Annotated in this window: 53 protein-coding genes and 3 pseudogenes (1 of these 56 only partly in view); 24 read left to right on the top strand and 32 right to left on the bottom strand. The window is 69.5% G+C overall.

The features are described 5' to 3' along the window. A protein-coding gene (locus tag AOK17_RS21725) for an SDR family oxidoreductase (RefSeq protein ID WP_055614183.1) crosses the window boundary here: on the bottom strand, positions 1–492 show its 5' portion. It extends 447 nt beyond the left edge of the window; the window shows 492 of its 939 coding nt (coding positions 1–492); it begins with the start codon at positions 490–492; its stop codon lies off the left edge, out of view. A gap of 166 nt (positions 493–658) precedes the next feature. Here AOK17_RS21725 and AOK17_RS21720 point away from each other — a divergent pair, with 166 nt between their 5' ends. Continuing rightward, positions 659–1225 (top strand): TetR/AcrR family transcriptional regulator, encoded by a 567-nt coding sequence (locus tag AOK17_RS21720; RefSeq protein ID WP_055614182.1) that lies wholly within the window; start codon positions 659–661, stop codon positions 1223–1225. A 53-nt stretch (positions 1226–1278) separates the two neighbouring features. On the opposite strand, the gene AOK17_RS21715 is transcribed toward AOK17_RS21720, so the two are convergent. The 3 genes and pseudogenes from AOK17_RS21715 to AOK17_RS21705 form a co-directional block, all read right to left on the bottom strand. Further along, positions 1279–1605, bottom strand: a complete 327-nt coding sequence (locus AOK17_RS21715; protein WP_245697271.1) for a hypothetical protein — start codon at positions 1603–1605, stop codon at positions 1279–1281. A gap of 466 nt (positions 1606–2071) precedes the next feature. After that, positions 2072–2994 (bottom strand): annotated as a pseudogene (locus AOK17_RS21710) (DUF5829 family protein). Positions 2995–3158: 164 nt separating this feature from the next. Continuing rightward, positions 3159–3623, bottom strand: a complete 465-nt coding sequence (locus AOK17_RS21705; RefSeq protein ID WP_079053200.1) for a DUF4291 family protein — start codon at positions 3621–3623, stop codon at positions 3159–3161. A gap of 216 nt (positions 3624–3839) precedes the next feature. Here AOK17_RS21705 and AOK17_RS50810 point away from each other — a divergent pair, with 216 nt between their 5' ends. Beyond that, on the top strand, positions 3840–3980 hold the full coding sequence (locus AOK17_RS50810; RefSeq protein ID WP_157881371.1) for a hypothetical protein: 141 nt from the start codon (positions 3840–3842) through the stop codon (positions 3978–3980). A 38-nt stretch (positions 3981–4018) separates the two neighbouring features. On the opposite strand, the gene AOK17_RS21700 is transcribed toward AOK17_RS50810, so the two are convergent. Together AOK17_RS21700 and AOK17_RS21695 are read right to left on the bottom strand one after the other, a co-directional pair. Further along, positions 4019–4999 (bottom strand): NADPH:quinone reductase, encoded by a 981-nt coding sequence (locus AOK17_RS21700; RefSeq protein WP_055614181.1) that lies wholly within the window; start codon positions 4997–4999, stop codon positions 4019–4021. A gap of 18 nt (positions 5000–5017) precedes the next feature. Beyond that, the gene (locus tag AOK17_RS21695) at positions 5018–5596 is read right to left on the bottom strand and encodes a PadR family transcriptional regulator (protein ID WP_055614180.1); all 579 of its coding nucleotides are present in this window, start codon (positions 5594–5596) and stop codon (positions 5018–5020) included. 34 nt (positions 5597–5630) lie between these two features. Between AOK17_RS21695 and AOK17_RS21690 the strand changes: the two genes are divergently transcribed. Together AOK17_RS21690 and AOK17_RS21685 are read left to right on the top strand one after the other, a co-directional pair. Next, positions 5631–6116 (top strand): ester cyclase, encoded by a 486-nt coding sequence (locus AOK17_RS21690; RefSeq protein WP_245697269.1) that lies wholly within the window; start codon positions 5631–5633, stop codon positions 6114–6116. Between the two features lie 505 nt (positions 6117–6621). Beyond that, positions 6622–7215 carry a DUF4291 domain-containing protein gene (locus AOK17_RS21685; protein ID WP_055614178.1) on the top strand — a complete coding sequence of 198 codons (594 nt, stop codon included), beginning with the start codon at positions 6622–6624 and terminating at the stop codon, positions 7213–7215. Positions 7216–7275: 60 nt separating this feature from the next. Here AOK17_RS21685 and AOK17_RS52365 read toward each other — a convergent pair. Further along, positions 7276–7421 (bottom strand): annotated as a pseudogene (locus AOK17_RS52365) (DUF4291 family protein); the annotation flags it as partial. A gap of 451 nt (positions 7422–7872) precedes the next feature. Between AOK17_RS52365 and AOK17_RS21680 the strand changes: the two are divergent. The 3 genes from AOK17_RS21680 (at position 7873) to AOK17_RS53975 (ending at position 10239) form a co-directional block, all read left to right on the top strand. After that, complete coding sequence (locus tag AOK17_RS21680) at positions 7873–8160, top strand: DUF1905 domain-containing protein (RefSeq protein WP_055614177.1); 288 nt, start codon at positions 7873–7875, stop codon at positions 8158–8160. Positions 8161–8589: 429 nt separating this feature from the next. Next, positions 8590–9999, top strand: coding sequence for a HEAT repeat domain-containing protein (locus tag AOK17_RS21675; RefSeq protein WP_063997272.1), 1410 nt, complete (start codon positions 8590–8592; stop codon positions 9997–9999). Positions 10000–10062: 63 nt separating this feature from the next. Then, positions 10063–10239 (top strand): Imm32 family immunity protein, encoded by a 177-nt coding sequence (locus AOK17_RS53975; RefSeq protein WP_425424625.1) that lies wholly within the window; start codon positions 10063–10065, stop codon positions 10237–10239. A 186-nt stretch (positions 10240–10425) separates the two neighbouring features. On the opposite strand, the gene AOK17_RS21665 is transcribed toward AOK17_RS53975, so the two are convergent. Then, positions 10426–11136: a hypothetical protein gene (locus AOK17_RS21665; protein WP_055614176.1), complete on the bottom strand. Its 711-nt coding sequence runs from the start codon at positions 11134–11136 to the stop codon at positions 10426–10428. Positions 11137–11422: 286 nt separating this feature from the next. On the opposite strand from AOK17_RS21665, the gene AOK17_RS21660 reads away from it, so the two are divergent. After that, positions 11423–12367: a hypothetical protein gene (locus AOK17_RS21660; RefSeq protein WP_157881370.1), complete on the top strand. Its 945-nt coding sequence runs from the start codon at positions 11423–11425 to the stop codon at positions 12365–12367. 205 nt (positions 12368–12572) lie between these two features. On the opposite strand, the gene AOK17_RS21655 is transcribed toward AOK17_RS21660, so the two are convergent. Then, on the bottom strand, positions 12573–13367 hold the full coding sequence (locus AOK17_RS21655) for a hypothetical protein (RefSeq protein ID WP_055614174.1): 795 nt from the start codon (positions 13365–13367) through the stop codon (positions 12573–12575). Between the two features lie 277 nt (positions 13368–13644). Between AOK17_RS21655 and msrA the strand changes: the two genes are divergently transcribed. After that, a complete protein-coding gene (gene msrA / locus AOK17_RS21650; protein WP_055614173.1) occupies positions 13645–14157 on the top strand; it encodes a peptide-methionine (S)-S-oxide reductase MsrA in 513 nt (170 codons plus the stop codon). Positions 14158–14292: 135 nt separating this feature from the next. Here the strand turns inward: msrA and AOK17_RS21645 are convergent, their stop codons facing one another. Then, on the bottom strand, positions 14293–14781 hold the full coding sequence (locus AOK17_RS21645; RefSeq protein WP_055614200.1) for a DUF3885 domain-containing protein: 489 nt from the start codon (positions 14779–14781) through the stop codon (positions 14293–14295). A 279-nt stretch (positions 14782–15060) separates the two neighbouring features. Here AOK17_RS21645 and AOK17_RS21640 point away from each other — a divergent pair, with 279 nt between their 5' ends. Continuing rightward, complete coding sequence (locus AOK17_RS21640) at positions 15061–15495, top strand: DUF5958 family protein (protein WP_245697267.1); 435 nt, start codon at positions 15061–15063, stop codon at positions 15493–15495. Here the strand turns inward: AOK17_RS21640 and AOK17_RS52360 are convergent. The 5 genes and pseudogenes from AOK17_RS52360 to AOK17_RS21625 form a co-directional block, all read right to left on the bottom strand. After that, positions 15496–15591: pseudogene (locus tag AOK17_RS52360) on the bottom strand (peptide-methionine (S)-S-oxide reductase MsrA); the annotation flags it as partial. Between the two features lie 27 nt (positions 15592–15618). After that, complete coding sequence (locus AOK17_RS50805; RefSeq protein ID WP_157881369.1) at positions 15619–15930, bottom strand: hypothetical protein; 312 nt, start codon at positions 15928–15930, stop codon at positions 15619–15621. 663 nt (positions 15931–16593) lie between these two features. After that, entirely contained in the window at positions 16594–16932 is a 339-nt protein-coding gene (locus tag AOK17_RS21635) for a hypothetical protein (protein WP_063997271.1), read from the bottom strand. Continuing rightward, complete coding sequence (locus tag AOK17_RS21630; RefSeq protein WP_055614171.1) at positions 16925–17530, bottom strand: peptide-methionine (S)-S-oxide reductase; 606 nt, start codon at positions 17528–17530, stop codon at positions 16925–16927. Before AOK17_RS21630 ends, AOK17_RS21635 begins: the two co-directional genes overlap by 8 nt. Positions 17531–17734: 204 nt before the next feature. Further along, positions 17735–18856, bottom strand: a complete 1122-nt coding sequence (locus tag AOK17_RS21625) for a hypothetical protein (protein ID WP_055614170.1) — start codon at positions 18854–18856, stop codon at positions 17735–17737. Positions 18857–19099: 243 nt separating this feature from the next. Here AOK17_RS21625 and AOK17_RS21620 point away from each other — a divergent pair, with 243 nt between their 5' ends. Further along, a complete protein-coding gene (locus AOK17_RS21620; RefSeq protein WP_055614169.1) occupies positions 19100–20254 on the top strand; it encodes a cystathionine gamma-synthase in 1155 nt (384 codons plus the stop codon). 67 nt (positions 20255–20321) lie between these two features. On the opposite strand, the gene AOK17_RS52355 is transcribed toward AOK17_RS21620, so the two are convergent. From AOK17_RS52355 to AOK17_RS21605, 3 genes are all read right to left on the bottom strand, one after another. Continuing rightward, a complete protein-coding gene (locus AOK17_RS52355) occupies positions 20322–20573 on the bottom strand; it encodes a hypothetical protein (protein WP_373310604.1) in 252 nt (83 codons plus the stop codon). Beyond that, positions 20570–21079: a sigma factor-like helix-turn-helix DNA-binding protein gene (locus tag AOK17_RS52350; protein WP_055614168.1), complete on the bottom strand. Its 510-nt coding sequence runs from the start codon at positions 21077–21079 to the stop codon at positions 20570–20572. The genes AOK17_RS52355 and AOK17_RS52350 overlap by 4 nt, the downstream gene beginning before the upstream one ends. A 140-nt stretch (positions 21080–21219) precedes the next feature. Further along, the gene (locus tag AOK17_RS21605) at positions 21220–21720 is read right to left on the bottom strand and encodes a MarR family winged helix-turn-helix transcriptional regulator (protein ID WP_206190800.1); all 501 of its coding nucleotides are present in this window, start codon (positions 21718–21720) and stop codon (positions 21220–21222) included. Positions 21721–21882: 162 nt separating this feature from the next. Between AOK17_RS21605 and ilvA the strand changes: the two genes are divergently transcribed. The 3 genes from ilvA to AOK17_RS21590 all read left to right on the top strand — a co-directional run bounded on the left by ilvA (position 21883) and on the right by AOK17_RS21590 (position 25162). Then, the gene (gene ilvA / locus AOK17_RS21600) at positions 21883–23112 is read left to right on the top strand and encodes a threonine ammonia-lyase (protein ID WP_055614196.1); all 1230 of its coding nucleotides are present in this window, start codon (positions 21883–21885) and stop codon (positions 23110–23112) included. A gap of 176 nt (positions 23113–23288) precedes the next feature. Beyond that, positions 23289–24308, top strand: a complete 1020-nt coding sequence (locus AOK17_RS21595) for an ATP-binding cassette domain-containing protein (RefSeq protein ID WP_055614167.1) — start codon at positions 23289–23291, stop codon at positions 24306–24308. Further along, positions 24305–25162: an ABC transporter permease gene (locus AOK17_RS21590; protein WP_055614166.1), complete on the top strand. Its 858-nt coding sequence runs from the start codon at positions 24305–24307 to the stop codon at positions 25160–25162. Before AOK17_RS21595 ends, AOK17_RS21590 begins: the two co-directional genes overlap by 4 nt. A 144-nt stretch (positions 25163–25306) precedes the next feature. Here the strand turns inward: AOK17_RS21590 and greA are convergent, their stop codons facing one another. Continuing rightward, a complete protein-coding gene (greA, locus tag AOK17_RS21585; RefSeq protein ID WP_055614165.1) occupies positions 25307–25804 on the bottom strand; it encodes a transcription elongation factor GreA in 498 nt (165 codons plus the stop codon). 190 nt (positions 25805–25994) lie between these two features. Further along, entirely contained in the window at positions 25995–26387 is a 393-nt protein-coding gene (locus tag AOK17_RS21580; protein WP_055614164.1) for a DUF4307 domain-containing protein, read from the bottom strand. A gap of 125 nt (positions 26388–26512) precedes the next feature. Between AOK17_RS21580 and mca the strand changes: the two genes are divergently transcribed. Further along, positions 26513–27394 carry a mycothiol conjugate amidase Mca gene (gene mca, locus AOK17_RS21575; RefSeq protein WP_079053195.1) on the top strand — a complete coding sequence of 294 codons (882 nt, stop codon included), beginning with the start codon at positions 26513–26515 and terminating at the stop codon, positions 27392–27394. A gap of 1 nt (position 27395) precedes the next feature. Further along, positions 27396–27662 (top strand): hypothetical protein, encoded by a 267-nt coding sequence (locus AOK17_RS21570; RefSeq protein ID WP_055614162.1) that lies wholly within the window; start codon positions 27396–27398, stop codon positions 27660–27662. Positions 27663–27789: 127 nt separating this feature from the next. Here the strand turns inward: AOK17_RS21570 and AOK17_RS21565 are convergent, their stop codons facing one another. Next, complete coding sequence (locus AOK17_RS21565; protein ID WP_055614161.1) at positions 27790–30993, bottom strand: tetratricopeptide repeat protein; 3204 nt, start codon at positions 30991–30993, stop codon at positions 27790–27792. A gap of 183 nt (positions 30994–31176) precedes the next feature. On the opposite strand from AOK17_RS21565, the gene AOK17_RS21560 reads away from it, so the two are divergent. The 5 genes from AOK17_RS21560 (at position 31177) to AOK17_RS21540 (ending at position 40137) form a co-directional block, all read left to right on the top strand. Further along, complete coding sequence (locus AOK17_RS21560) at positions 31177–33207, top strand: thioredoxin domain-containing protein (RefSeq protein WP_055614160.1); 2031 nt, start codon at positions 31177–31179, stop codon at positions 33205–33207. A gap of 198 nt (positions 33208–33405) precedes the next feature. Next, entirely contained in the window at positions 33406–34731 is a 1326-nt protein-coding gene (locus tag AOK17_RS21555) for a glycosyltransferase (RefSeq protein WP_055614159.1), read from the top strand. Further along, positions 34728–36437, top strand: a complete 1710-nt coding sequence (locus tag AOK17_RS21550; RefSeq protein WP_079053194.1) for an ArnT family glycosyltransferase — start codon at positions 34728–34730, stop codon at positions 36435–36437. Before AOK17_RS21555 ends, AOK17_RS21550 begins: the two co-directional genes overlap by 4 nt. After that, entirely contained in the window at positions 36434–37669 is a 1236-nt protein-coding gene (locus AOK17_RS21545; RefSeq protein ID WP_079053193.1) for a glycosyltransferase, read from the top strand. The genes AOK17_RS21550 and AOK17_RS21545 overlap by 4 nt, the downstream gene beginning before the upstream one ends. Then, positions 37669–40137, top strand: coding sequence for a galactose oxidase family protein (locus tag AOK17_RS21540; RefSeq protein WP_055614195.1), 2469 nt, complete (start codon positions 37669–37671; stop codon positions 40135–40137). Before AOK17_RS21545 ends, AOK17_RS21540 begins: the two co-directional genes overlap by 1 nt. A gap of 96 nt (positions 40138–40233) precedes the next feature. Here AOK17_RS21540 and AOK17_RS21535 read toward each other — a convergent pair whose 3' ends face one another. The 3 genes from AOK17_RS21535 to trhA all read right to left on the bottom strand — a co-directional run bounded on the left by AOK17_RS21535 (position 40234) and on the right by trhA (position 43306). Then, positions 40234–40863, bottom strand: coding sequence for a TetR/AcrR family transcriptional regulator (locus tag AOK17_RS21535; RefSeq protein WP_466739363.1), 630 nt, complete (start codon positions 40861–40863; stop codon positions 40234–40236). Between the two features lie 5 nt (positions 40864–40868). Further along, complete coding sequence (locus AOK17_RS21530) at positions 40869–42446, bottom strand: DHA2 family efflux MFS transporter permease subunit (protein WP_055614157.1); 1578 nt, start codon at positions 42444–42446, stop codon at positions 40869–40871. A gap of 146 nt (positions 42447–42592) precedes the next feature. Continuing rightward, positions 42593–43306, bottom strand: a complete 714-nt coding sequence (gene trhA / locus AOK17_RS21525; protein ID WP_055614194.1) for a PAQR family membrane homeostasis protein TrhA — start codon at positions 43304–43306, stop codon at positions 42593–42595. A gap of 383 nt (positions 43307–43689) precedes the next feature. Between trhA and AOK17_RS21520 the strand changes: the two genes are divergently transcribed. Beyond that, positions 43690–45522 (top strand): phosphoenolpyruvate carboxykinase (GTP), encoded by a 1833-nt coding sequence (locus tag AOK17_RS21520; RefSeq protein ID WP_055614156.1) that lies wholly within the window; start codon positions 43690–43692, stop codon positions 45520–45522. A 276-nt stretch (positions 45523–45798) separates the two neighbouring features. Here the strand turns inward: AOK17_RS21520 and AOK17_RS21515 are convergent, their stop codons facing one another. The 6 genes from AOK17_RS21515 to AOK17_RS21490 form a co-directional block, all read right to left on the bottom strand. Next, positions 45799–46407 carry a hypothetical protein gene (locus tag AOK17_RS21515; protein WP_055614155.1) on the bottom strand — a complete coding sequence of 203 codons (609 nt, stop codon included), beginning with the start codon at positions 46405–46407 and terminating at the stop codon, positions 45799–45801. After that, positions 46394–48010 (bottom strand): substrate-binding and vWA domain-containing protein, encoded by a 1617-nt coding sequence (locus tag AOK17_RS21510; RefSeq protein ID WP_079053192.1) that lies wholly within the window; start codon positions 48008–48010, stop codon positions 46394–46396. The genes AOK17_RS21515 and AOK17_RS21510 overlap by 14 nt, the downstream gene beginning before the upstream one ends. Next, entirely contained in the window at positions 48007–49182 is a 1176-nt protein-coding gene (locus AOK17_RS21505) for a toxic anion resistance protein (protein WP_055614153.1), read from the bottom strand. Before AOK17_RS21505 ends, AOK17_RS21510 begins: the two co-directional genes overlap by 4 nt. 12 nt (positions 49183–49194) lie before the next feature. Beyond that, positions 49195–50271 (bottom strand): substrate-binding domain-containing protein, encoded by a 1077-nt coding sequence (locus AOK17_RS21500; protein ID WP_055614152.1) that lies wholly within the window; start codon positions 50269–50271, stop codon positions 49195–49197. Between the two features lie 360 nt (positions 50272–50631). Beyond that, positions 50632–51060, bottom strand: coding sequence for an SCO4983 family protein (locus AOK17_RS21495; protein WP_055614151.1), 429 nt, complete (start codon positions 51058–51060; stop codon positions 50632–50634). Between the two features lie 113 nt (positions 51061–51173). After that, positions 51174–52385 carry a pyridoxal phosphate-dependent aminotransferase gene (locus AOK17_RS21490; protein WP_055614150.1) on the bottom strand — a complete coding sequence of 404 codons (1212 nt, stop codon included), beginning with the start codon at positions 52383–52385 and terminating at the stop codon, positions 51174–51176. Positions 52386–52511: 126 nt separating this feature from the next. Here AOK17_RS21490 and AOK17_RS21485 point away from each other — a divergent pair, with 126 nt between their 5' ends. Then, positions 52512–53246: a hypothetical protein gene (locus AOK17_RS21485; protein ID WP_157881368.1), complete on the top strand. Its 735-nt coding sequence runs from the start codon at positions 52512–52514 to the stop codon at positions 53244–53246. A gap of 329 nt (positions 53247–53575) precedes the next feature. Then, positions 53576–54487, top strand: coding sequence for a S1 family peptidase (locus AOK17_RS21480; RefSeq protein ID WP_055614148.1), 912 nt, complete (start codon positions 53576–53578; stop codon positions 54485–54487). A gap of 15 nt (positions 54488–54502) precedes the next feature. On the opposite strand, the gene AOK17_RS21475 is transcribed toward AOK17_RS21480, so the two are convergent. Further along, positions 54503–56128: an N-acyl-D-amino-acid deacylase family protein gene (locus AOK17_RS21475; protein ID WP_206190798.1), complete on the bottom strand. Its 1626-nt coding sequence runs from the start codon at positions 56126–56128 to the stop codon at positions 54503–54505. 9 nt (positions 56129–56137) lie between these two features. Continuing rightward, a partial coding sequence (locus tag AOK17_RS21470) for an amino acid deaminase (protein WP_055614147.1) occupies positions 56138–57264 on the bottom strand: 1127 nt, incomplete at its 5' end.

Genomic DNA, 57264 nt, shown 5'->3' with positions numbered 1-57264 from the left:
GGAGGAGCGGACGCCGCGGTCCGCGAGGGCGGCCGTGGCGTGGGCGTTGGCCAGCCGCTTGAGCGGGCCTGCGCCCCAGTGGCCGCCGGCCGGGCCGGACGACGCCTGACCGTCCTGCTCGGTGGCGACCCGCCCCGGCGCCAGCCCGAGCGTCCCGGACGCGATGACGAACGGGCGGTCGGATCCGGCGAGCGCCTCGCCGAAGGTGTCGATGGCGAGCCGGTCCGCGTCGGCGGCGTCCTCGAAGCCGCCGCTGAACGCGATGTCGTGCTTGAAGGCGAGGTGGATCACGCCGTCGGACTCGGCAGCCGTGTCGCGCAGGGTGTCGAGATCGTCGAGCGTGCCGCGGCGCACCTCGGCGCCGGCCTCGACGAGAGCGACGGCCGAGGCGTCCGAGCGGGCGAGCCCGACGACCTGGTGGCCGGCGCCGATGAGCTCCGGAACGACGGCCGAACCGATCCAGCCGGACGCGCCGGTGACGAACACACGCATGAGGAGAACCTCCGGGTAGGTCGACCGTCCTGGCCGCGGGCGCGTGAAATGCGCGTGGAATGCGCGGGTGTGCGTCCTGTGCGCGGCGGCGAACGAGCCGATGTCAGTGACTGACATCAACCGTAGCGCCTGATGTCAGTCACTGTCATCGCGTACGATCAGGGGCATGAGTCGATGGGAGCCGGACGCACGCGGGCGGCTTGAGAAGGCGGCGCTGGATCTCTACAGCGAGCGCGGGTACGAGCAGACGACCGCCGCGCAGATCGCCGAGCGTGCGGGGCTGACCGAGCGGACGTTCTTCCGGCACTACGCCGACAAGCGCGAGGTGCTCTTCGGGGGGTCGCAGGCGCTGGAGCAGGCCTTCGTGGACACGCTCGCCGACGTTCCGCAGGTGGCCGCGCCGATCGACGCGATGGCCACGACGCTGGAGACCGTCGCCGCCTTCTTCCTGGAGCGCCACGAGCACTCCCGGCAGCGCCAGGCCGTCATCGTGGCCAACGCGGAACTGCGCGAGCGCGAGCTGATCAAGCTCGCGTCCCTGTCCGCGGCCCTCGCCGCCACACTCCGCCGCCGCGGCGTCAAGGACCCGGCCGCGACCCTCACCGCCGAGGCCGGCATAACGGTCTTCAAGGTCGGCTTCGAACGCTGGGTCACCGACAACGGCGACCGCCCCCTGGCGGACTTCCTGCGCGAGTCACTGGACGAGCTCAAGGTGGTGACGGGGGGCGGGTGATGGCGGGTGGGTAACCGCGGGTGGGTGGCCGCGTAAGCCGGATTTGCTGAGGGTTAGCCGCGGCCGATCGTCATGGACCACCGCACCGACGAGGGCGCCAGAACCGAGACGGTGCCCTTCTTCTCCACTCCCGCGACGTCGACCTGGTTGTAGGCGGTGCCCGTGGTGGTGCTTGCTCTGCCATCGACGCATTCCAACGGGAAGCCGACGTTCACCGGCTTCACGGAGACCTCGATCTTCCCTCTGCCCTGGCACCGGACGGCGATGATCAGGGCATCACCCTTCTCACCCTCACCGAACTCGAAGGTGCCACCGCCACGGGTCTCACCCTGACTGGCGACGACGGTCTCGGAGTCGTCCAACTCGGGCGGGTCCTTCACTGGGTCGGAGTCCGAGTCTGCCTCTGCCTCTGCCTCTGCCTCTGCGTCCGCGTCCGCGTCCGCGTTCGGGGCCGAGTCCTGTTCAGGGCTGAGGGAGGAGGCGGTTGCCGTTGTGCCGGGAGCAGCAGGCTCCGGAGTACTGGCGACGTTCGCCCGCTGATCGGACGTACAGGCAACCGCAAGGGCCAGCACGGCCATCGCGAGGCTCGATGCGATCAGCGGCGAGGCCGCTCTTGGAATTCGGATGACGGTTCCCCCTGGTCGGACGAGTGGGGGCAACCGGTCGTGATGCCCCCGCCCGCGATCACCTGATATTGCGGCACGTCACCACGGCAAACAAGATCCCAGCGAAAACGCTGAGGGGAACGTGAGATTCAGTTTCTGTCCGAGACGATCCGCGCCACGCTCCAGGCGCGAGTGGGGCGCGCCCTCGTCAAGGGCGCGCCCACGGCCTACTGCCCGCTGCCTACTTGGTGCCGTTCTCGGCGAACGTCCACACGGCGCGGCTGCCCGGGCCGACGACGAGGTTCGAGTGGCCGATCTGCTCCACGTGGCGGTCCTTCACGGGCCGGTTGAGCAGAACTCGAACTGCCGCAGCCCCGCCTGGTCGCGCGGGACGGTGGTGAACCGAATCGTGGTGCCGCCACGCGTCGCGACGACGCCACCGTCGCCCAGGGTCCGGACGGCGAACCTGCCGGCCCGCAGCAGCGGCACGTTGTCGGCGAGGTCGCCTTCGGTGACCGCGAGGTGGACGGAGGTCACGTCACGCATCAGATGGGTGCGGTAGTCGTCGGACAGGTAGCGCTCGCGTCCGACGTCACCGGGGAAGCTCGCCGGCTCGGTCTTGCCGCGCGGGTCGGCGAAGTACTCCGGCCGGTACTCCATGGCCCAGGCCCCGAAGGCGTCATACTCCGTGGTGGTGAGGATGGCGTCGAACCACGGCACGGGGACACCGTCACCGAAGTCGCGCGTCTGGAGGAACTCGACCGGGTCGGCGACACCCTCGTCCTTCAGCCGCTCGGTGACCGTCGTCAGGTCTCCCGCCCGCTCGGTCGAGAGGCCGAGCCCGGCGGAGCCGAGGGTGCCGTCCTGGCCGGCGATGTCACCGACTCCGAACAGTTCGAGATAGGTCTCGCGGCCCATCAGATAGCGGCCGGTCCAGGTCTGTCCGCCGGTACCGGTCGTCGTACGGACCTGGAAGTTGGCGAAGTCCCGCAGGTAGTCGGAGTGCTCGATGGCGTCTGCGGTCTCCCGGTCGAAGACACCGTAGGAGTGGTTGTAGAACAGCAACTGCCGATCGTGCGCCGACCGGTCGCCCCCTTCGGCCTGTGCTGTCCCCACACCACCCCCGACCGCACCGGTGAGAGCCACAGCGAGCACGATGATCATCCGTAATGTCCGACGAATCAGCATGTGGGGGATCGTAGGGCGGGGAGCGTGCGGCTGCTGTTCATTTCGGACGAGGCCGAAATGACCGAAGCGTGACGTGAGATGAGGCGCCACTTCCCTACGTTCCTGGCATCGGTGCCACCCCGAGCGGACGGGGAACGCCGTTACCGGCGAGCCTGCGCTGCCATGTGCCCATGGTCGGCAGTCGGCACTCGGCTGCCTAATGAGTGCCTGTTCATGGACAGTCGGGCCGCGGCATCCAGGTCGCCGCCACTGACGAGCGCGCGGACCTCGTGGGCAAGCGGAGTCACGTCGCTGATACCGACCGTCCACTCGTCCGCGTAACGCCGCACGGCCTCACCGCAGAGCCCGAGTTGGAGCGAACGGTACGCCAGGGGCCGCAGGTGCAGATCTCGCTCGGGATCCCACTGGACGCGGGCCGGGGCCTGCTTGACCTGTCGCTGCCAGGTGGCACGGTCGGGGTGCACCCCACGTACGTAGCTCGACAGGCACGCGTGCCGCAGCGCCCACTCGAAGCCGTCGCGGCTGCTCTCGTCCGCCCCTACGCCCTCCCCCTGACCCGCATCGTCGAACTCACCGACGACCACATTCGCCACGACCAGGGGCATACCTGCCTGACGGTCAGCCACCACCCCTTCGTGCTCCCGCCGAAGCTCGCCCGCCTCATCGACGATCAGCTGCAGCACAGCCCCCGGCACAGCAACACCGCGGGGTGCAGATACCTCTTGCCCGGTCACAGCCCTGGACGCCCGCGCAACCCCCTCGGCCTCGCCGACACCTTGAGACACCACGGTCTGCCCGCCCGCGCTGCACGGAACACCGCCATGATGGACGCCTTGGTAGACCTGCCGCCCATGGTCATCGCCGACCTGCTCGGCATCCACCCCGAGACAGCCGAACGCTGGGCCACCCTCGCCGGCGGGAACTGGTCCGATTACTTGGCAGCGCGACGGGCCGACCCGTAGGGCCAGGTAGTTGAGCAGGGCGGTGTTCCGAGGCTGCGCTACTGGGGGATGGTGAGCAGGATGCGGCCGTGGCCACCGCTGGCGTCGACGTGGTCGTGGGCCTTGGCGATGTCGTCCAGCGGGTGACGGTCGCCGAGGGCGACGGTGAGGGCGCCGACGGCGGCGGAGGAGGTGAGGTCGCGGGCGGCCTGGCGCTTGGCCTCGCCGGGGAAGTCGTCGCTGCCGAGCAGCCGCAGGGTGACGTTGTTGAACAGCAGCGGCCAGAAGGGGATCTCGGTGCGGTCCGTGCGGGTGGCGTAGGCGGCGATGACGGCGTTGTTGGCGGCGACGGCGTTGTCGAGATCGGCGTTGTCGGACAGCGCGACCTCGACGATCCGGTCGACGCCCCGCGGCGCGTACGAGCGGATGGCAGCGGCGGGCTCGCCAGTGTCCAGGGCGATGGCGTGGGCGACGGCCGGGTCGACGCGGTCGAGGTCCGCGGTTCGGCGGACGGTGGCGATCACGGTGGCGCCGGCCCGGTGGGCGAGCTGGGCGGCCAGGGAGCCGACACCGCCGAGAACTCCGTGGACCAGAACCAGTTGGCCGTCGACCGGGCCGTCGGCGAAGACGGCGCGGTGGGCGGTGATGCCGGGGATGCCGAGGCTCGCGCCCAACTCGTCACTGAGGTGGTCGGGCAGGGGTGCGGCCTGGTGGTCGGGTACGACGGTGTACTGGGCGGCCGTGCCGAAGGGGCGGTAGGACTGGGCGCCGTATACCCAGACCCGTTGTCCGACGCGGTGGGCGTCGACTCCGGCGCCCACCGCGTCGATGACTCCGGCGGCGTCGCTGTGCGGGATCACTCGCGGGAAGGGCATGGACGAGCCGAGCCAGCCGCGCCGTTTCTTGGTGTCGCCGGGGTTGACGCCCGAGACGGTGACGCGGACGCGGACCTCGCCGGGGCCGGGGCCGGGATCAGGGAGTTCGCCGACGTGCAGGACATCGGCGGCGGGGCCCTGGTCGTCGTACCAGGAAGCAAGCATGGGTACCTCCGTGGGCAGTCAGCTCGCGGGAGCGGCGGGCGCATGCAGATCGTTGTCGGTGCAGGCGGTGTCGAACGCGGGCGGCTTCTCCCCGAGGGTCTCGCGCAGCCAGGTCCGTTCGGCGCGGCTGGTGGCGCGGGCGGTGAGCAGCATGCCCCGCCGGTAGGGGTCGGCGACCTCCTCGGCACGCAGGGGCCGCTCGTTGTCGTAGAAGAAGCTCGCCGGCTCTTCCAGGAACTCCAGCCGCCTGCGCAGCACCGCGTGCTGTTCGGCCACGTCGGGCAGGTGGGAGAGGAAGGCCAGGACGACGTAGAACCGGGTGAAGTCGGTGATCTCGTGGTCGGCGGGCTTGCGCAGGCGCTGAAGCATGTCGGCCCGTCCGGCCGCGGTCAGGCTGAGCACGTACCGGGCCGCTCCCGCGGCCGGGTCTGCGCGCCGCTCGATCAAGCCCGCCCTGGTCAGGCGATTGATCGCCGGATACAGGCTGCCGTCACTGACCGGCCGCGTATAGCCGCTCAGCTGTGAGACGCGGCGGCGCAGCTCGTGTCCAGGCAGGGGTCCCTCGGCGAGGAAGCCGAGTATCGCGAGTTCCAGCATGAGTCCATCTTCGCATGCGTAACATCGAATCGACGTGAACATCGATTCGATGTTACGCTTGCAGATATCCGCCCAAACGTCTCTGGAGAGGCACAGCAAGATGCCGTCGCAGTCCACCGAGTCAGTGATGAACCGTTTCGTCGAGTTCATCAACACGGGCAACGAGGATCTCGCCCGCGAGGTCATTTCTCCGGACGCGGTGTTCCACGCGCCAAGTCACCCGGAACCACTGCGGGGGCCCGATGGGTACATGGAAGTCATCGGGATGATGCGCAGCGCCTTCCCCGACGTCCAGTGGACGCTGGAGGAGACAGTCACCGAAGGCAACACTGTGGCCGCGCGGTTCACCATGCGGGGAACCCACGACGGTGAATTCTTCGGGATCCCGGCGAGCGGCAACAAGATCTCGGTGCAGGCCATGAACTTCTACTACCTGGCCGACGGCCGGATCGTCGGCGAACGGGGCCAGCCCGATCTCCTCGGAGTGATGCAGCAGATCGGTGCCGTACCGGCGCCGTGAACCTCGTAGCGCCGGGTGAGCCTTCTGCCGCGCGAGATTGCCGCTGCCGGGAAGGGGCCGTACGGCGCGGTGGCCCAGGGCGAAGGCCCGCACCGGAGCGCGGGCGGCCGGCGCGGGTTCACCGCAAGAGGCCGGTCTTCTTCTTGATCCGGCGTCTTCGCGCAGACAGCGCCCGTTACGGCGAGAGCTTTACACCTTGTCACCGCTGACGTGACCGAGCCGGGTACGGAACTGCTCGCGCTACGGCGAATACTGCAACCCTCGAATACCGACAGTCCACCAGTGGCATCACCCATGGGTCGTATGGCAGCACAGGTCTGTGAACGCCGCTTGATGGTCCAGGTCAAGCCGTGCTCACAAACCCTTTGTTGGCGGAGCTACCGATTCCGGCAACGATGATCCGGTCAAGGCTTGCCGACTGCCTGCGGCCGACGTGCTCCGTCGGATCGAGCAACGGGTCGAAAATCGGTGGTCACTTGAGCTGGCCGGGCCCACGCTGTACGCCATGGAAGAACCGCTTCACAGGATTCGCGCGCTTCACACGGTGTCCACGATCACCGTCTACCAGGCGTACTCCCCTGAGATCGGACTGCCTGCCATCCGAGACGGCCGTTTTCCCGCCGCATGGAGGCCTGGCCGTATGACGTGGATCAAGCCCAGTTTCATGTGGATGATGTATCGCTCCGGCTGGGGCACGAAGGAGGGGCAGGAGACCGTCCTTGCCGTCGAGATCACTCGCGACGGCTTCGACTGGGCGCTGCGCCATGCCTGCCTGTCGAGTTACGTTCGCGGACTGCATCCCGATCGCGGCACCTGGCAGCGTGACCTCAAGCGTGCACCGGCCCGTGTCCAGTGGGATCCCGAACGCGATCTGCATCTGCGTCCCCTGCCGTACCGCTCGCTGCAACTGGGGCTTTCAGGTGAGGCATCGTCGCGTTTCGCGGACGAGTGGATCGTGTCCATCAGCGACGTGACTCCGCTCGCCCACGAGATCCACGGACTCGTCAGGGACGGCGAACTGGACTCAGTCACCGGACTGCTCCCCCAGGAGCAGGGATACCCCGCCGGTGAGGAACCGCCGGCCCACCTGCGCCCCTGACCAACAGCCAGCATCACCCATGTGTCACATGGCAGCACAGGTCTGTGAACGCGGCATGACGATCCACGTCATCCGATCCCGTTTCCACGCCGGAGGGAAACGCCCCTCCGGGCGGCGGGTTGGCCGATGTGCGGGGAGTACGCCTGGTAGACGGTGACCGTGGAGGCTGTGTGGACCGTCCGGATTCTGTGGTGGGGGTCTTCCATGGCCCACAGCGTGGGGTCGGCCGATGCGGAAGGCCACCGGTTTTCGACCGCCGGTCCCTTGGGGGAGAGCCGGTCGCCGTTTGGCCTGAGCTGCTGCTGCTACGGCCGGCCGCGCGAAGCGGCAGGGGCGTATCGCCGGCTTGAGGGCGCAACCGCGGTTCAGCGACGTGGGATTACGAGCTGAGCCGCCAATCCGTCCTCCCCCCTCACGGCCCAACAGCGCCCATCGGATGAGCAGTTGATGCCCAGCAGGAGCGTGCGGTCGAAGCGGGACCAGGTTCGGCCGCCGTCGGCCGTGACGTCGCCGCTGCTCGCGAGTGGGAGGATCCCGCTGCGAGGGGGATGACATCCTTCCTCCGCGGGTGTCTGCCGGTCGCTTTCAAGGGGGAGTGGTCGCACGGCAGGTACGCCTGGCGCGACTTGGTCGTACTCGCGAAAGGAGACCGGCACAGTGGAGTTCGCCTTCGCAGGCCGGGTGATGGAATGGCGCGGGCCGTCGCCGTACTACTTCGTCCCTGTGCCGGATGAGGAGTCCGCCGACATCCGCGAGGTGGCCGCGATGGCTTCGTACGGCTGGGGCGTGATCCCGGTTGAGGCACGGATCGGTGAAGTCGTCTTCGGTACGTCGCTCTTCCCCAAGGACGGCCGTTACCTGCTGCCGCTCAAGGCCGCTGTCCGCAAGGGGCAGGGCATCTCGGCAGGGGACGACGTTGCCGTGGAGATCTCGGTCCGCCTCTAGCCCCGAACGCCGAACCTCAAGACTGACGGCGCGGCTGCCGTCCGTTCCGCGTACCCACAGGGACAGGCAGGCCACTGCCGGTCGTCACCGGTTCCGCGGAGCCCGCCGACCGGGAGGTCGCGTGAGGCTCCCTCCTCGCCGTATGCCCGCTGGAGGGATTCGCCCGGCAGCTCCACCGGGCTTCGATCGCCGGCGACGCAGCACCGTCGAAGGCAGCCGCACTGTCCGGAACCCGGACCGCCCCGGACCGCCCCGGACGTCAGGTCCCTGGGCCGCCCCGGACCGTCCGGTCCCCGGACCCGCCCCGGAAAACCACTCGCCAGTCTCCGGATGCGCGGCGGAGCATGATCACCGGCGTTGACCTCGTACACATGCGCTGCGCACAATCTGCGGGCCCGCGAAGGCCGTTGGCGAACAGGGAGGCCCAATATGGACGGAGATCGCGGTCACCGCGAGACGATCGCTGCGATCGCGCGAAATCCCGCAGCGCCGGCCGACATCCTGCTCCGGCTCCTGTGCGAGGAGGCCGACGTGGCCCGGAACACGCTCGCCTGGCGCGCTCTGCCGGACGAGGTGGTCGACGCCATCGTCGCGCACCCCGACCGAAAGCTGCGGGCCCTGCTCACCGAGAACATCTCCGTACCGGCGGAACAGCGCGCCAGGCTCGTGGACGATCCCGATCCACGCGTACGCCTCGGTCTGGCCGTCGGACCCAACTGGTTCCGGGTCCCCACGCCGCCACTGCCCCTGTCCGCCCAGCAGCGCCTGCTCGCCGATCCGGATCCCAATGTCCGCCGGAACGCGGCCTTCTGTCACGACACGGCTCCGAGCCTGGTCGCAGGGCTCGCCGACCACCAGGACGCGGACTTCCGACGGGCAGCCTGCCGCGAGTGGGCCCTGCTGTCCGAGGACACCCGAAGCCGTCTGCTCCACGACGCCGATGACGCAGTCCGCCGGGCGGCCATGATCGAGGCCTGCCGCGAAGACGCGGCCTGCACGGACCTTCTTCTCGGCGCGGGAACCGAGAGCCTCGACAGCGAGAGCCTCGACAGGTCGGAAGTGATCCGTTGCGGCGCCATGAGCACGGCGACCGCCGAACAACTCGCGGCCGGCGCCAACGAGTGGGACAGACAAGAGCTGGCGGCCAACCTCAGTGTCCCCATCGACATCGTCCGGGCGTTGGCGAACGACGACGCGCACCGCGTACGGCTGGCGGTATCGGTACGCCCCGAGCTGACGGAGACCGAACGCGCCGCCATCGACGTCACCATCAGCCCGTCCGACCGGCTCGCTCCCGTCGAATGGGTTCGCCTCTGTGCCGACCCCGATGTGCTGCGCCAATGCGCCAAGTCGGCCAACATCCTCCTGCGGCGCAGCGCCACCTACAGCCCGCACCTGCCTGCCGACGCCATCGACCTGCTCTCCAAGGACGACGACCACCCCGTACGACTCCTGCTGTGCGAGAACCAGCCGACCGTCGACGGTGAGGTGGTGCTGCAGACCTATCTGGACTGCAAGGTCATCACCAGGGGCGCTCTGCAGGCCCACCCGAACTTCCCGCGCGCGGGCAACGGGCAACGTTTCGCCGACGACCCGGATCCAGAGAAACGACGGCTGGTGGGGCTGGACCTCGAAGCGCCCGTCGACGCACTGGTCCGGCTGCTCGCCGACCCCGACCATCTTGTACGCGCCATGGCAGCCGCCCACCCCGCACTGCCGGTCGACCTCATCCTCGAAAGCTGCGAGAACCCGGACACCTCCTCCGACGCCCTCACCAACCCGAGCCTTCCCACGGACACCATGCACCGATACCTGGATGAAGTGGGTATCCCTCGCTGAAGCGAACAGATCGGCGGCAACGCGAACACTGCGCTGCGAACACCGCGCTGTGAACAGATCCTTGTGATCAGCGGTGACTCCGACAACAGGGGAGTACTCGCGGAGAACCTCCGAGACCTGGCCACTGCCGAGGACGGGGGGCACCTCCACATCGACTATTTCCCCGGGCACTTCTACCTCGCCGAAGGGTCGTTGCCCTTGGTGGTCAACAGCCCGCATGGAGGCATGCCGGGGTGGTGAGAGGCGGGCCGGCCTCTGCGGCCAGTGATCGCGGGCGACCAGCGATCAACGATCCCATCCCCATCCCCACCCCCACCGTCTCCGGACGCCGAAAGAGGGTGCGATCGCGGCGCGGTGATCCACGCCAGGCCGCGTTCACAGAACGCATCCGGGGCGGTTGGCCTCGGACATGGGGGCCCACACCGACTACATCGACACCTTGTCCCATCGCGCGTCCACGCTCCATGCGGCCTCACCTGAAGCGAAGTCAGCGAAGACCGTTGCTACTTGATCCTTCTCGCTCAGCACACACCGGTAGTGCCGGTCCGGCGAACCATCCCGGTGTTCGACGGCAAATCCGTTTGCCGACAGGCCTGCGTTCGGCCCCTGAGCCACCTGGAGGTAGCGGCCAAGCCGCCTCTCCAGAATCAAGAACCAGTTCTCCGCGGACAATCGGCGTACGGCACGTTCGATCACATCAAGGTCCGGGTCCTCGACCTTCAGCCCGACGCACGGCTGAAGACTCAATCCATCTGTCCCGCGCAGCGCGGGCGGAAGGTGAAGCACCTCTGCCTGCGGGTCGAAACAGACCAGTCCATGGCGGCCGGCGAGGGCCACTACCTCGGGCGCCGTCTCACTGGCCCGACTCCACGACAGGGGCATGAGCACATGAGCGGCAGAGACGTCGAGGCCCGCCGTCCACGGCGACACCGACACCGACACCTGCTGGCAGTCGTCTCCCGCGGACGAAAGCTCGGGGAATTCCATGATCAGCGCCTGATGGAACGCGGACACGGCCTCGCTCGCGACAACTCCCGCCCCCGCGAGATCACTGTCACAAAGCCGCTCGTACTTCCCGGCGGCGTCAGAGGCCGAGACCCGCTCGGGTTCGAACCACACCGCGAGATCAAAGCTCATGCCGTCCCATCCGCCGATGCCTGCCTTCGAACGGGACCGAGCCTATGGCGGACCACTGACAACGCCAGTGCCCCTCAACTCGTGCCCACTGCTGCGCTCACCCGTAGTTGATTGTCCGACCGGGAGACCCATGTCAAGCCGTGTCCACAGACCTCTGCGCCCTTGTGGCATCCACAGATGTGTCCCCGCGTGCCGACCTGGGCGGGGGGGCACGAGAGGCTGTGCAACCGTCCGGTGGACTCAAGTGTCTGATGTCTGATGCACAACGCATGAGATCAGGAGAGACGTGGCCGATCGCCGAAACGTGCCACCCGTGGGCCCGGGCGCCGATCCCGAGAAGTGGTTGCTGCGCGTCGGTGTCGTGGGCCTCTTCATCGCGGCCCCGGGTGTGGCGGTGGGCTACTTCGAGGGGTTTCAGGACGGCACGGAGGCCGGTGGCTTCGCCTGGGTCATGACCTTTCTCGGCTGTCTGCTGATGGGTGCCACGGCATTGGCCGGTGTGGGGCGCAGGCTGGATCCCGAGTCGAGGAGGGAGCGTCGCCGCAGGACCGCCGCCCGACGTTCCCGGCAGGCGCCCCTGACTGCCGCGGAGCTCACCCGTGAGACCCTCCTCGCAGCGGCTGTGCGCTCCACGGCTGCACCCCTGCAGCCGAAGCCGCGCGCGCCCGTGACCGACAGTCGGGGGCGGTTGGTCTGGTGGCGCAACCGCGAACTGCTCACCACTTTCAATCTTCCATACATAGCGGCCGGGATCGTCGGCGGGGCGATTGTCGGGTTCGGCGGTGTGCTGCACATCTTCGGGGAGGCCGGCCGCGGTTGGTTCATCCTCGTGGCCGCGGTCGGCGGCCTGGCGGTGCTCGTGTCCGATGTGCGGCTCGTCCGCCGTCTCGCCCGCCTGGCCACCAGCAAGGATTCACACCCGATGTGCTGGCTGCTGCTGCGCGAACCGGAGGCGGGTGAGGCCTACTTGGTGCTGTACCGTGCCGACGACGATCCGGACGAAGCTCCGCCGATGCTTCTGCGGCTCGCGAAGAAGAGCCAGGCACGGCGCCTTCCCCCGTCGGGAGTTGCAGACGTCCACGGCCTGCACAATCCGGTCACCGTGCTCGTGCCGTGGATCGACGGCTCACCTGTGTGGACCCGCCATCCCGTGACCGCCCTCGACCTGACGACTGAACGGGACCGAGGGCGGCTGACCTACCTCAAGGGATCCGAGCCCCACGGTCAGTAGGCGAACTTCGCGACCGGATCCGACAGCGCTGAGCACAGGGTGGGTCCTCTGGGACTGACTCGCCATGTCCCCGCGGTCCCATTCAACAAAGTGGTCGTCAAAGCGGCTTGATGAGCCACGTCAAGCCGTGTTCGCAGCTCTTTCCGTCAAAGGTGTTCGGGCTGGTCGTCCATGGTCGTCGTACCTCTGACAGCGCTGGGCAGCATCAGCCGCGTCGCTGCCACCAGCGCCGCTTCGGCTCGGCCTGCCGAGGATGCTCTGCGGTCTCGTCAAAGGCTGGCGGGGTGTCCGAGGTGAGGGCGTTCAGGGCGGCGCGGATGCGGTCGAAGGAGGCAATCGCGTGGTGACCGGCGGCAGGCAGCGTCACCCCCAGGCAGACCAGTTTGAAACTGTCCCCGCTGAGGCGAGCGCTGATGAACACCGGTGCCCCTACGCACCCCGGCGGCAGGTCTCCGTTCCAACGGATGCTGTCGCCGCTGGTGCGCGTGACCTGGCCGACCACCACAGCCTGCTCTCGGGCGCCGTCCTCGATGATGTGACCCAGCACGTAAGCCGCGATCGGGTGCTCACCGATGCCGGCGATGTCCTCTTCCGTGGCGGCGAGACCGTCGGTGATCTCGTCGGTCGTCCAACTCCACCCCTTGCGAGCGCCGTGCGCGTGCAATCCGGTGGTCGGCATGACCGCCACCCCCAGGTCACCGAGATGAGTCCACCCCTGCGCAAAGTCGATCAACATCAGGTTCTCTGCGCTCATAGTTGGTGTGCACAAGTCCGGCCGCAGAGTGAACTCGGCCATCTCGACTCTCGCCGGCTCGCTGGCAGTCACGAGGTACTGGCGGATGACCTCGTCTTCGGCGGTCGTCTCCACGAGTTCGTTGAACCAGAAGGCCGTGGCGTGTTGTTCCTCCCGGTGGGCTCGCTGGAAGGGAAGCGTCGATCGGCCGACGTGATCGACTATCGCGTCGATGGTCGCACTGTGAAGATCGGGTAGGTCGGACATGACCCGAGAGGCTAGTGCCTGCTCTGAGACAGCTGCCGAGAGGGCTGATGGTCCAAGGAGCACCCTAGACCTCGGGGTCGTCCCAGCTCCTCAAGAGTCCACGGAGGGCCTACGGCGTGGCGTGCGTTGCCGGTGCCATGACCGGCCTCTTCGGGTGGGTGCGGAATCGCCCGGAACCCTCGTGCGTTGAGGACAGTGGGTAAGGGATGCCGGTGGTGTGCGAGCCGATGACCCCGAGTGACCGAGCTGACAGACACAGACATTGGAAGGGGCCGTAATGGCTGCGCAGACGCAGAGGGCCGTACTGGCGGGCGGATGCTTCTGGGGGATGGAGGAGCTGGTCCGCCGACTCCCGGGCGTGACGGGGACCCGGGTCGGATACACCGGGGGCGACGTGCCGAACGCGACGTACCGTAACCACGGCACGCACGCGGAGGCCATCGAGATCCTTTTCGACCCGGAGAAGACCGACTACCGCGCGCTCCTGGAGTTCTTCTTCCAGATCCACGACCCGAGCACCAAGAACCGCCAGGGCAACGACATCGGCCTCAGCTACCGCTCGGCGATCTACTACGTGGACGACGAGCAGAAGCGGATCGCCGAGGACACGATCGCGGACGTGGACGCCTCCGGACTGTGGCCCGGCAAGGTCGTCACCGAGGTGGAGCCGGTCGGCCCCTTCTGGCAGGCCGAGCCCGAGCACCAGGACTACCTGCAGCGTTACCCGGACGGCTACACCTGCCACTTCCCCCGCCCCGGATGGCGCCTGCCCGCCCGCACGGAGGGCTGAACGCGAGGCGGCCCGGCGAAAGGCGGGGGCCGACCGGCCGAGGCTCCGTAGCCGGGCCCCGCTTTCCCTTGCGGAGCCGGCTGGCCCCGCCGTGCACGAAGAGTGCTGCGGTGAAGGCTGCCCGTGACCGGCCGGTCAGAGGCCGGCCGGGTGGCTGGAGAGCCAGTCGATGTGCCGGGCGCGCATCCGGTCCCGCTCCTCAGGCGTGGCGAGGACGACATCCGCACCGCCGTCGTACGGGTGGTGGATGCGGCGGAGTTCTGTATCGGTGAGGAACACCTCGACGAGCGCGTCGTCCGCGACGGCGCGCAGCAGATCGTCGGCGCAGCCGCGTTCCCACGGGCGCCGGTCGGCGTACAGACGGCTGTGGACGTGGAACTCCGGGTCGGGGTCGTCCTGCTCCGACTCGGTCCACCAGCGGATGCCGTCAGGGTGCAGCGTCTGTCGTGGCTCCGGCTGGATGGCAGGTCCCGTCGCTGTGCCCGACCAGTCCACGGTCACCACGAACACATCCGTACCCGCGAAGAGTTCGTCGAGGACCGTGTTGTAGCGGTCCAGCACGATCGCGTACTCGTCCTCCGACTCCGGGTAGCGCTTCGAGCCGGGGAGGCTGTGGAAGCGCACCCAGCGGTCGGCGTACGTACTGCGGAACGTGTGAGCGACGGGCGGACCCGACGGCCACCGTTTCTGCCACAGCGCCGCCAGCGACGCGGGAGTGAAGCCGACGCTCATCGATCCGCCTTCGCGACACCGACCGGGCGGTACACGCCGGCGCGGCTCCCGCCCCGGCAGCACCCGTTCAGGATTCCGCTGCTCGAAAGATACGGCTGGTGGCCGCCATCGTCGGCGATATTCCTCGGGCTCAAGGTGGGCATCCTGGTTCAATCGGGGAGGGCAAAGGGCTTGCGGGTCGTCCTGCCGGAGGGGGCGGAGAACGTGCACGAGCGGCAGGTCATTCTTAACAAGCTCGCGCAAGGGATTCGGCCCATGGCCGAAGGCAAGGCATGGTTCACCGCCCTCGCCGAGGACGAACAGAGCCTTGTCCTGAAGGAGTTGGTGCAGTTCTGCGTTCAGGCACGCGCCGTCGAGACGGATGCCCAAGAGGCGATCGCCCGCTCCGGAATGCGTCCGACCTACACACCGGCCGTGATGCTGACCCGCTGGCGGCTGAACATGTCACACCTGCCGCCCTACGACCGAGCCAGAGCGTTTCGCCTGCTGGTCGCACTGTTCGCCATTGCCGACAACCGTCGACGCGAGCGCTACTGCGCCGACGGTTGCAGCCATGCGTGGCATCAGCTGACCGCTCATCGGGACGAGGGCCCCGCCGTCACGTGATCAGCCCTCTACGGGAGCGACACCGATCGGGCAGGACACACCAGTCCCGCAGCACCCCGCCGGATTCTTGTCGAGGTACTGCTGGTGGCCCAACTCGCTTGTGAAGTACGCCGCCGGTCCTGGTCAGGCGACTGGGCGCGTCTCACACGGCTGCGGCGGCTGGCCGATGTCTCGCTTCCACCACTGGCCATCTGTGTCTCGGAAGCCGAAGGTGATCACGAGCCTCATATCGCGTTCCGGTGAAACGGGTACGCCTCCCGCATCGAGCAGCTGCACACGCGACGTCAGTGATTCTCCAGGCTGCAAGATGCATGCCGTCGAAGTGTTGTTCGAGGTGTTCGGGTTGAGGCGCCAAGTGACTTGTGGTTCTACCGCCGTGTTGACGCGGAGGAGGTCCACGTCGGCGATGGCGGCGGGTGCACCGTTGGTGATCACGACGTCAATCGTCGTGCTACTCGACCATGGGGCGGAAGCCGTGACCAAGGATGCGCGGCCCGCAGCCGAGCGTGCCTGTAGGACTGCGGCTTCGCTGTCTGCCTTCCGTGCTCTGCGATGCGGGACAACGAAAGCTGCGATCGCGGTCAGGAGTGCTACGAGCGTACTGCCGACCGACCACGCCTCACCCATGGCTCGCTCCTGACTGGTTGGCTCTGATCCGTCACCGGGCAGTGCCGCGCTCCCTGGCTGACTGAAACCCTGTCCACCATGCATAGCGCCGCTGAGTCAGGATGCCCCGCCGCAGGGTCAAGCGGTACTGATCGAGGGCAGGCAACAGTTGTCGCCTGGCAGCCGAGTAGGAGTCCGCCGGCATTGTTGCGGCAGCCGCCCGTGCGGCCTCGTTTACTGGTGCCCCGCTTGTGACGGGTGCCTGGAAGAAGCACCAGACAGCGGTGACAAGGGACAGCGTTGCCACGACGGCCGCGGCCCCGCCTATGAGTTGATCCACGCCGCGAGGAGCAGGACAGCAGTGATGGCGATGGCCAGATGCTGCCGAGGAGCCGAGGAACGGCGAGTTCCCCGCTCAATCGCGCGGGGTGGGTGCCGGCTCGGGCTGCTGTCGTTCGGCGTGGTTGTGTTCGTGCCTGAGCTCTCCGGTGATCAGCGTTCGATGAAGCGGGACTCTGGCCAGGCAGTGATCGGCTCGGTGGACGTCGAGTAGATCTCCAGCAGTGAGAGGTAGCCGTCCTTCGTGAAGACCATGACGCCGGCGTCCTCCGGTTCGGTGTACCAGGCGTCCGCGGCCGGATTGCGGTGAGCGGGGGCCGGCGGGACCGCCGCATCGTCCACCACAAGATCGACCGTCACGCAGCCACAACCACACGAGCCGGCCACCTGCGTATGAGGGATCTGGTCGCGCAGCGCGCTGCTCACCGGATCGGCGCCGGTCAGCAGCGCGTTCAATGTCGCCGCGACGTTCAGCGGGAGGGGCTCAGCCATCGGCCTGGGCTACGCCGACCGGGCAGGAGACGCCGGTCCCACCCAGCCCGCAGCACCCGTCCGGGTTTTTGCTGCCCGAAAGATACTGCTGGTGGTACCCCTCAGCCGGATGGAATGTCCGCCCCTCCGCCGGGAGGATCTCCGTGGCGATCGTGCCGTAGCCCGAGACCGTGAGGACCTTCTGGTAGGCGGTGCGGGAGGACTCGGCGGTTGCTGCCTGGGGCGGGTCGTGGGACTCCCGGAAGAGCTTGAGGAAGCTCTCGTACGGGATCACGGCGGAGTTGTGGACGACTCGGACCGCTTCGGCGTGGCCGGTCAGGCCCGAGCAGACCTCCTCGTATGTGGGGTGCCCGGTGAAGCCGCCCTGGTAGCCCGCCAGGATCGTGTGGACGCCGGTCGGGAGCTGCGAGAACTTGCGCGCCGCGCCCCAGAAGCAGCCCAGGCCGAAGTCGGCGATCTCCATGCCTTCGGGGTACGGGCCGAGCAGCGGGTTGCCGAGGACTCTGTGCCGATCGGGGATGGAGTACGTCGGTGCGCGGCGCCCGCGCAGAGCCTGCTCGAGGGTGGGCAGCCGAGGAGTACGGCCGTGCGGGAACATACGGTCTCCTCGGCGATTGACTCCGGTGGCGGCAACGGTTGAGCCCCCTGCAACAATCCGGGCCGGTGTCGGTTCGGCACCGGCCCACCACTTGGCCATCGGGCAGCCACCGCCGTTCCGCCCGTCACCGTCACCGTCACTCCGCCCGGCTCCGGCCATTTGTCGGCCGGTCGAGGGAGGGCCGCCCGAAGGCGGCCGGCGCGCTCAGTGCGGCAGCGTAGCCGGGCTCCCCCCGTTCGCCTCGTAGCCGCCGACCGCCAGGGCGCGGTACACCGCGTAGTCCGCTGCCGGGTCGGATGTCAGGGTCCAGGGGAGGGCTCCCACGTGGCCGTCGACGTGGACCAGCTGGGTCATGGCCTCCGACCAGCGTTCGCTGCGGACCAGGAAGCAGACCAGGAGGTGGCGGACGTGGGCGAGCATCGGGTCGTCGGGGCGGGCCGAGTGGACCGCGTAGAGGGCGCCGTGGACCGCCTTGGTGACGACCTCGCTCTGGTAGAAGCTGCTGACCAGGTTCACCTCGGGGAGGTGCTCGAAGACGGCGAAGAGGGGCATCGCGGCCAGGAGGGAACCCTGGGGCGCCCGGGCCGCCGCCGCCTCCGCGAAGGAGTACGCCACCTCGCGCGAGCCGTGCCACTTCTCGCACCAGTAGTGCAGCGCCGCCAGATGCGCCCCCATGTGCGCGGGCGCGCGGTCCAGGATCTTCAGCCAGACCTTCTCGAACTCCGCCTGGGGGTAGTCGAGTCCGCGGCCCACGGAGAGCTCGATGACGTACGGGATCGGGTCGCCCGGAGACAGCAGCGCGGCCTCACCGCAGGCCGCCCTCGCCTCCTCCATGATGATCCGGAACTCGTCCGTCCCCGGCGACGACGTACGCCACGCCTGCTGCACCAGGAATTCCGCGTGCACGGCGGCGCCGCCCGCGTCCTTGGGATTCTCGGCCCGCCACACCCGCAGCCACTGCCCGCCGGGGGAGTCGCTCACCCCGCCGGGGCGCTGCTGCAGCTCAAGCGACGCGGCGCCCGCGAAGGCCTGCACGCGCTGCCAGCGCCGCTCGCCCTCGATCTCGGTGCCGGCCAGGAGCTGCGACGCCGCCCGGTAGTCCTGGGCGCGCTGCACCAGGTCCAGGACCTCCAGCAGGTCCTGGTCGGGGCCGGGCATGCGGATGTCCAGCTCCTCCTGGCGAAGGAAGCCGTAGTTCGCCGGGTCGGCCGCGTCCGGGTCGCCCGGAGCGACCTGCTGGATGCCACCGGCACGCCTGCGCAGAAGGTACGGCCAGAGGATGAGGCTCACCATGAGCATCGCCATCAGGACCCAGAGAATCTCCATGCCCCAAGCGAACCAGACTCGTCCGACAAATGGCGAACCCGGTCACCGCTCCTGTGGAAAACGGTCGGCGCCTCCTGTGGAAAACCCGCGCGCATCCTGGTCCCAGGCCCGCGCCGGACCCGCCGCCAGGCCTGCGCCGGACCCGCGCCAGACTCGCACCAGACCCGCGCCCACCCCCCACCCCGGTCCACACCCAAGCCCCATGCCGTCACTTTCCCCGCGAGCGCATTACCCTCGGTGCCCATGAGCGACAGGCACATCAGCCAGCACTTCGAAACCGTGGCGATCCACGCGGGCAACACCGCCGATCCCCTCACCGGCGCGGTCGTCCCGCCGATCTACCAGGTTTCGACCTACAAGCAGGACGGCGTCGGAGGTCTGCGCGGCGGCTACGAGTACAGCCGCAGCGCCAACCCCACCAGGACCGCCCTGGAGGAGAACCTCGCCGCCCTGGAGGGCGGTCGCCGCGGGCTCGCGTTCGCGTCCGGACTGGCGGCCGAGGACTGCCTGTTGCGTACGCTGCTCAGCCCGGGCGACCACGTGGTCATCCCCAATGACGCGTACGGCGGCACGTTCCGCCTCTTCGCGAAGGTCGTCTCCCGGTGGGGCGTGGAGTGGTCGGTCGCCGACACCAGCGACCCCGCGGCCGTACGGGCCGCCATCACCCCGAAGACCAAGGCCGTCTGGGTGGAGACCCCCTCCAACCCTCTCCTCGGCATCACCGACATCGCCGCGCTCTCGCAGGTCGCGCGCGAGGCCGGCGCCAAGCTGGTCGTCGACAACACCTTCGCCAGCCCTTACCTCCAGCAGCCGCTCGCGCTCGGCGCGGACGTCGTCGTGCACTCGCTGACCAAGTACATGGGCGGCCACTCGGACGTCGTCGGCGGCGCGCTCGTGGTCGCCGACCAGGCGCTCGGCGAGGAGCTCGCCTACCACCAGAACGCGATGGGCGCGGTCGCCGGGCCCATGGACGCCTGGCTGGTCCTGCGCGGCATCAAGACGCTCGCCGTCCGCATGGACCGGCACAGCGAGAACGCCACCCAGGTCGCGGAGATGCTCACCCGGCACGCGCGCGTGACGCGCGTTCTGTATCCGGGCCTCCCGGAGCACCCCGGTCACGAGATCGCCGCCAAGCAGATGAAGTCGTTCGGCGGCATGGTCTCCTTCCAGGTCGAGGGCGGCGAGGAGGCGGCCGTCGAGGTCTGCAACCGCGCCAAGGTGTTCACGCTCGGCGAGTCCCTGGGCGGCGTCGAGTCCCTGATCGAGCACCCGGGGCGCATGACCCACGCGTCCGTGGCCGGGTCCCTCCTGGAGGTCCCCGCCGACCTCGTACGCCTCTCCGTAGGCATCGAGAACATCGACGACCTCCTCCAGGACCTCAAGCAGGCCCTGGGCTAGTCACCGACGGGCTCACCGGCCGGGCAACGGGACACCCGGTCTACGGCCCCACCGGCCGCCGGTGGGCTCACCACCCGGTCAGCGGTGGAGTCGTCTCCGACGGCGGCTCCACCCACGGCTGGGCCAGCGACGCCCACACCACGAAGGCCACGGCCGCCGCGAACAGCAGCAGCCAGAACAGCCGCCTCGCCGCCCTCCTGCGGCGCAGCATCCGCCCGCCGCGGCGCAGCGCCTCCCCGTACAGATCGGGCGGCACGGTTGGCTGCGGCTCCTCCAGGATCCGGCGGACGTCTGCCTCCCTGCGGCTCATCGAGCTCATGACGGGGCCACCTTCGCGATCACCGGAGCGGCCTCCCGCGGCGGATGCAGCAGCGTCGCCATGGCACGCGCGCAGATCGCCCGTACGCGCTCCGTGGGCAGCCCCAGCAGCGCCGCGGCCTGCTCCTCGGCGACGCCCTCGTACATGCGCAGCACGAGGATCAGCCGCTCCTGGGGCGTGAGGCAGTACAGGACGCTGTCGGGTTTCGGGTGGCCCCGGGGGTGTGCCCAGCCCGGGGCGCCGTACTGATGCCACGCCGCGCGCGCGAAGCGCACGGCCAGCTGCTGCCGGGTCCGGTCGTACGGGTCCTCGCCGCGCAGCCGGTCCCAGGAGGCGTACGTATGGGCGAGGGCGGCCGTGAGCAGGCGCCGCGCGCGCGGGTTGTCGTCCGGGGGCTCCGCCGTGAGCAGTGTGGCGGCATGCAGCAGCCGCCCTGCCGCGCCCGCGACGAACGCCTCGAACTCCCGGGCCCGGCGGGCGTTCTGGGACGCCTGCCGCTCTCGCATCGCGCCTCCCGGCTGAGGGAAACCGGGTCCTGGAGACGTACGCCGAGGACAGCCGCGTACGACAGGACCCGGTCTCATATGAGGCCAGGCGCGGGTCCCCGGTCAAGAGGCCGGGGCCGATGCGGTGCGCGCGGGGTGGTTCAGGAAGGCTCCGGTGCCTCCGCGGAGGGCGATGCGGCCATGCGGGCGGAGAGCGCGAGGTTGAACCGGGTGAGCAGCGTGCAGAAGGCCTCGCGCTCCTCGGGGGCCCATTCCTGGGTCAGCTCTGCCATCAACTGACGCCTGGAGGACCGCACTTCCTCCAGGCGGGAGAGCCCGCGCGGGGACAACTGGAGCACCACGGCACGTCCGTCCTCCGGGTGGGAGGTGCGCTTGACGAGCCCGGTGTCGACGAGCGGGGCGACCTGCCGGGTGACCGTCGACGAGTCGATGCCCATGCTCGCGGCGAGTGCCTTGACGCCCATCGGCCCCTCCTTGTCGAGGCGGTTGAGCAGCAGGTATGCGGCACGGTCCATGGAGTTGCGCACCTGGCCGACCCCGCCGAGCCGGGTCTGTTCGGCACGGCGGGCGAACACCGCCACCTCGTGCTGCAGCGCTTCGAGAAGACCGGTGTCACCGACGGTCGTCATGTCCATCGACATTTCAGGTGTTGTGGGCATGGCCGGAGGCTCTATTCATGCGTGGGGCTGGGTTGGGGGACAGAGTACGCGGACGGGGGGCGGGCCGTACCTGCGCTGAGCAAACCGGTCTCGGACGTTGGTCACAGCCGGTGTGGCGCCACGTGAACTGCGAGACTGGTGGTCATGAGCTACCGCACGGCTGACTCCTTGCCGCTGGTGACCCTCGACGATGTACGCGGCGCGCAGAAGATGCTGGCGGGCGTGGCGCGGATGACCGCCATGGAGGGCAGCAGGTACCTGTCCCGGCTGGTGGGCGCGCCGGTCCACTTCAAATGCGAGAACCTCCAGCGGACGGGTTCGTTCAAACTGCGCGGCGCGTACGTGCGGATCGCCGGACTGAGCCCCGAGGAGCGGGCCGCCGGTGTGGTCGCGGCGAGCGCGGGGAACCACGCGCAGGGCGTCGCCCTCGCCTCCTCCCTGCTGGGTGTGCGCTCCACGGTGTTCATGCCCAAGGGCGCCCCGCTGCCGAAGGTCGCGGCGACCCGGCACTACGGCGCCGAGGTGCGCGCGCACGGCACGGTGGTGGACGAGACGCTGGCCGCCGCGCAGGAGTACGCGGCCGAGACGGGCGCCGTCTTCATCCACCCCTTCGACCATCCCGACATCATCGCCGGGCAGGGCACGGTCGGCCTGGAGATCCTGGAGCAGTGCCCCGAGGTGCGCACGATCGTCGTCGGCATCGGCGGCGGCGGTCTCGCCGCGGGCATCGCGGTCGCGGTGAAGGCGCTGCGGCCGGACGTACGGATCGTGGGCGTGCAGGCGGCCGGCGCCGCCGCGTACCCGCCCTCGCTGGCGGCCGGCCGGCCGCTGTCCATCGAGAACCCCGCGACGATGGCCGACGGCATCAAGGTCGGGCGGCCCGGCGACGTGCCGTTCGGAATCATCGGCGACCTGGTGGACGAGGTCCGTACGGTCTCCGAGAACGATCTGTCCAGCGCGCTGCTGCTCTGCCTGGAGCGGGCCAAACTGGTCGTCGAGCCGGCCGGAGCGAGCCCCGTCGCGGCGCTGCTCAGCGAGCCGGAGGCCTTCGAGGGCCCGGTCGTGGCGCTGCTGTCCGGCGGGAACGTGGACCCGCTGCTGATGCAGCGCATCCTGCGCCACGGCATGGCGGCGGGCGGTCGCTACCTGGCGGTCACGCTGCGGCTGACCGACCGTCCCGGCGCTCTGGCCACACTTCTCGGGGTGTTGTCAGTGGTGGACGCTAACGTCCTCGATGTGAGCCACGTACGGACCGACCCACGGCTCGGGCTCACGGAGGTGGAGGTCGAACTGCACCTGGAGACCAAGGGACCGGAGCACTGTGCCGAGGTGAACTCCGCGCTGCGGAAGGCGGGTTACACCATCATCGACTGAGGTCGGATCGGCTGTCGCCCCGGTTGGAATAATCCGTTGAGAAACGCGATACATCGCGTTATGGTGTGTCTCTGGTCGCAGGTCCGCCTCGTCGCCGACCCGCTCGTCGGGCGGGGCAAACCTGAGAAAAATAGCCTCTCTTCTGCAGGATCCCCAACCACTTTTCGGAGACTCATATGCCAGGCGCCATCTACGCCGAAGGCCTGGTGAAGACCTTCGGCGACGTAAGGGCTCTGGACGGCGTCGACCTCGATGTCCCGGAGGGCACCGTCCTCGGCCTGCTCGGGCCGAACGGCGCGGGAAAGACCACCACGGTCCGCTGCCTCACCACCCTGCTCCGGCCCGACAGCGGCAAGGCCGTCGTCGCGGGCATCGACGTGCTGAAGCAGCCGAACGAGGTGCGGCGCTCGATCGGCCTGTCCGGCCAGTTCGCCGCGGTCGACGAGTACCTGACGGGCCGCGAGAACCTCCACATGGTCGGCCAGCTCTACCAGATGCGGTCGAAGCAGGCCAAGGTCCGCGCGGTCGAGCTGCTCGAGCAGTTCCACCTCACGGACGCCGCCGACCGCCCCGCCAAGACGTACTCCGGCGGTATGCGCCGCCGGCTCGACCTCGCGGCGGCACTCGTCGTCTCGCCGCCGGTCATGTTCATGGACGAGCCGACGACCGGCCTCGACCCGCGCAACCGCCAGCAGTTGTGGGAGGTCATCAAGGACCTGGTCTCGGGCGGTACGACACTGCTGCTCACCACCCAGTACCTCGAAGAGGCCGACCACCTCGCGCACGAGATCGCCGTGGTCGACCAGGGCCGCGTCATCGCCCGGGGAACCGCCGACCAGCTCAAGGCCCGCACCGGCGGCGAGCGCGTCGAGGTCGTCGTGCACGAGCGCGAGCACATCGAGACGGCGTCCGAGGTGCTGCGCGGCTTCGGCAAGGGCGACACCACCGTCGAGCAGCACACCCGCAAGCTGACCGTCCCCGTCACCGGTGGCGCGAAGCTCCTCGCGGAGGTCATCCGCGAGTTGGACACCCGCGGCATCGAGATCGACGACATCGGCCTGCGCCGCCCCACCCTCGACGACGTCTTCCTTTCGCTGACCGGGCACCACGCCGAGGCGGACGACCAGGAGAACGGCACGGACGAGGACGCCAAGGGCCGCAAGGGCAAGAAGGACGACAAGGAGGCCGCCAAGTGAGCGCCGTCACCGACGCCGTGCGGACCGCTGCCCCGGGAGGCTCGTTCGGCCAGTCCGTCCGGGACTCCCTGGTCGTGGCCAAGCGGAACCTAATTCGGATGACCCGAATTCCCGAAATGATCCTATTTGGCCTGATCCAGCCAGTGATGTTCGTGGTGCTGTTCACGTACGTCTTCGGCGGCTCGATGCAGATCGGGGACACCACCAATCCGGACGTCTACAAGAACTTCCTGATGGCCGGCATCTTCGCGCAGACCGTCACCTTCGCCACCGCGGGCGCCGGGGCGGGCATCGCGGACGACATGCACAAGGGCCTCATCGACCGGTTCCGCTCGCTGCCCATGGCACGCGGTGCGGTGCTGACCGGCCGTACCGTCGCGGACCTTGTCCAGACGGCCCTGACCCTGCTCGTCCTCGCGATGGTCGCGCTGCTCGTGGGCTGGCGTCCCGGCTCCATGGAGCCGACCAACTTCGGGAAGATCATGGGCGGCTTCGGCCTGCTCCTGCTGCTCGGGTACGCGTTCACCTGGATCGGCGCGCTGATCGGACTGTCCGTGCGCACCCCGGAGGCGGCGACCTCGGGTGGTCTGATCTGGCTCTTTCCGGTGACGTTCCTGTCCAACGCGTTCGTGGACTCCAGCAAGATGACGCCCTGGCTGCGCCACATCGCCGACTGGAACCCGTTCAGCGCGACCGTTCAGGCCTGCCGCAAGCTCTTCGGCGACCCCGGCCTGTCCACGTCCGGCGCCTGGCCCATGCAGCACCCGGTCTGGGCCTCGCTGATCTACTCGATCCTCATCGTCGTCATCTTCCGGACGCTGGCGGTACGGAAGTACCGCTCGGCGGCGGCCTGAGGCAGGGCGATGGCCCGAGGTACGGTCCCGGGCCCGCCCAGGACATGGTGAAGCCCCCGGACCATGGGCACCGGGGGCTCACCAGGGGCGACGCGCTGGACGGGTCGCGAGGCGCGGAGAGCGCGCGACGCGACGCGGGAGGAACTACGCGGCGTACGGCTTGGCCTCCAGGATCTTCACCGAGGCCAGCTTGCCGTTCGGCAGTTCGTACTCGGCGTCCTGGCCGATCTTCTTGCCGTTCACGCCGGAGCCCAGCGGGGACTGCGGCGAGTACGTCTCGATGTCCGTGCTCGCGTACTCACGAGAGGCGAGCAGGAACGTGAGCGTGTCGTCCTTGTCGCCGTCGAAGGCGATGGTCACGACCATGCCGGGCGCGACCGCGCCGTCGGCCGCCGGGGCCTCGCCCACCTTGGCGTTCTCCAGGAGCTGGGTCAGCTGGCGCACACGGAGCTCCTGCTTGCCCTGCTCCTCCTTGGCCGCGTGGTACCCGCCGTTCTCGCGCAGATCGCCCTCCTCGCGCGCAGCCGCGATCTTGGCGGCGATCTCCGTGCGCGCAGGACCAGACAGGTGATCCAGCTCGGCCTTGAGCTGGTTGTACGCCTCCTGGGTCAGCCAGGTGACGTTCTCGCTGGTCTGGGTCACAGGTGCTCCTCGTAGGTACTGGGAATACAAAGCATCGCCCTACCCAGAAGAATGTTCCTTCACGGGTGGGCGAAACCACGAGCCTAACAATTCACGGCCCAAAGGGGGAGGACATAAGCCATCAGTAATACGTCAACGCAGGTCAGCGGCCAGTTGTCCAGGGTGACATCCGTCAGCCGCGCGACGGGACTCAGTCCGCGTGGCAGCCGAGGAGTTCCGCGGTCGTGCCGGGGGCCGTGGTGCGGAGGGTGACGACCTTGTCGATGCGGCTGGAGTCCTGGTCGAAGCGGAAGTCCGCGCGGCCCACCTCGGCACCGCTCTCGGCCTGTGAGCGGATCGTGCAGTAGCCGCTCGCGTCGGCGTCCTTGCGGACCTCCAGGTGCACCTTCACCGAGGTGTCCGAGAGGTCGTAGGTGATGATCTCGGCGCTGATCTTGTTGCCGCCGACGTAGTAGTAGGCGAAATAGCCGACCAGGGCGAGCAGGGCCGCCCCCAGCACCGCACCGATGATCCTGAGCCTGCGGTCGGCGCGCCCGTCCGTGGAGCGGCCGTACCGGCCCTCGGGCAGCTGCACCGTACTCATGATCGTCCTCTCCGGGGCGAGCGGGCGGGGTTCGGGGCCCGGAATTATTCGCCCCCCGATTCGGTCACTATAGAAGCGCCGATCGCGCCGTTTCCCACCGGGCGCCGACTTACGAGGATTGAGTCTTGACTGACCAGCTGCGACTGATGGCCGTCCACGCCCACCCCGACGACGAGTCGTCGAAGGGCGCGGCCACCATGGCGAAGTACGTGTCCGAGGGGGTGGACGTGCTGGTCGTGACCTGCACGGGCGGGGAGCGCGGCTCCATCCTCAATCCGAAGCTTCAGGGGGACAAGTACGTCGAGGAGCACATCCACGAGGTACGCAAGAAGGAGATGGACGAGGCCCGCGAGATCCTCGGCGTCAAGCAGGAGTGGCTCGGCTTCGTGGACTCGGGCCTGCCCGAGGGCGACCCGCTGCCGCCGCTGCCCGAGGGCTGCTTCGCCCTGGAGGACGTCGACAAGGCGGCCGGTGAGCTGGTCCGCAAGATCCGCGCCTTCCGTCCGCAGGTGATCACCACCTACGACGAGAACGGCGGGTATCCGCACCCGGACCACATCATGACCCACAAGATCTCGATGGTGGCGTTCGAGGGCGCGGCGGACACCGAGAAGTACCCGGAGTCGGAGTTCGGCCCGGCCTTCCAGCCGCAGAAGCTCTACTACAACCAGGGCTTCAACCGCCCGCGCACCGAGGCGCTGCACAACGCGATGCTGGAGCGCGGCCTGGAGTCGCCGTACGGGGACTGGCTGAAGCGCTGGGACGAGTTCGAGCGCACCGAGCGGATCCTGACGACGCACGTCCCGTGCGCCGACTTCTACGAGATCCGCGACAAGGCCCTCATCGCCCACGCCACGCAGATCGACCCCGACGGCGGCTGGTTCCGGATCCCGATGGACCTCCAGCGGAAGGTCTGGCCGACCGAGGAGTACGAGCTCGCGAAGTCGCTCGTCGATACCTCCCTCCCCGAGGACGACCTCTTCGCGGGCATCCGCGACAATGCCTGACATGAGCGCAAGCCTGGCACTGACACACCTCGTCCCCCTCGCCAAGGAGGTCGACGAGAACAAGGTCACCCCCGGTGTCCTCGGCTTCATCGTCTTCGCGGTGATGGCCCTGGCGGTCTGGGGCCTGATGAAATCGATGAACCGGCAGCTGGGAAGGGTCGACTTCACGGAGGAGGCCGACCCGAAGGCTGCCCCCTCCGAGCCGGAACCGGCTGGTTCGGCCGGTCCGGCCGGCTCCGGAGGGAAGGCCTCGCCCGCCAAGGGCTGAGGCCGACGGGGTCCGATCGGGCCGAGGCCCTGATGCGGTGACACGCCACAGGCGGCACCGCATCAGGACCTGGGTACGCGTGCGCGCCTCCTTCGGGCTTGCGCGCCTCACCCCCGGCCCGGGTGCCTCACCCCCGCCGAGCCGAAACGGCCACCCCCATCACCTCTCGCGCATGCCGGTTCGGGACCATGCCGAGGCGCCAGGCCTGCCAGCCGGCTTCCAGGTCGGCTCCTCGTTCCAGGAGGAGCTGGTACGCCTCGATGTAGTCGTCGAGTTTTCCGTCGCGGGTGGGGTGGCCGGTGCGGGAGAGCTGGGCCAGTTCCTCCTGGGCCACCGCCGTGCCGACCTCCACGCCGCCCGGGGAGGCGTACGGGAGGAGTGTGCAGCGCAGGAAGCGGGACCAGTCCTCGCCGCGGCGGTCGCCGTAGGAGGCGAAGAGGGACGCGGCCTCGTCGCAGAGGGCGAGGGCAGGCTGGGTGCGGGCGTTGCCGGCGTCGACGACCGCCAGTTCCAGGCAGGTCCAGGCCTCCCCGTGGGCGACGCCGATCCGCTGGAAGTCGGCCCGCGCGTCCACCAGGAGCTGGCGGGCGAAACCCGAGTTCCGCAGGGAGCCGGTCTGGGCGGCACGCTGGTCGCGGGTCACCCGGGCCGAGTGGTGGCGGGCGCACGCCAGGCCGTAGACGTCGCGGATGCGGGAGAACATCGTCCGCGAGCGTTCCAGTTCGCGGACCGCCTGGTCGAGGTTGCCGGTCTCCTCCAGGGCCTGGCCGAGGTAGTAGACCGTCCACGCCTCGCCCCGTGAGTCCTCGTTGTCGCGGTGGCGGGAGGCCGCCTGGCGCAGGCCGTCCACCGCGGACGACGGGTCGCCGTCGACCAGGCGGGCCCGGGCGAGCTGGGTGAGGGCCCAGGCCTCGCCGCGGGCGTCACGCGTGCGGCCGTACAGGTCGAGGGCCTCGCGGAGCTCGGACTCGGCGCGCGGTACGTCGCCCATGCGCAGGCCCAGCTGGCCGAGCTGGAAGTGGGCCCAGGCCTCGCCGTGCACGGACTCGCCCTCGCGGTGCAGGACCAGGGCCTGGGTCAGGAGGTCGAGCGCCTCGCGCAGTCTCGCGCGGTCCCGTTCCACGGCCGCCAGCGCGTGCATCGTCCAGGCGCGGTCCGCCGAGAGCTCGGGGGAGGCCTGGAGGTCCATGGCCTCCTGGAGCTTCGCCGCCGCCTCCGTGAGGTTGCCCTGGTGGTGGAGGGTGATCCCGAGCGAGCAGAGCGCCCGTGCCGCGCCCGCGTCGTGGTGCGCCTCGAAGTAGAGGTCCACCACGGAGGCCAGTTGCGTACGAGCCTTGTCGAGCTCGCCGAGCTGGCGGGCCGCGATGCCCGTACGCCACTGGACCGAGCGCACGAGCAGCCCCTGGTCGACGGCCTGCGTCAACTCGCTGATCTCGCCCAGGCGGTAGAGGTCGCCGCGCAGCAGGCAGTAGTCGCACAGCGCGCCCAGGAGGTTGAGCACCGTCGCCTGGTTGACGCCCTCCGCGTGCCGCAGGGCCGCCGTGATGAAGCTCGACTCGTCGTCCAGCCAGCGCAGGGCCGCGTCCAGCGAGGTGAAGCCGTGCGGGCCGAACTGGTCGGCGCGCGTGGACGTCTTGCCGTCGACCAGGCGGATCACCGAGTCCGCGAGCTCGGCGTAGTTCGCGATGAGACGTTCCTGCGCGGCCGTGCGCTCGGACGGCTCCTCCTCGTCGAGGAGGCGGGCCTGCGCGAAGGCGCGTACGAGGTCGTGCAGGCGGTAGCGGCTGCCGCGGACGTGGTCGATGAGGCCCGCGCGGGAGAGGGCCTCCAGGTGGCGGGTGGCCTCCGGCTCGTCCGTCGCGAGCAGGGCTGCAGCCGCGGCGGCGCCCAGCGAGGCGCGGCCCGCCAGCGCGAGCCGTCGCAGCAGCCGCCGGCCGGTGTCCGACTGGTCCGTGTAGCGCAGCCACAGCACCCGCTCGACCGGCTCGACGGGTCCGTACGCCGCCAGGTCGGTGGCGAGCCGGCTGGGTGTGCGCGGGCCCAGCGACGAGCCCGCGATGCGCAGCGCCAGCGGGAGGCCACCGCACAACTCCCTTACCCGGTCGGTCGATTCGGCGTCGTACGGGGCCGAACTGTCCTGTGCCGCCGCCTTCAGGAGCTCCTCGGCGCCCGGCGCGGTCAGCGGCTCCACCGCCAACTGGTGCACCCAGGCGGGGAGGTCGGCGGGCAGGTCGAGGGGTTTGCGGGCGGTGACCACGACGAGGCTGTCGGAGCGCTCGGGCACGAGCGTGCGCACCTGCTCCACATCGCTCGCGTCGTTGAGCACGATCGTCACCGGGAGGCCGGTCAGATGCTTGTGGTAGAGCTCGGCGAGCCGCCTGACCTGCTGGTCCTGCGAGGAACGCTCACGGAACAGCAGCTGCTCGCGGGGCGCGCCGAGCCGGTTGAGCAGGTGCAGCAGCGCGTCGCGGGTCGTCAGCGGCGACTCCTCCGGGCTGTCGCCGCGCAGGTCCACCACGCAGGCGCCGCGGAACTGGTCCTTCAGTTCGTGCGCCGCCCGGACGGCGAGGGTGCTGCGGCCGGAGCCGGGCGCGCCGTACAGCACGACCACCGTCGGTCTGGTCTCCGTGCTCGCCCGGGCCGCGTGCACCCACTGCGCGACCCGCAACAGCTCCTGCCGCCGGCCCGCGAACGGACCGACCGGCTCGGGAAGCTGGCCGAACGACTGCTCCAGGACACTCCGTCTGCGGGCCGCCGCGCTCTTGTCCGTACGCCGCAGCTGGGGCGCCCCCTTCTTCGCGCCGGTGGACGCGATGAGGACGCGCTGCTGGTCGAAGAACGGCCGGATGCCGCGTACTTCCAGGGCGGTCAGCCACGTCAGGCGCAGCTGTTCGGGGCCGCCGGGCTGGCCGAGGGCCCCCGCCCGGCGGCTCGCGGCCGGCAGATGGGATGCCGTCACCTTCGCCACCGTGGCCGCGGCGCCCGCGATGCCGACGACCGCGCCGGCGCCCACGGCGATGCCCGCGCCCGTGCCGAGCGCCAGGTCCGCGACGCAGGCCGCGAGTGCGGCAACGGCCGCCACCAGCAGGGGAGTTCCGGCGCCCTCGCGGGCGTACCGCTGGCCGAAGGTCAATCGGCCCGCCTCCGCCTCGTCCAGCGCCGAGGTGAACGCCTTGTACTCCTCCGTGGCGGTTTGCTCCATCGTGTCCAGAGCGGCCCGTGCCCGCGACAGCAGCGCGCCCCCGTCGGCCCGCCCGCCCGAGCGCCGGACCTCCTCCTCCACGGCCCGCACCAACAGCCGTTCGGCCTCCGCCCGATGGCTGTCCCGCATATCGCGTCCCCCTCCGCCGGCAACGGCTTTCTTGGTCAAGTGTCCTGCGGATGGGCGGGGAAGGCGAGAGAATCAGCCTCTGTCATGTCCACGCCCAACCGGAATGCGTCGGACCCATCACCTACCCCCGGCGCGCACGGGTGATCCGCATTGCCCACCGGGTACTGCGGCAGGATGGACCCCATGCCGAACCGACTGGCCCATGAGACGTCTCCCTACCTCCTCCAGCACGCCGACAACCCCGTCGACTGGTGGCCCTGGTCGGCCGAGGCCTTCGAGGAGGCACGCAAGAGCGGCAAACCCGTGCTGCTCAGCGTCGGGTACAGCAGCTGTCACTGGTGCCACGTCATGGCGCACGAGTCGTTCGAGGACCAGGAGACCGCCGACTACCTCAACGCGCACTTCGTGAGCGTCAAGGTCGACCGGGAGGAGCGGCCCGACGTCGACGCCGTCTACATGGAGGCCGTGCAGGCGGCGACCGGGCAGGGCGGCTGGCCCATGACGGTGTTCCTCACGCCCGACGCCGAGCCGTTCTACTTCGGCACCTACTTCCCGCCCGCACCCCGGCACGGGAGCCCCTCCTTCCGGCAGGTCCTCGAAGGCGTGCACAGCGCGTGGACCGACCGGCGGGACGAGGTCGCGGAGGTCGCCGAGAAGATCGTGCGGGACCTGGCGGGCCGGGAGATCGCGTTCGGCGACACCCAGGTGCCCGGCGAGGAGGACCTCGCGGGGGCGCTGCTCGGCCTCACCCGGGACTACGACTCCAGTCGCGGCGGCTTCGGCGGCGCGCCCAAGTTCCCGCCGTCGATGGCGATCGAGTTCCTGCTGCGGCACCACGCCCGCACCGGCTCCGAGGGCGCGCTGCAGATGGCCGCCGACACCTGTGAGCGGATGGCCCGCGGCGGGATCTACGACCAGCTCGGCGGCGGCTTCGCCCGCTACTCCGTCGACCGCGAGTGGGTCGTGCCGCACTTCGAGAAGATGCTGTACGACAACGCCCTGCTGTGCCGGGTGTACGCGCACCTGTGGCGGTCCACCGGGTCCGACCTCGCCCGCCGCGTCGCTCTGGAGACGGCCGACTTCATGGTCCGCGAACTCCGCACGAACGAGGGCGGGTTCGCCTCCGCGCTCGACGCCGACAGCGACGACGGGAGCGGCAGGCACGTCGAGGGCGCGTACTACGTCTGGACGCCCGCGCAGCTTGTCGAGGTTCTCGGCGAGCGGGACGCCGAACTCGCCGCCGACTACTTCGGCGTGACCGAGGAGGGCACCTTCGAGGAGGGCGCCTCCGTCCTCCAGCTCCCGCAGAGCGAGGGCGTGTTCGACGCGGAGAGGATCGCCTCCGTCCGGGCGCGGCTCCTCGAAGCGCGCGGCGAACGACCGGCTCCCGGCCGGGACGACAAGGTGGTCGCCGCCTGGAACGGGCTCGCCGTCGCCGCCCTCGCCGAGACCGGCGCCTACTTCGACCGCCCCGACCTGATCGAGGCGGCACTCGGCGCCGCCGACCTCCTCGTCCGGATCCATCTGGACGAGCACGCCCGGCTCGCCCGTACCAGCAAGGACGGTCGCGTCGGTGCCAACGCGGGTGTGCTGGAGGACTACGCGGACGTCTCGGAGGGCTTCCTCGCGCTCGCCTCGGTGACCGGCGAGGGCGTCTGGCTGGAATTCGCCGGTTTCCTCCTCGACCACGTCCTCGTGCAGTTCACCGACGAGGAGTCAGGAACGCTGTACGACACGGCCGCCGATGCCGAGAAGCTCATCCGCCGCCCGCAGGATCCGACCGACAACGCCACACCCTCCGGCTGGAGCGCGGCGGCCGGTGCTTTGCTGAGCTACGCCGCCCAGACCGGCGCCGAGCCCCACCGGGCCGCCGCGGAACGGGCGTTGGGCGTCGTCAAGGCGCTCGGCCCACGCGCCCCGCGCTTCATCGGCTGGGGTCTCGCCACGGCCGAGGCGCTGCTCGACGGGCCGCGTGAGGTCGCCGTGGTCGGACCGGTCGACGATCCGGCGACCAAGGAGCTCCACCGGGCGGCCCTCCTCGCCACCGCGCCGGGCGCGGTCGTCGCCGTGGGCGCTCCGGACAGTGACGAACTGCCTTTGCTCGCGGAACGATTGCTTGTGAGCGGTGAACCGACGGCGTATGTCTGCCGTAACTTCACATGTGACGCTCCGACGACCGATGTCGACCGTCTCCGGGAGGCTCTGGGGCGCTGAGTGGCGGAAATGCCTGCTCACGGGGGTTAATGTGCGCATGTGTTCGGGTACGCCCCACAAGTCGACCGACCATTCCGAAACACGTTATTTATCAGAACAGTTCCCGGACTTCACAGAACCCCCATAGTCTCTGTCCCGGACACGACAGGAGTGACTCGCTGTCGTGACAGGGGGTTATGGGGATCCTGGGGGGATCTGTTGCTTACGTCTGTGCTCATTGCTGCCGTTTCGCTTGCCCTTTTCGGGATGGCTGCCTTCACTTTGTGGTGGCAGATGCACGCGTGGCGTACGCCCGAAGTGCTCGCGTCCACCCGGTTCAGCAGTCCTGACGGGGGTGAACACCTGTCGTTCTCGCTGCTGTTGCCGGCGAGACACGAGCAGGCGGTGCTCGACCACACCATCCAGAGACTGCTGGAATCCAGCCACACCGACTTCGAGATCATCGTGATCGTCGGCCACGACGACCCGGAGACCACCGAGGTGGCCTGCGAGGCCGCGGAGCGCGACCCGCGCGTACGCGTCGTCGTCGACACCCACGAGAAGAAGAACAAGCCGAGGGCCATGAACACGGCGTTGCCGCACTGTCGCGGTGACGTCGTCGGAGTCTTCGACGCCGAGGACCAGGTCCACCCGGAGCTGCTCGCGCACGTCGACCACGCCTTCCGGTCGACCGACGCCGACGTCGTCCAGGGCGGCGTCCAGCTGATCAACTTCAACTCCAGCTGGTACAGCCTGCGCAACTGCCTGGAGTACTTCTTCTGGTTCCGCTCGCGGCTTCACCTGCACGCGCAGAAAGGTTTCATTCCGCTCGGCGGCAACACCGTGTTCGTCCGCACGGACGTCCTGCGGGCCGCCGACGGCTGGGACCCCGACTGCCTCGCCGAGGACTGCGACCTGGGCGTGCGGCTCTCCAGCATCGGCAAGAAGGTCGTCGTCGCGTACGACTCCGACATGGTGACCAAGGAGGAGACCCCCGGCAGCCTGATGTCGCTGCTCAAGCAGCGCACCCGCTGGAACCAGGGCTTCCTTCAGGTCTACCGGAAGAAGGACTGGAAGCAGCTGCCCGGCTTCGGCCAGCGGCTGCTCGCCCGCTACACGCTGATGACGCCGTATCTCCAGGCGATCTCCGGCGTGATCATCCCGCTCAACGTGGCCGTGGCGCTCTTCCTCGACGTCCCGGTCGGCATCGCCTTCATCACCTTCCTGCCGGCCGTCACCGCCTTCGTCACCTTCGTCTTCGAGCTTGTCGGACTGCACGACTTCGGCAAGCAGTACGGGCTTCGCGTCCGATTCGTCCACTACCTCAAGCTCATCGTCGGCGGCCCCTTCTACCAGGTGCTCCTCGCCGGAGCGGCCGTCCGTGCCGTGTGGCGTGAGCAACAGGGCCGCAACGACTGGGAGTTGACCAGTCATGTCGGCGCACATCTCACCGATGTCGGGGCCGCCCGCGCCCTCGAAGCCACTGAAGCAACCGAAGCCGCGGCCGTAGCGACCCGCGGGTCCCGAGAGGACGTTCCTGCGTGACCTCCACCCTTCCCGCGGTGACCACCCCAAAGGTCCCCGCGCAGCGGACACCTGTCCCCAAGACCGGTTCGACCCCTCGAACGACCCCGCTCCCGTCCCGACTGCGCACCTCGCGCGCCGACCTGATCCTGTGCGGCGTACTCCTCGTGGTCGTCATGACCGTGCAGGGCTGGAACATCGCCGACTACCCGGCGCTCAGCGACGACGAGGGCACCTACCTCGCCCAGGCCTGGTCCGTCCAGCAGGGCAACGGGCTCGCCCACTACACCTACTGGTACGACCACCCGCCGCTCGGCTGGATACAGATAGCCCTGCTGACCTGGATACCGTCCCTGATCAGCCCCGAGTCGATGACGGTCGGCTCGATGCGGATCGTGATGCTCCTGGTCAGCGCCATCAGCGCGGTCCTCGTCTACGTGGTGGCCCGCCGTCTGTGGCTGCCCCGCTGGGCGGCCGGGCTCGCGATGCTGCTCTTCGGGCTCTCGCCGCTGTCGGTCGTCCTCCAGCGGGAGATCTTCCTCGACAACATCGCGGTGATGTGGACGCTGGTCGCGTTCTGCCTCGCCGCCTCCCCGAGCCGCCACCTCTGGCACCACTTCGGAGCGGGCATCGCCGCCGCCGCGGCCGTCCTCACCAAAGAGACGATGATCTTCGTCCTGCCCGCGGTGATGATCACCATGTGGCGCCACAGCCACCGGGACACCCGCAAGTTCGCCCTCACCGGCGCCATCACGGCCTGCGTGCTGATCGGCATGTCCTACCCGCTCTTCGCCCTCCTCAAGGGCGAGCTCTTCCCCGGCGGCGGGCACGTCTCGCTGTGGGACGGCCTCGAATACCAGCTGACCAGGCCCGGTTCGGGATTCATCCTCGACCAGGGCTCCGGCTCGTACGGCGTCCTGCAGTCCTGGCTCTACTACGACCGCGTGCTGCCGCTGGGCGGCCTCGCGGGCGCGCTGCTCCTCCTGGTCACCTGGCGCTGGTCGGTGACCGCCCGGGCCCTGGCCGGACCCGCGTTCACCGTCGCCATCCTCGCGCTGGTGGCCCTGCGCCCGACCGGCTACCTGCCCGCGATGTACGTCATCCAGGCCCTGCCCTTCCTCGCGCTCGTCCTCGCCGGAGGCGCCGCGAGCGTCGCGCACGGGGTGCTGCGCAGATGGCGGAGCACCGACGAGAGGGAGTTCGTCACCCGCGCCCGGTACGCGGTCGCGGCACTGCTCGTCGCGGCCTCGGCGGCATACGTCGTACCCCGCTGGTACGACGGCGACCGCACCGCCGTCACCGCCGACGCCAACGCCCCGTACCGGGCGGCCTCCAAGTGGCTGGCCACCGAGGTCGACCACCCCGAGGACACCCGCGTCCTCGTCGACGACGCGCTCTGGCTCGACCTCGTGCACGCCGGTTACGAGCCCGGACTCGGCGTCATCTGGTTCTACAAGGCCGACCTCGACCCCGCGGTGACCAAGACGATGCCCGGCGGCTGGCGCGACATCGACTACGTCGTCGCCTCCCCGACCGTGCGGCGCGACGCGGCCGACCTGCCCAACGTCAAGCAGGCGATGAGGCATTCGACCCCCGTCGCCACCTTCGGCAAGGGCCCGGACCGGATCGAGATCCGGCAGGTCAGGGGCGGCTCCACGGCAAGCACGGCAAGCACGACGGGCACGGCCGACACCGCCGACGAGGCGACCACCGGAGGCGACCGATGACGTACGAGTCCACCGTCCCGGGGGAGTTGCACGACCCGGCCCTGCGCGAGACCTCCACCGTTCCCGAACCCGGCGCCGTCACCATCGTCGTGCCGACCTTCAACGAGTCCGCGAACATCCGGGAGTTGCTGCGCCGGATCACCGAGTCGGTGCCCTCGCGGCTGCCCTGCGAGGTCGTCTTCGTGGACGACTCCACCGACGACACACCCGAAGTCATCCGGGACGCCGCGCGGGACTGCCCGTACCCGGTGACCGTGCTGCACCGCGAGGCACCGGTCGGCGGGCTCGGCGGCGCGGTCGTCGAGGGCATCCGGGCCGCCAGCTCCGACTGGATCGTCGTCATGGACGGCGACCTCCAGCATCCCCCGTCCCTGGTACCAGAGTTGGTGGCCGCGGGCGAGCGCGAGCACGCCGGACTCGTCGTCGCCTCCCGCTACATCAAGGGCGGCAGCCGAGCGGGCCTCGCGGGCGGCTACCGCATCGCCGTCTCACGCGGCGCGACCTTGCTGACGAAGACACTGTTCCCGCGCCGCCTGCACGGCATCAGCGACCCGATGAGCGGCTTCTTCGCCATCCGCCGCAGCGCGGTCACCGCCGACGTCCTCAAGCCGCTCGGCTACAAGATCCTCCTCGAAATGGCCGTACGCGCCCGCCCGCGCCAGGTCACCGAGGTGCCGTTCGTCTTCCAGGACCGGTTCGCGGGCGAGTCCAAGTCGACCGCGCAGGAGGGCATCCGCTTCCTGCGGCACCTGGCCGGGCTGCGTACCGCCTCGCCGGTCGCCCGCATGGTGGTGTTCGGGCTGATCGGCGCGACCGGGTTCCTGCCGAACCTCGCCGCGCTGTGGGCCCTCACCTCCGTCGGGATGCACTACCTGCCCGCCGAGATCGTCGCCAACCAGTTCGGCGTCGCCTGGAACTTCGTGCTCATCGAGCACCTCTGCTTCCGGGACCGCCGGCAGCACCGGCGCTGGTGGGACCGCTCGGGCCGGTTCGCGCTGCTGGCCAACGCCGACCTGGTGCTGCGCATCCCGCTCATCGCGCTGTTCGTGGGCCAGCTCGGGATGTCCGTCCTCGGCGCCACCGCACTCGCCCTGGTGACCACCTTCGTCCTGCGGTTCGCGGGCACGGAGGCCCTCGTCTATCTGCCGCGGAAGGGAGGGCGCGCAGGAAACACGACGGCTGTCGAGACCGGCCGTCACGCAGGGAGCCGCACAGCAAGGAGATCCAGCTGATGTTCAGTAGACCCGCTCGGAAGACCAGCAGACCCGCTTCGAATTTCAGAAGACCCGGCCGTCCCAAGCGCCGTACCGCCCTGCTGGCCGTGGGCGCCCTCACTTCGGGGCTGCTCCTCATCGCCCCGCAGCCCGCCTCGGCCGCCAACCTCGTGAAGAACCCCGGCTTCGAGACCGCGGGCACGGCCGACATGCCGTACTGCTGGGAGAAGTCCGGCTGGGGCGACAACGACTTCACCTTCTCCACCGTGGCCGACGCCCACTCCGGCTCCAAGGCCATGAAGGTCGAGCTGACCCGCCGCACCGAGGGCGACCGCAAGGCGCTGATCACCGAGTCCGCCGAGTGCGCGCCGGTCGTCAGCGTCGGCAAGCAGTACGACCTCGGGCTCTGGTACAAGTCGACGACCCCGGACACCTCGCTCACCCTCTTCCGGCACGACACGACCGCCGGCTGGCAGTACTGGACCGACCTCAAGACCCTGCCGATCAGCGGCGGTTGGTCCGAGGCCACGGTCCGTACGCCCGAGGTCCCCGCGGGCACCGACCGCATCACCTGGGGCGTCTCCGTCTACGGCACCGGCTCGGCGACGACCGACGACTACACGATGGACCAGGTCGCCGACCCGATCCCGGACCCCGTGTGCACGGGCACGGCCGAGGAGTGCGCCAACGGCAAGTGGGACGTGCTGCCCACGCAGAACCCGGTCCGCTCCATGCACTCCGTCGTCCTCAACAACGGCAAGGTGCTGCTGATCGCGGGCTCCGGCAACAGCGAGGAGATGTTCAACGCGGGCACGTTCACCAGCGCGGTCTACGACCCGGTGAACGGCACGTACAAGCAGATCCCCACGCCGAAGGACATGTTCTGCGCCGGGCATGTGCAGTTGCAGGACGGCCGGGTCCTCGTGATGAGCGGCAACAAGGGCTACCCGTCCGCCGACGGCACGATCGGCTACCAGGGTTACAAGGACTCGTACATCTTCGACCCGGTCACCGAGACGTACAGCAAGACGAACGACATGAACGACGGGCACTGGTACCCGTCGGCGACGATCCTCGGCAACGGTGACGTGATCTCCTTCGGCGGGCTGAAGGAGGACTCCACGGGGTCCGTGACGGCCGAGCGCTGGTCGGCCGCCGAGAACAAGTGGCTGCCGCTGTGGCAGGTCAACCAGACCTGGTCGTACTGGGGTCTGTACCCGTCGATGGTCCTGATGCAGGACGGCCGTCTCTTCTACACGGGCAGCCACACCTTCGGCAACAACATCCCCGGCACCGGTTCGGCGATCTACGACTACGACGCCAACACCACCACCGAGGTGCCCGGCCTGCAGCGCAAGGACGAGCGCGACCAGTCGGCGAGCGTGCTGCTTCCTCCGGCCCAGGACCAGAAGGTCCTCACCATCGGCGGTGGCAACATCGACTCGAATCCCGACGCGAACCGGCTCACCGACATCATCGACCTGAAGTCCGCCAACCCCGCGTACGTCGCCGGACCGCCGCTCCCGCAGGGCACCGTCGACCTGGGCAACGGCAAGATCCCGCAGACCGGCAACCAGGGCAAGATGTACGTCTCCGCCGTGCTGCTGCCCGACGGGAAGGTCCTGGAGACCGGCGGCGCCCTGCACAACCGCGCCAACCCGGTCTACGAGTCGTCGATCTTCGACCCGGCGTCGGAGACCTTCGACCCGGTGGCCGCCGACCCCGAGGCCCGCGGCTACCACTCCTCCGCGTTCCTGCTCCCCGACGGCCGGGTGATGGCGACCGGCGACAACCCGGGCAACGGTTCCTGGAACCACAACGTGTCGATCTACACCCCGCCGTACCTCCTCAAGGGCGCCCGCCCGACGATCACTTCGGTGATCGACAACGAGTGGACGTACGGCGACACGCAGCGCATCACGGTCGACCGGCCCATCGCCAAGGCGGAGCTGATCCGCCCGGCCGCGGTGACGCACTCGTCCGACCCGAACCAGCGCTTCGTGGACCTGCCGCTCTCCGTCGACGGCAACAACGTCGACCTGAACGTGACGAGCAACCCCAACCTGGCCCCGCCCGGCTGGTACATGCTCTTCGCGGTCGACGCCAACGGCGTGCCGTCGGTGGCGAAGTGGGTCCACCTCCAGGGCCCGACCGCCATGGCGGCGGCGGCCGAGGACACCCCCTCGGCGCACGAGCACTCCTTCGCGGACTCCCTCGAGGGCAAGGTCAAGAAGCCCGGCAAGAAGCGCGCCTCGGCCAAGGTCAGCACGACCATTGCCGGCTGCGACCGCCACTACGGCTCCGTCAATGTCTGTGTCCCGACGGTCTTCCCCGACGAGGTCAAGAAGACGACGGCGGCCCGCTGCGCCTGGCTGAAGGAGAACGACTACGGCCGTCTGAAGGTCAACGGCAAGGACGATCCGCTGCGTCTGGACCGCGACAAGGACGGGGTGGCGTGCGGGAAGGGTGATGTGAGGAGGCGCTGAGCGCGGCTCTTCGTGAGTCAGTGAGTCAGCGAGTTCGTGAGACGCGGTTGCCCCCGCCCCTTTCCAGGGGCGGGGGCAACCGCCTTGTTCCGTCGGCTACTCGGCCCTGGGCGTGAGCCCGTGCTCCAGGACGTCCAGGGCGCGGTCGACGAGCTCGGCGAAGTCGTCCTCGTGATCGTGCTGGGCCCAGTAGAGGGACACCTCCATCAGGCCGCCGATGAGGGACATCGCGAAGACGCGTACCTCGAAGCTGTCGGGGCCCCGGCCGGTGCGCTCGCCGATGACCTGGCAGAGCAGGTGACTCGTCACCGACATGCTCTCCATCATCCGCGAGCGCACGGCGGGCACCTCGGCCATCAGCCTGGTCCGCAGCCGGGTGACCTCGGCGTCCTCGGCCATCCCGACAACCACGGCCTTCCCCAGTACGTACCGGAGGGAGTCCATCGGCGGCTCGTCCTCCGGCCGTGCCCGCAGCTCCGCCTCCAGCAGCGGGTCGTACTCGTCCGTGAGGACGATGTCCTCCTTGGTCGGGAAGTAACGGAAGACCGTGGACGGCGACACCTCGGCGAGCTCGGCGATCTGCTCGATCGTCGTGGCGTCGTACCCCTGCTCCTCGATCAGCCGGTAGGTCGCGTCACGGATCGCCGTCCGTGTCTTGATTTTCTTCCGCTCACGAAGTCCCAGCTGGGGGCGGTCGGCGGGGATGGAGGTACGTGCGGCCGTCATGGGGGTCATTGTCGGCCATCGGCCGGGGCGGGGGCCATGTCCGGGGTCGGCTTCCCCTTCATGGACCCCGTGACGTCGCGCGACTCGGTGTTGGGCAGGAACGCCCCCGCGAGCAGCGCCGCCGCGAGCGAGGCGATCCCGCACACCAGCAGGACGAGGCCCATGCCATGGACGTACGCCGAATTCGCGGAGGTCACCAGGTCGGCGGCGCCCGCGCGGTCGCCCACGATGTGAGCCGCGACCACGGACTCCCGGGCCGTGTCCGCCGCGCCCTCGGGCAGCCCGCCCACATCGAGCCGGTCCCGGAACGCACTCGCCAGCAGACTGCCGAGCAGCGCGATACCGATCGCCCCGCCGACCTGCCGCAGCGTCATGAGGAGCCCGGAGCCGCTGCCCGCCCGGGCGGCCGGGAGGGTGGCGAGCGCCCCGTCCATCGCCGGGACGACGGCGAAGCCGAAGCCCAGGCCCGCGATCGACAGCCACAGCGCGGTGAAGCCGTACCCGGACTCGACCGTCGTACGGCTGCCGAGGAGCGCGGCGAAGGCCAGTACCACCAGACCGGCGCTCACCACGCCACGCGAACCGAACCGCTCGACGACCGGCTGGGCCGCCCTCGCCGCGACCATCAGCCCGCCCATCATCGGCAGCATGCGTACGCCCGTACCGAGGGCGTCGTTGCCGAGGACGGCCTGCAGATACTGCGGGAGCACGAACATCAGGCCGGACAGGACGAACATCACGAGCGTCGCCGCGACCGCGTTGAGCAGGAAGCCGCGGTGCGCGAGCAGCGACATGTCGAGCATGGGGCGTACGGACCGGCGCTCGCGCAGCACGAGCGCGGCCAGCAGGGCGACGGACCCGGCGATCAGGGCGAGCACGAGCGGGTCGCCCCAGCCGCGGTTCGGCGCCTCGATGATCGCGTAGATCAGCGCGCCGAGCCCGGCCGCGGTGAGCGCGGTGGAGACGGCGTCGACCTTGGGGGAGGCGGGGTCGCGGGTCTCCGGCAGCAGGAAGAGGCAGGCGGCGATGCCGATCGCGGCCATCGGGACGTTGATCAGGAAGACCGAGCCCCACCAGAAGTGGTCGAGCAGCCAGCCGCCGATGATCGGGCCGAGCGGCATGCCGAGCGCGGACGCGGCCGAGATGATGCCGACCGCCTTGGTGCGCTCGGTGGGCGGGAAGAGCGAGGGCAGGACTGACAGGGCGAGCGGCATCACCAGCGCGCCGCCCACGCCCATCACCGCACGGGCGACGACGACCCAGGTCACATCGCCCGCCAGGGCGCCGACCAGCGAACCGGCGAGGAAGACGCCGAGCCCGACCATCAGCATCCGGCGCCGTCCGAACCGGTCGCCGAGCAGCCCGGCCGGGAGCATCAGCGCCGCGAAGACGACGACGTACGCGTCCGCCATCCACTGCTGCTCACCGGTGCTCGCGCCGAGCTCGCCGGCCATCGTCGGCAGCGCCACGTTGAGGATCGTCATGTCGAAGCCGAGTACGAGCATGCTCGCGACCAGGGCGCCGAGGGCCCACCAGCGACGGGGGTCGAGGTGAGTCTCGGGGTGTGGAGTGACAGTAACCATGAAATGAGAGTAACTGTCAAAAGGTGGTCTCTGTCAATATGTGAGCACGCGAAAGGGCCCCACCGCGCGATGCGGTGGGGCCCTTTCGTCGGGTGCCGGCTGCGGATGTCCGCGGCGGTCCGGGGGTGTCTCTGCTGGTCCGGGGACTATCCGTGCTGGTAGGCCACCATCGAGATGCCGATGTAGTGCGTGGCGAACGCCGCGAGCGTGAGGGAGTGGAAGACCTCGTGGAAGCCGAACCAGCGCGGTGACGGGTTGGGGCGCTTGAGTGCGTAGATCACGCCGCCCGCGCTGTAGAGGAGCCCGCCCACGATCACGAGGACCAGTACGGCGATGCCGCCCGCCCGCATGAAGTCGGGCAGGAAGAAGACGGCCGCCCAGCCCATCGCGATGTAGCACGGGGTGTAGAGCCAGCGCGGGGCCCCGATCCAGAACACCCGGAAGGCGATGCCCGCGATCGCGGCGCCCCAGATGCCCCACAGCAGCCACTGCCCCTTGGCCTCGGGCAGCAGCAGCATCGTCAGCGGCGTGTACGAGCCCGCGATGATCAGGAAGATGTTCGAGTGGTCGAGTCTGCGCAGCACGCCGTCCATGCGTGGCGTCCAGGTGCCCCGGTGGTAGATCGCGCTGACGCCGAAAAGCAGGCAGGCCGTGAGCGCGAAGATCCCGCAGGCGATACGGGCGCGGGGCGAGTCGGCGAGTGCGGTCAGGACGAGGCCGGAGACCAGTACGGCCGGGAACATCCCGGCGTGCAGCCAGCCGCGAAGCTTCGGCTTGATCTCGTGCGGCAGGGAGAGCGCTTCGGCCACGCGGTCGGCGACCGGCGTGTCCTTGGGCGCGTCGGAGGCGGACGCAGTCATGAAGGGCATCGTACCTACGGAACCGTAAGTTACGCATCAGTCCGACCGCGTGAAGGGCGCCAAGTGGCCATGGTCTCACCGGCGTACGGGGCGGGGTTCCACCGGCGTGCGAGCCGGGATCCCACCGGCGCACGAGGTGAGCGGCCGGTGGGTGGCCGGTGGGCGGGGAAGGGCCTGAGTGAATGACCGGGTAAATGACCGGCAATAAGTGGTGATGCTCACGCTGCTCACGTGTGAGGCCCTCTGGACATATGCGCGCACCCGTCGGATGATCAAATGAGTGCGGTCGGCACCGGATGAGCGCCTAAGCGTCACCACGTGAAGCATCCGGGTCGCAGCCCCCACGGGGCATCAACAACCAAAACCCTCATCTAGGAGCAATCGTGGCGCGCGACATCGCGGCTCCCTCAACCGTTCCCACCAATCACCAGGAACTGATCTCGTGGGTCAACGAGATCACCGAACTGACGCAGCCGGACAGCGTGGTCTGGTGTGACGGCTCAGAGGCCGAATACGAGCGACTGAGCGAGGAGCTCGTCCGCAAGGGCACCTTCAAGAAGCTCGACCCGATCAAGCGCCCCAACTCCTACTACGCCGCCTCGGACCCGACCGATGTCGCTCGGGTGGAGGACCGGACGTTCATCTGCTCCGAGAAGGAGCAGGACGCGGGCCCGACGAACCACTGGAAGGCGCCCGCGGAGATGCGGGAGATCTTCAGCGGCGAGCAGGGCGAGGGAGGCATCTTCCGTGGCTCGATGAAGGGCCGGACGATGTACGTCGTCCCGTTCTGCATGGGCCCGCTCGGCTCCGACCTCTCCGCGATCGGCGTCGAGATCACCGACTCGGCGTACGTCGCGGTGTCCATGCGCACCATGACGCGCATGGGTCGGCCGGTGCTGGACGAGCTCGGCTCCGACGGTTTCTTCGTGCGTGCTGTGCACACGCTCGGGGCGCCGCTGGAGGCGGGCGAGGCGGACGTGCCGTGGCCGTGCAACTCCACGAAGTACATCTCCCACTTCCCGGAGACCCGCGAGATCTGGTCGTACGGCTCCGGGTACGGCGGCAACGCGCTGCTCGGCAAGAAGTGCTACGCCCTGCGCATCGCGTCCGTGATGGCGCGTGACGAGGGCTGGCTCGCCGAGCACATGCTGATCCTCAAACTGACGCCCCCGCAGGGCGAGTCGAAGTACGTGGCGGCGGCCTTCCCGTCGGCCTGCGGCAAGACCAACCTCGCGATGCTGGAGCCGACGGTCGGCGGCTGGACCGTCGAGACGATCGGCGACGACATCGCGTGGATGCGCTTCGGCGAGGACGGACGCCTCTACGCCATCAACCCCGAGGCGGGCTTCTTCGGCGTCGCCCCCGGCACCGGTGAGCACACCAACGCCAACGCGATGAAGACGCTGTGGGGCAACTCCGTCTTCACGAACGTCGCGCTGACCGACGACAACGACATCTGGTGGGAGGGCATGACGGAGGAGACTCCGGCCCACCTGACGGACTGGAAGGGCAACGACTGGACCCCGGAGTCGGGGACCCCGGCCGCGCACCCCAACGCCCGCTTCACCGTTCCCGCCGCCCAGTGCCCGATCATCGCGCCCGAGTGGGAGGACCCCAAGGGCGTACCGATCTCGGCGATCCTGTTCGGCGGCCGTCGTGCCACGGCGGTCCCGCTGGTGACGGAGTCCTTCGACTGGAACCACGGCGTGTTCCTCGGCGCGAACGTGGCCTCCGAGAAGACGGCGGCGGCCGAGGGCAAGGTCGGCGAACTGCGCCGCGACCCCTTCGCGATGCTCCCGTTCTGCGGCTACAACATGGGCGACTACATGGGCCACTGGGTGGACGTGGCCAAGGACAAGGACCAGTCGAAGCTCCCGAAGATCTACTACGTCAACTGGTTCCGCAAGAACGACGAGGGCAAGTTCGTCTGGCCCGGCTTCGGTGAGAACAGCCGCGTCCTGAAGTGGATCGTGGACCGCCTCGACGGCAAGGCGGAGGGCGTCGAGACCCCGATCGGCATCCTCCCGACGAAGGAGGCCCTCGACACGAACGGCCTCGAACTCTCCGACTCCGACCTCGACTTCCTCCTCACGGTCGACAAGGAGGTCTGGCGCGAGGAGGCCGCGCTCGTCCCCGAACACCTCAACACCTTCGGCGACCACACACCGACGGAGCTGTGGGACGAGTACCGGGCCCTGGTGAAGCGCCTGGGCTGACGCCCATCGTTGTATGAACTCCGCGGCCGGCTCCGAGTTGCCCTGACCTGCGACGTCGTTTGGGGCCGGCCGCGGTGGCATTTTTTCGCCCCCGCCGCCCCCATTCCCGTCCCCTGGGGCTTCGCCCCAGACCCCGTGCCCCGTGGGGTGGGTTGTCGGGTGGAGGTCGGCTGTTGCTGGCCGCGCAGTTCCCCGCGCCCCTAAATACCCATAGGGGCGCGGGGGACTGCGCAGTCTTTTGGGGGTTCGGGGGCGGAGCCCCTGAGTCAAAAGACCCTACGAGCGGTCCTCCAAATAGCGGGTGTGGGACTCCTGGCGGCGGGCTTCCGCTTCGTGGAGGGTTGTTGCCAGGGACTGGGCCTCGCCGTGGAGTACGGAGAGCTGGCGCTCCAGATGCCGTTCCGGCGCTTCCGCGCCCGGTGTCAACCGCGTCCACCACCGCGTCCGTACGAACGTGTCGACCGCCTCCGGGATGTCCTGCCGTACTGCCCGGGACAGCGCGTGAACCCCCTCCGGGTCCTGGGCGAGGACCTCGGCGACCCAGCCGGGGTCCAGTAGGGCCGTCAGGAGGTCCGTCAGTTCGGTCAGGTGGCCGGCTGCGGCCGGGGGGAGCTCGATGTCCGTGAGGTACGCGCGCAGCTTGCCGTAGTCCTCCCGCAGCTCGTCCAGTTGGGCGGACGGGTCCGGGAAGTCCGGCAGTGGGGGCCGTTCCGGGGGTGCCAGTAGTGCGCCCGCGCCGTACAGGCCCGTGACCACCACCGGCCAGTACGGGCCCGCCGCACCCGTGAACGTCAGCGCCAGGCCGACGATCCCGCACGCGCTGCCTGTGAGGTTCTTGCGGGACTCCAGGTAGCCGAGGAGCTTGCTGGGCCTATTGGTAGCCACGGATCTCCTCGAAGGCGCCGTCGAGCGAACCCTTCTGGGCGTCGAAGAGCCGGCCGCCGGTCAGTTCGGCTATGTGTTCCAGTTCGCCCCGGTCGGAGTCGCCGAAGAGGATCGGGAAGACCGGGATCTCCCGTTCGGCCTGCGGCAGACCGCCGTAGAAGCCGTCGAACTGCGCCGGGCTCGCCCCCGCCGTGTTCTCGCCGTCCGTCATCAGCACGATCGACGTGAACGTGTCGTCGTCGGCACCCAGATGCTCGTACGCCTTCTCCAGCGAGGTGTAGATCGCGGTGTCCCCGTCGGCGGTGAGCGCCTCGGTGTCGCGGCGAATGCCGTCGAGGCCCGACCGCGGGTTCTCGGGCCGCACCACATGCGTCCGTACGCTCTTGACCGCCGAGCCGAACGGCATCAGCGTCACCTCCTCGCGGTCGCGGAAGTCGCCCGTCAGATCGGTGAGCGCCTTCTTCAGCCGGTCGAGCCGGCCGTCCTCCCCCATCGAGCCCGAGGTGTCCAGGACGTATACGGTCCGGGAGGGCCTGCGCAGTTTGTTTTCGTAGGCGTCCAGGAGGCCGTCTGCCACTGATCGGCTGCCTGGGAAGGGGAGTTCGCGGCGGCGAGTGGTGTCCAGGCCCGTCGCCGGTGGGACCGAGGCGACCACCGGGCGGCGCAGCGTGCTGTCGGTGATCAGTCGCTGGGCTGCCGGTGCGCGCAGTGCCTCCGTGAGGCGGCGGACGTCGTCCCGGACCGCCTGGCTCGTGGAGGTGAGGGACGAGAGCGGGTAGTCGGCGGTGACCACGCCGTCGCGCGGGCGGATCACCGTCAGGTCCTTCCGGGACTTCAGCACCGACTCGTAGTTGAGCAGCGCGTCGACGTCACCGCGCCGGTCGTACGCCTCCGCCAGCCAGCCCGACGAACCGGACGTCAGCTTCTGCCCCTTGAAGAACTCCGCCAGCCTGGGGGTCGCCTGCTGTACATCCTTGTCCGTCAGCGCGGACTGGGCGTCTGACAGGCCCGACGCCACCGAAACCAGGGTGGAGAAACCGGAGTTGGAGCGGGACGGGTCGGTCATGCCGTACGTCAGGTCGCCGTCCGCCACCGCCTTCTCGATGTCCGCCCAGGTGACGTTCTCCGGCTTCCAGTTCAGCTTTCGTACCGTGGCGTTCTTGACGCCGATGGCCACCGGGCTGGACATGACCGGGGTCTCCGACACGATCTGCTGCGCGGCGGTGGGGTTGAGGCGTAGGTAGTCGTTGGAGGAGAGCCAGATCGCGTCGTACGTGCCCTTCGCCTTGTCCTTGCCCAGGAGGTTCACCGCGTCGAGGGTGCCCATGTAGGTGGGGCGGACCTTGATGCCGGTGTCCTGCTGGATCTGCTCCAGCACGCTCTTCATGTCCGCGAGTTCGCTGGAGGCGAGGATGCGGAGGGTGCCGGGCTCCGGCTTGTTGGAGGGGACCGGCTTTTCCGTTGCCGATGTGCATCCTGCCGTCAGCGATGCCAGTGCGATGGCGGCTGCGGCTCCGTGGGTGGTCCGTGCCCACCCGTTCCGCCCTGCGGAACGCCTGCCCACAGACGACGAGCGGCGGGCCTCGAAGTTGCCCCCTCTCATGCGAGACCCCCGTCCAGCGCCGCCCGCGAGCGGCTGCGGTCCAAGTACGCGCTCGCGTGCTGGAGTTCAGCCGTCAGGGACTCCACCGTCGCCGCCATGGACTCCGTGGCCTGGGCCTTGTACGTGTCGATGGTGTCGAGGGTCCGGTAGATCTGCTGGAAGGCCGCGCGGAGGGTCTCCGCGCCGACGGCCGGGTCGGCGGCGATGCGCTGGATCTCGCCGGACTGCGTGGCGAGCATCTCCGCGTTGCCGCGGATGAGGTCCTCGGTCGTGCCGCGCAGGGCGTTGACCTGCTCGACGACCTTGCGCTGGTTGTCGAGGGCGGAGGCGAGCATCACAGAGATGCGCAGCGCGGAGACGGTCGTGGTGGCCGCGCGGTCGACGCCCTTGATCAGCTCGTCGTTGTTGCGCCGGACCACGTCCATCGCCAGATAACCCTGGGCGCACACCGCGAGCTGGGTGAGCAGGTCCTGGTGCTTCTGCCGGACCGGGAAGAGGACGTCGGCGCGCAGGGTGTCCGCCTGGGCCGGGTCCTGAGCCTCCACGCCGGCGATGTGGCCCTCGATCGCCGCGTCCAGGGCCTCCGTCAGGACCACGTACTCCTGGAGCTTGCCCATCGAGTCCCAGAGGCGGACACGCTCGGTCTGCAACGCGGCGTTGTCGCGGCGCAGTTCGTCCTGACCGCCGCGGAGCGAGCCGACGATCTTGTTCAACGTGCCCTGGGCGGAGGCGTACTTGGCGACGTGGTCGCGGAGCCTGTTGCCGCCGGGGAGCCGGGACAGCAGCTTGCGGGCCTTGCCGCCGGGCAGGTCGCGCGGGTCCAGGTCCTCGACCGTACGCCGCAGTTCGACGAGTGAGGACGAGACGCGGGACTGGGCGTCCTCGCCGTTCGCGGGCAGGCTGCGGATCGTGCGCTCCAGCATGCGGTTCGACTGGGCGGCGGCGCCGCGCATCTCACCGGAGCCGAGGCCGACGATCTCCCCGATCTTCCCCGCGAACTCGGGGGAGCGGGCGTCGAGCGCCGCTAGCCCGTCGACGTACTCGGCGGCCTTGCGCGCCATGTCCGTACGGACGGACTCGTCGACCGGCACGAGTCCGCCGGCCTTCTCCTTCGGTACGGCCGCGACGGCCTGCGGAGGTGTCAGGACAAAGGTGTCTTCGGTGTCGCTCACTTGCTGTTCCCCCTAGCCCCGCGCCCGGCGTGCCATCTCGTGCAGCACCTTGGAGGCGGGCACGGGCGACTGCCGGACACCGGTCAGCTTCTGGTTGAGATACGTGGTGTGGGCGGCGGTGGCCGCCGTGAACTCGGCGCTGGTGCCCTGCGGCCGGAACCCGTGCCGTACCGCGAGCTTCCGCAACTCCTTGTCCGTGCCGAGGAGTTCACCGAGCGCCCGGCCCTCGTCCGTGAGGGGGACGACGGTGTGGTCGCTGTTCGCGGTGGTGTCGGGGTAGAGGACGGTCAGGTCGCCGACGTCCTGGCCCTGCGCGAGCAGCGAGGCGACCTGCGACTCGTACACGAGGACGAGCGGGTTGCCGACGCCGCTGATGAAGTCCCTGAACGCCGCGTCCGAACTGGTCTGCTGGGCGCCCTGGACGCTGATCAGCTTGCGCATCAGCGGTGCCGTACGGTTCACCGCCGCGGTGCCGTCGGCGACCCGGCCGCCGTCGGCGACGTACGAGGCGGCGGCGAGGTAGAGCGCGCCGGAGTTCGAACTGGTCGGATCCGTGGTGGAGATGAAGAGCGTGCCGCTCAACTCACCGTGCCGCTCTGCCCCCTTGAGCTGTTGCCAGGTCCGGTCGGCGCCGGCGGCCTTGAGGTAGGCGGACATCCTGAACGTGCCGTTGCCCTTGGCCGGCAGGGTCGCGAGCCCGTTGTCGGCCAGCACCCCGGCGGCGCTTCGGTGCGCCACGACCACGAGGGGCGAGTAGAAGGGGCGCGGCAGGGGCTGCCGTACGCCGTACTTCGCGGCCAGTTCGTCGGCGGGGGCCTGGCTGGACGGGAAGGCGAAGTCGTACCCCTTGAGGTCGAGTCCCTCCATGGCCCAGGACCCGGAGGTCTCCGTCTTCAGGGTGTAGCCCTTGGCAGCGAGGGCCTTCACCACATCCGGATCGGCGAAGAACTCCGCCTTCTCCGATCCGATCACTCCCAGCACGGTCTTCGTTGCCGTGCTCTTGTCCTGCTCTTCGCGGCCCGCGACGACGGCTGCTGCAACTCCGCCGATCAGGAACACCGCCAGGACGATGGCGACTATTCGTCTCACACCTGGAGCCTGCTCCCGGAACCCAACATTCCCCGGCGCTCCGGGTGAACACGGAGTGGCCGACCCATCCCAGTACGCAACCGGAGCGGCGCGATCCGGCTAGGGCCGGGCCAGGGGCGCCCCGTGGGGGCGCGGGGAACTGTGCGCTCAACCCCCACCGACCCGCAGGTTCATCATCGGGCGCCCGGCGGAACGCAATGGCACCCGGCCCGCGCGTCACTGCGGGCGCACGCGGGCCGGGGCCGATCGGGGGAGCCGGAGGCTCAACGGGAGACGCGAGCCCGGACGCTCAGCAGGATCCCGGACGCTCGACAGGTGGCGCGAGTCGAGAAGTCCAACAGGTGGCGCGAGCCCGGACGCTCAGTGGGTGGTGAGTGTGCGGCGGGCCTCGGTGGCCGCCGTGTGCGCGTCCATGCGCTCGGCGGCCAGGATCGCGGCAGCCGTGTCGGCGCGGGACGCCGCGACGACGAGGGCGCGGCCCGCGAGGGCGTGCGCCCGCTCATGGAGCGCCGTGACCTGGGCGGACTCGACGGTGGTACCGGCACCGGTCACCGACGCGCGGACCGGCGGACGGCCCCCGCGAAGACGCGCGATCTGCCCGGTCAGCCGCTCGGCGGCGACGTTGAGCTCGGCGGACGGTTCGATCCCGCGCAGCTCGTCGGTCACGGCCAGCAGTGCCGCGAGGTGACCGGCGAGCTGGATGTCCAGCTCCTCTTCGCGCGACCGATGGGGAAAGTCGGCGGTGCCGGCCATCGTGTGGACCGACTTGGTGCGGATCGGTTCGTACATGGGAGATGGCCTCCTGTGCTCTGACAGGAAACCATCCTAGCTTAGATTTCGTCTAAAGTTGAGCTGGTTCGGAAAAGCGGGCCGGGTGACCACGGAGCGTGACTGATTGGGCGTCAGGGCTGGCCGTACCCGTCCAGGAAGTTTCCGATCCGGGTCACGGCGTCCGTCAGGTCCCGGGCCGTGGGCAGGGTGACGACCCGGAAGTGATCGGGCTCCGGCCAGTTGAAGCCCGTTCCCTGCACCACCATGATCTTCTCGGTCCGCAGCAGGTCCAGCACCATCTGCCGGTCGTCCTTGATCTTGAAGACCTTCGGATCGAGGCGCGGGAAGAGATAGAGCGCGCCCTTCGGCTTCACGCACGTCACGCCGGGAATCTGCGTCAGCAGCGCGTGCGCCACGTCCCGCTGCTCCCGCAGCCGCCCGCCGGGAAGCACGAGCTCGTTGATCGTCTGCCGCCCGCTCAGCGCGGCGACCACACCGTGCTGCCCCGGCATGTTCGCGCACAGCCGCATGTTCGCGAGGATGGTCAGCCCCTCGATGTACGAGTCGGCGTGCGCCCGCGGCCCCGAGATCGACATCCACCCGACCCGGTACCCGGCCACCCGGTACGCCTTCGACATGCCGTTGAAGGTGAGCGTCAGCAGGTCCGGGGCGACCTTGGCGGTCGGTGTGTGCGTGGCCTCGTCGTACAGGATCTTGTCGTAGATCTCGTCCGAGCAGACCAGCAGGTTGTGGCGGCGGGCGATGTCGGTCAGCCCGCGCAGCATCGCCTCGTCGTAGACCGCGCCCGTCGGGTTGTTCGGGTTGATGATCACGATCGCCTTGGTGCGGTCGGTGACCTTCCGCTCCACGTCGGCCAGATCGGGCATCCAGTCGGACTGCTCGTCGCACCGGTAGTGCACGGCCGTACCGCCGGACAGCGACACGGCGGCGGTCCACAGGGGGTAGTCGGGCGCCGGTACGAGCACCTCGTCGCCGTCGTCCAGCAGCCCCTGCATCGCCATCACGATGAGCTCGGAGACGCCGTTGCCGATGAAGACGTGCTCGACGTCGGTCTCGATGCCGAGGGTCTGGTTGTGCATGACGACGGCCCGGCGCGCCGCCAGCAGGCCCTTCGCGTCGCCGTACCCGTGTGCCGACGAGACGTTGCGGAGGATGTCCTCCAGGATCTCGGGCGGACACTCGAACCCGAACGCGGCCGGGTTCCCCGTGTTCAGCTTGAGAATGCGATGCCCAGCCGCTTCGAGCCGCATCGCCTCCTCGAGCACCGGGCCCCGGATCTCGTAACAGACGTTGGCGAGCTTGGTCGACTGGATCACCTGCATGTCCGTGAGCTTACGGCCCGGTAACGCCCCTCGGGCCGTGTTTTCCACCACGTGAGACGCGGCGGTTTGGGTGGTTATCGTCGGTAGCTGTCCCGTCGGCCTCTCCCGTCCCTACAATGCGCGGCCATGTCGAGGCCACCTGAGAACGAAAACGGGGTGTCCGGCGCGAACGCCGCGAACAACGCGGCCGGCGCGCCGGACACCCATGGTGCGCATCGGGAAGGCGACGAGTCCGTGGTCCCGCCGATCGTGTACCACCCGCAGGCCGAGGAGGCCCCGGCGTACGACGAGTACGCCGACCCGGCGACTGCCCACGGCTGGCAGAACGCGTACGACGAGACCCGCGAGCTGCCGCCCGTGGCAGCCGGTGCGGAAGATCGCCGCCGGGTCGGCGGCGGCCGTCCGGGTGACGGCCACCGGGCCGGCGGCCGTCGCTCCCGGCGGAAGCCCGGAGCCTTGCCGTCACGGCGTGTGGCGGTCGCCGCCGGGGCGGTGGGCGCGGTGTCCCTGGCCGCCGTGATGGCCGGGTTCGCCTTCGGGCCGTCGGACGGCGGAGCGCGAGGCAACGAGGACCGCACGAGCCCGACGGCCGGGGATCCCGCGTCGCCCACGGACGCCAAGTCCTCGGGCGGAGCCCCCGCCGCACGGTCGTCCGACGGCGGGGAGCCGTCTCGCGCAGGGGACCCGAGCAGCTCGGCGAGCCTCGCCCCGGCGGGCGACGGGACCGAGAACCCCTCGGCCAAGTCCCCCACCACCTCTTCGGCCCCCTCCACGCCCACCGCCGGCACGAGCCCGAGGGGCCCGGGCAACTCCGACGGCAAGCCTGGGCGCGGCCAGGGCGGCACCAAAGGGCCCAAGTAACCGTCACCCGGCCCGAGCAGCCGCCGGACGAGGAGCCGCCGGACGAGGAGCCGCGTGGCCGCCGGACTCGGCAGGTCGGCCTGCCCGGCACCGGCCGGGCCGCACCCGAGCCGGCCGGACCGCCGCACGGCTCCCGGGGGGCGACCCCGTTCACGTTCACCGTTCCGGGGGGATGGGCAGGAGCAGTCCGGGAATGCGAGGGAATCCGCCAACGCCGCGCCTGAAGCGGCTCCTTGCCCGCACCCCCCTCTCACTTCACAATGTGCATGACAGACATGTGGCGGCCGGAAATTCTCCGGCCGCCCGAGTCACAATGAGGGGACCCCCACATGAGAAAGCCTCTCGGCGCCGCGCTCTTCGCCCTGGTGATAGCCGGGGCGGGCGCGGCACCCGCGGTCGCGGCGCCCGAACCTGCGGCCGTTGACACGGAGACCGCCACCTCGGTGGTCAGAGACGCCGTCACCTCCACGACGGCGGCCGTGTCCAGGATCACCGCGCCGACCGTCCAGGCCGTCAACTTCGCCGGCACCGTCTCGCTCAGCAACTGCTCGGGCTCCGTCGTCCGCTTCCCGGACTCGGAGGACAACGACCCGGCGATGGTCATGTCCAACGGCCACTGTCTGGAGACCGGCTTCCCCGCGGCCGGTGAGGTCATCGTCGACCAGGCCTCCAGCCGCACCTTCGGCCTGCTCAACGCCGCGGGCACCCGGGTCGCCACCCTGCGCGCCAGCAAGATCGCGTACGCGACGATGACCGACACGGACGTCTCGCTGTACCAGCTCACCACCACGTACGCGCAGATCAAGAGCTCGTACAACATCAGCCCGTTGACGATGAACGACACGCACCCGGTCGCCGGGACCGCCATCACGGTCGTCTCGGGCTACTGGAAGCGGACGTACGCCTGCAACGTCGACGGCTTCGCCTACCGCCTCAGGGAAGGTGCCTGGACCTGGAAGGACTCGGTCCGCTACACCTCGGCCTGCCAGACCATCGGCGGCACCTCGGGCTCGCCCGTCGTCGACAACGCCACCGGCAACGTCGTCGCCGTCAACAACACCGGCAACGAGGACGGCGGTCGCTGCACCGACAACAACCCCTGTGAGGTCGACGAGAGCGGCAACGTGACCGTCCGCGCGGGCATCAACTACGCCCAGGAGACCTACCAGATCCCGGCGTGCTTCGGCGTCGACAACAAGCTCGACCTGAGCGCGAGCGGGTGCACCCTGCCCAAGCCGTGATCCCGCGGCGGGCGGTCACGGAGCAGTCCGGCGGACCGCCCGCCCCGCGAGCACATCCGTCCGGCGCCCGTCCTCCACGACGAAACGCCCGTCGATCAGGACGTACGGGATGCCGGTCGGCAGCGTACGAGGGTTCTCGAAGGTCGACCCCGCCGCCACCGTGGCCGGATCGAACAGCACCAGATCCGCCCGGTACCCCTCACGGACCAGCCCCCGGTCGGGCAGCCGCAGCCGGGCCGCGGGCCGCGACGTCAGATGGGCGACGCACTCCTCAAGACCGAGAACGCCCAACTCCCGCACGTACCGGCCGAGATACTGCGGGAACGTGCCGTACGCGCGCGGGTGCGGCTTGTCGCCGCGCAGGATGCCGTCCGAGCCGCCGGTGTGGACGCGGTGCCGCATGATCGCCTGCACGTTCTCCTCGTGGCCGACGTGCTGGAGGATCGTCGAGCCGAGCCCGTCGTCGAGGAGCAGCCGCCGCGCGGTGGTCCAGGGGGCCTCTCCACGAGCGTCGGCGGACTCCTGAACCGTCCTGCCCACATATTCCGCGAGCGCCGCATCGGCGACCCCCGAGATCTCGATGGTGTCCCACTCGATGGGAACGCCATGGCACCCGTCCGCGCCCACCACCTCCATGTGATGCCGGATCCGCTCGGCGGTCCCGTCGTCCTTCAGCCGGGCGAGAATCGCCTCGGGCCCGCCCTCGCTCGCCCAACTGGGCAGCATGGCCACGAGAGTCGTACAGCCGGGCGTGTACGGATAGGTGTCGAGGCTGATGTCGGCCCCACCGGCCAGCGCGTCATCGACGAGCGCCAGCAGCTCGGGCCCCCTGCCCTTGTTCACACCGAAGTTCATGGTGGCGTGGGCCAGATGAAGGGAGCAGCCCGCCTCGCGCGTAAGGTCCACCATCTCTCTGTACGCGTCCAGGGCGCCGGCTCCGTACGACCGATGGTGCGGGCAGTAGTAGCCGCCGTACTCGGCCACCACCCGGCACAGCTCGGTGAGTTCGGCGTCCTTGGCGTACATGCCCGGGGTGTAGGTGAGCCCGGAGGACATGCCGACCGCGCCCTCCCTCATCCCCTCGGCGACCAACTGCCGCATCCGGTCCAGTTCCCGTGGCGTCGCCGCGCGGTCGTCCCAGCCGACGGCGAGCATCCGCACCGAGCCCTGAGGAATCAGATAGGCGGCATTGACTGCGATGCCCTCACCGTCGAAACCATGATCCAGCCGGTCCAGATACTCGCCCACGGACCGCCAGGTGAAGTCGATGTCGTCCCCGTTGCCGTTCCACCCGGTGATGGCCCTGCGCACCTCGGCGAGGGTCCGGTCGTCGACGGGCGCGTACGACAGCCCGTCCTGCCCGATGACCTCCAGCGTCACGCCCTGCGCGACCTTCGCGCTGTGGTCGGGGTCCCGCAGCAGGGCCAGATCGCTGTGGGCGTGCATGTCGATGAAGCCGGGGGAGAGGACGAGCCCCTCGGCGTCCAGGACCCGACGGGCGACGGGCCGCAGGCACCCGGCAGCAGCGGCCTCCTGGACGACGGCCGTGATCCGGCCGCCCTCGATCCCCACGTCGGCCCGGTAGGAGGGGCCTCCGCTCCCGTCGACAACCTCCACGTCACGCACTACGAGGTCCATCATGGCGGGCTCCTAGAAGTAGGTGCGGATGTAGTCGACGACCGTGCCGTCCTGCTCCACCACCGGAATCAGCTCCCACTTGTCGAAGGAGGTACAGGGGTGGGAGAGCCCCATCCCCACCCAGTCGCCGACATGAAGTTCGACGCCTTCGTCCGTACGAATCCAGGCGTGCTGGTCGGACAGCCCGGTGACCGTGACACCGTCGGCCGGCCGCTCACCCGCATCCGAGCGCACCACCTGCACCTCGGGCAGATCAAGGTCGTAGGCGGCATCGCGCTTGCCCGCGTTGGCGAAGGCCTGCTCGGCCGACGGACGGGAAACGACCTGGGCCCAGAGCCGGAACGCGGGCTGGAGGGCACCCTCCTCGGGAACCCGGTTGAACGGAGTGATCTTCCGGTAGTGCCCGTCGTCGTGCGAGACGTAGGCACCGGACCGCAGCAACTTCAGTACAGGCACGGAGAGTTCAGGAATCCCGGCAAAGACATCGGCAACGGCATCGAACCAGGCGCTGCCGCCCGCACTGACCACGATCTCTTCGAGCCCGTCGAAGCGACCGTCCTTGTCGAAGTCGACGGCGAGCGCGACCAGCCGCCGAAGCCACCCGCGCACCCGCTCCGAATCGGCGTCCGGCACCTCACCCTCGTACCCCGCGACACCCACCAGCCGCAGGGTGTCCACACCGGCGACGGCATCCGCGACGGCGGCGCACTCGGCCTCCGTCCGCACCCCGGTCCGGGCGCCCTCACCGGCAGCCAGCTCGACAACGACGTCCACGGGCCGAACAGCACCCCGCAACGCGGAGTCCATCAACTCCACCCCGCGCACGGAGTCGACATAACAGACGAAACGAAACTCGGGATCGGCGTCGAGCTGGGAGGAAACCCACTTCAGAGCGGCGGCGTCCACCACTTCATTCGCCAGGAAGACCCGCTGGACCCCGAACGCCCGCGCGACCCGCACCTGATGAGGCACGGCCAGCGTGATCCCCCAGGCCCCATGCTCGATCTGCCGCTGAAAAAGCTGGGGAGCCATGGAGGTCTTGCCGTGCGGGGCGAAGGTGAGCCCATGCCGGACCGAGTACGTCTCCATGAGCCGCAGATTGTGATCGAGCCGCTCGGCGGACAGGGCGAGCACCGGAG

This window comes from Streptomyces phaeochromogenes (genome assembly GCF_001418655.1).
In the GTDB taxonomy this organism is placed as follows: Bacteria; Actinomycetota; Actinomycetes; order Streptomycetales; family Streptomycetaceae; genus Streptomyces; species Streptomyces phaeochromogenes.
The sequence above is the reverse complement of the archived record's forward strand: the minus strand, read 5'-3'. Positions and strand labels throughout refer to the sequence as shown.

Coding starts and splice junctions, on each gene's coding strand:
- AOK17_RS21535 (WP_466739363.1), bottom strand. CDS start 40,863: ATGACGGCCGCACGTACCTCCATCCCCGCCGACCGCCCCCAGCTGGGA.
- AOK17_RS21580 (WP_055614164.1), bottom strand. CDS start 26,387: ATGAGTACGGTGCAGCTGCCCGAGGGCCGGTACGGCCGCTCCACGGAC.
- AOK17_RS50810 (WP_157881371.1), top strand. CDS start 3,840: ATGATGGACGCCTTGGTAGACCTGCCGCCCATGGTCATCGCCGACCTG.
- AOK17_RS21700 (WP_055614181.1), bottom strand. CDS start 4,999: ATGCTTGCTTCCTGGTACGACGACCAGGGCCCCGCCGCCGATGTCCTG.
- AOK17_RS21570 (WP_055614162.1), top strand. CDS start 27,396: ATGAGCGCAAGCCTGGCACTGACACACCTCGTCCCCCTCGCCAAGGAG.
- AOK17_RS21720 (WP_055614182.1), top strand. CDS start 659: ATGAGTCGATGGGAGCCGGACGCACGCGGGCGGCTTGAGAAGGCGGCG.
- AOK17_RS21695 (WP_055614180.1), bottom strand. CDS start 5,596: ATGCTGGAACTCGCGATACTCGGCTTCCTCGCCGAGGGACCCCTGCCT.
- AOK17_RS21705 (WP_079053200.1), bottom strand. CDS start 3,623: ATGCCCCTGGTCGTGGCGAATGTGGTCGTCGGTGAGTTCGACGATGCG.
- AOK17_RS21530 (WP_055614157.1), bottom strand. CDS start 42,446: ATGGTTACTGTCACTCCACACCCCGAGACTCACCTCGACCCCCGTCGC.
- AOK17_RS21560 (WP_055614160.1), top strand. CDS start 31,177: ATGCCGAACCGACTGGCCCATGAGACGTCTCCCTACCTCCTCCAGCAC.
- AOK17_RS21495 (WP_055614151.1), bottom strand. CDS start 51,060: ATGTACGAACCGATCCGCACCAAGTCGGTCCACACGATGGCCGGCACC.
- AOK17_RS21595 (WP_055614167.1), top strand. CDS start 23,289: ATGCCAGGCGCCATCTACGCCGAAGGCCTGGTGAAGACCTTCGGCGAC.
- AOK17_RS21665 (WP_055614176.1), bottom strand. CDS start 11,136: ATGAGCTTTGATCTCGCGGTGTGGTTCGAACCCGAGCGGGTCTCGGCC.
- AOK17_RS52350 (WP_055614168.1), bottom strand. CDS start 21,079: ATGCGAGAGCGGCAGGCGTCCCAGAACGCCCGCCGGGCCCGGGAGTTC.
- AOK17_RS21675 (WP_063997272.1), top strand. CDS start 8,590: ATGGACGGAGATCGCGGTCACCGCGAGACGATCGCTGCGATCGCGCGA.
- AOK17_RS21480 (WP_055614148.1), top strand. CDS start 53,576: ATGAGAAAGCCTCTCGGCGCCGCGCTCTTCGCCCTGGTGATAGCCGGG.
- AOK17_RS21605 (WP_206190800.1), bottom strand. CDS start 21,720: ATGTCGATGGACATGACGACCGTCGGTGACACCGGTCTTCTCGAAGCG.
- AOK17_RS21565 (WP_055614161.1), bottom strand. CDS start 30,993: ATGCGGGACAGCCATCGGGCGGAGGCCGAACGGCTGTTGGTGCGGGCC.
- AOK17_RS21620 (WP_055614169.1), top strand. CDS start 19,100: ATGAGCGACAGGCACATCAGCCAGCACTTCGAAACCGTGGCGATCCAC.
- AOK17_RS21625 (WP_055614170.1), bottom strand. CDS start 18,856: ATGGAGATTCTCTGGGTCCTGATGGCGATGCTCATGGTGAGCCTCATC.
- AOK17_RS21485 (WP_157881368.1), top strand. CDS start 52,512: ATGTCGAGGCCACCTGAGAACGAAAACGGGGTGTCCGGCGCGAACGCC.
- AOK17_RS21490 (WP_055614150.1), bottom strand. CDS start 52,385: ATGCAGGTGATCCAGTCGACCAAGCTCGCCAACGTCTGTTACGAGATC.
- AOK17_RS21635 (WP_063997271.1), bottom strand. CDS start 16,932: ATGGCTGAGCCCCTCCCGCTGAACGTCGCGGCGACATTGAACGCGCTG.
- AOK17_RS21630 (WP_055614171.1), bottom strand. CDS start 17,530: ATGTTCCCGCACGGCCGTACTCCTCGGCTGCCCACCCTCGAGCAGGCT.
- ilvA (WP_055614196.1), top strand. CDS start 21,883: ATGAGCTACCGCACGGCTGACTCCTTGCCGCTGGTGACCCTCGACGAT.
- trhA (WP_055614194.1), bottom strand. CDS start 43,306: ATGACTGCGTCCGCCTCCGACGCGCCCAAGGACACGCCGGTCGCCGAC.
- AOK17_RS21545 (WP_079053193.1), top strand. CDS start 36,434: ATGACGTACGAGTCCACCGTCCCGGGGGAGTTGCACGACCCGGCCCTG.
- AOK17_RS21510 (WP_079053192.1), bottom strand. CDS start 48,010: ATGAGAGGGGGCAACTTCGAGGCCCGCCGCTCGTCGTCTGTGGGCAGG.
- AOK17_RS21540 (WP_055614195.1), top strand. CDS start 37,669: ATGTTCAGTAGACCCGCTCGGAAGACCAGCAGACCCGCTTCGAATTTC.
- AOK17_RS21475 (WP_206190798.1), bottom strand. CDS start 56,128: ATGATGGACCTCGTAGTGCGTGACGTGGAGGTTGTCGACGGGAGCGGA.
- msrA (WP_055614173.1), top strand. CDS start 13,645: ATGGCTGCGCAGACGCAGAGGGCCGTACTGGCGGGCGGATGCTTCTGG.
- AOK17_RS52355 (WP_373310604.1), bottom strand. CDS start 20,573: ATGAGCTCGATGAGCCGCAGGGAGGCAGACGTCCGCCGGATCCTGGAG.
- AOK17_RS21655 (WP_055614174.1), bottom strand. CDS start 13,367: ATGTCCGACCTACCCGATCTTCACAGTGCGACCATCGACGCGATAGTC.
- AOK17_RS21685 (WP_055614178.1), top strand. CDS start 6,622: ATGGAAGAACCGCTTCACAGGATTCGCGCGCTTCACACGGTGTCCACG.